Source organism: Thiohalophilus sp. (genome assembly GCF_034521165.1).
Taxonomy (GTDB): domain Bacteria; phylum Pseudomonadota; class Gammaproteobacteria; order UBA6429; family Thiohalophilaceae; genus Thiohalophilus.
Map to the genome: position 1 here is coordinate 56766 of NZ_JAXHMV010000010.1, position 57671 is coordinate 114436.

Annotated in this window: 55 protein-coding genes and 2 tRNA genes; 34 read left to right on the plus strand and 23 right to left on the minus strand. The window is 57.5% G+C overall.

The features are described from left to right. Window positions 1–415 precede the first annotated feature (415 nt). The 5 genes from hemN (at window position 416) to U5K34_RS09525 (ending at window position 6902) form a co-directional block, all read left to right on the plus strand. On the plus strand, window positions 416–1795 hold the full coding sequence (gene hemN, locus U5K34_RS09505; RefSeq protein WP_322568157.1) for an oxygen-independent coproporphyrinogen III oxidase: 1380 nt from the start codon (window positions 416–418) through the stop codon (window positions 1793–1795). Between the two features lie 240 nt (window positions 1796–2035). Further along, window positions 2036–3136 carry a chorismate synthase gene (gene aroC, locus U5K34_RS09510; RefSeq protein ID WP_322568158.1) on the plus strand — a complete coding sequence of 367 codons (1101 nt, stop codon included), beginning with the start codon at window positions 2036–2038 and terminating at the stop codon, window positions 3134–3136. 226 nt (window positions 3137–3362) lie between these two features. Next, complete coding sequence (locus U5K34_RS09515) at window positions 3363–4526, plus strand: MFS transporter (protein ID WP_322568159.1); 1164 nt, start codon at window positions 3363–3365, stop codon at window positions 4524–4526. A 61-nt stretch (window positions 4527–4587) separates the two neighbouring features. After that, a complete protein-coding gene (locus U5K34_RS09520; RefSeq protein WP_322568160.1) occupies window positions 4588–5952 on the plus strand; it encodes an FAD-dependent oxidoreductase in 1365 nt (454 codons plus the stop codon). 209 nt (window positions 5953–6161) lie between these two features. After that, entirely contained in the window at window positions 6162–6902 is a 741-nt protein-coding gene (locus U5K34_RS09525; RefSeq protein WP_322568161.1) for a DUF3050 domain-containing protein, read from the plus strand. Here U5K34_RS09525 and U5K34_RS09530 read toward each other — a convergent pair. Beyond that, window positions 6893–7237, minus strand: a complete 345-nt coding sequence (locus U5K34_RS09530) for a BON domain-containing protein (protein ID WP_322568162.1) — start codon at window positions 7235–7237, stop codon at window positions 6893–6895. The two genes, U5K34_RS09525 and U5K34_RS09530, sit on opposite strands and share 10 nt — an antisense overlap. Window positions 7238–7272: 35 nt before the next feature. Then, window positions 7273–8157: a LysR family transcriptional regulator gene (locus tag U5K34_RS09535; protein WP_322568163.1), complete on the minus strand. Its 885-nt coding sequence runs from the start codon at window positions 8155–8157 to the stop codon at window positions 7273–7275. 94 nt (window positions 8158–8251) lie between these two features. On the opposite strand from U5K34_RS09535, the gene leuC reads away from it, so the two are divergent. The 8 genes from leuC to truA all read left to right on the plus strand — a co-directional run bounded on the left by leuC (window position 8252) and on the right by truA (window position 19133). Continuing rightward, window positions 8252–9658, plus strand: a complete 1407-nt coding sequence (leuC, locus tag U5K34_RS09540; RefSeq protein WP_322568164.1) for a 3-isopropylmalate dehydratase large subunit — start codon at window positions 8252–8254, stop codon at window positions 9656–9658. Window positions 9659–9755: 97 nt separating this feature from the next. Then, entirely contained in the window at window positions 9756–10397 is a 642-nt protein-coding gene (leuD, locus tag U5K34_RS09545) for a 3-isopropylmalate dehydratase small subunit (protein ID WP_322568165.1), read from the plus strand. Between the two features lie 297 nt (window positions 10398–10694). Beyond that, window positions 10695–11771 carry a 3-isopropylmalate dehydrogenase gene (leuB, locus tag U5K34_RS09550; protein ID WP_322568166.1) on the plus strand — a complete coding sequence of 359 codons (1077 nt, stop codon included), beginning with the start codon at window positions 10695–10697 and terminating at the stop codon, window positions 11769–11771. Between the two features lie 146 nt (window positions 11772–11917). Continuing rightward, complete coding sequence (gene asd, locus U5K34_RS09555) at window positions 11918–13030, plus strand: aspartate-semialdehyde dehydrogenase (protein ID WP_322568167.1); 1113 nt, start codon at window positions 11918–11920, stop codon at window positions 13028–13030. A gap of 222 nt (window positions 13031–13252) precedes the next feature. Next, window positions 13253–14275, plus strand: coding sequence for an aspartate-semialdehyde dehydrogenase (locus tag U5K34_RS09560; protein ID WP_322568168.1), 1023 nt, complete (start codon window positions 13253–13255; stop codon window positions 14273–14275). A 124-nt stretch (window positions 14276–14399) separates the two neighbouring features. Beyond that, the gene (locus U5K34_RS09565) at window positions 14400–17630 is read left to right on the plus strand and encodes a FimV/HubP family polar landmark protein (RefSeq protein ID WP_322568169.1); all 3231 of its coding nucleotides are present in this window, start codon (window positions 14400–14402) and stop codon (window positions 17628–17630) included. Between the two features lie 4 nt (window positions 17631–17634). Continuing rightward, window positions 17635–18324, plus strand: a complete 690-nt coding sequence (locus U5K34_RS09570; protein ID WP_322568170.1) for a hypothetical protein — start codon at window positions 17635–17637, stop codon at window positions 18322–18324. A gap of 14 nt (window positions 18325–18338) precedes the next feature. Continuing rightward, on the plus strand, window positions 18339–19133 hold the full coding sequence (truA, locus tag U5K34_RS09575; RefSeq protein WP_322568171.1) for a tRNA pseudouridine(38-40) synthase TruA: 795 nt from the start codon (window positions 18339–18341) through the stop codon (window positions 19131–19133). Window positions 19134–19733: 600 nt separating this feature from the next. Here truA and U5K34_RS09580 read toward each other — a convergent pair. Then, window positions 19734–20528 (minus strand): hypothetical protein, encoded by a 795-nt coding sequence (locus U5K34_RS09580; protein WP_322568172.1) that lies wholly within the window; start codon window positions 20526–20528, stop codon window positions 19734–19736. Further along, complete coding sequence (locus U5K34_RS09585) at window positions 20525–21964, minus strand: sensor domain-containing diguanylate cyclase (RefSeq protein ID WP_322568173.1); 1440 nt, start codon at window positions 21962–21964, stop codon at window positions 20525–20527. The genes U5K34_RS09580 and U5K34_RS09585 overlap by 4 nt, the downstream gene beginning before the upstream one ends. Window positions 21965–22470: 506 nt before the next feature. Here U5K34_RS09585 and U5K34_RS09590 point away from each other — a divergent pair. The 10 genes from U5K34_RS09590 (at window position 22471) to U5K34_RS09635 (ending at window position 32143) form a co-directional block, all read left to right on the plus strand. Beyond that, window positions 22471–23097, plus strand: coding sequence for a phosphoribosylanthranilate isomerase (locus U5K34_RS09590; RefSeq protein ID WP_322568174.1), 627 nt, complete (start codon window positions 22471–22473; stop codon window positions 23095–23097). Further along, window positions 23042–24295: a tryptophan synthase subunit beta gene (gene trpB / locus U5K34_RS09595; protein WP_416224071.1), complete on the plus strand. Its 1254-nt coding sequence runs from the start codon at window positions 23042–23044 to the stop codon at window positions 24293–24295. The genes U5K34_RS09590 and trpB overlap by 56 nt, the downstream gene beginning before the upstream one ends. Further along, window positions 24292–25119, plus strand: a complete 828-nt coding sequence (gene trpA / locus U5K34_RS09600; protein ID WP_322568176.1) for a tryptophan synthase subunit alpha — start codon at window positions 24292–24294, stop codon at window positions 25117–25119. Before trpB ends, trpA begins: the two co-directional genes overlap by 4 nt. Before the next feature lie 12 nt (window positions 25120–25131). Beyond that, window positions 25132–25992 (plus strand): acetyl-CoA carboxylase, carboxyltransferase subunit beta, encoded by an 861-nt coding sequence (accD, locus tag U5K34_RS09605; protein WP_322568177.1) that lies wholly within the window; start codon window positions 25132–25134, stop codon window positions 25990–25992. Between the two features lie 122 nt (window positions 25993–26114). Then, the gene (gene folC / locus U5K34_RS09610) at window positions 26115–27386 is read left to right on the plus strand and encodes a bifunctional tetrahydrofolate synthase/dihydrofolate synthase (protein ID WP_322568178.1); all 1272 of its coding nucleotides are present in this window, start codon (window positions 26115–26117) and stop codon (window positions 27384–27386) included. 37 nt (window positions 27387–27423) lie between these two features. Then, complete coding sequence (locus U5K34_RS09615; protein ID WP_322568179.1) at window positions 27424–27996, plus strand: SPOR domain-containing protein; 573 nt, start codon at window positions 27424–27426, stop codon at window positions 27994–27996. A gap of 79 nt (window positions 27997–28075) precedes the next feature. Further along, the gene (locus tag U5K34_RS09620; RefSeq protein WP_322568180.1) at window positions 28076–28567 is read left to right on the plus strand and encodes a CvpA family protein; all 492 of its coding nucleotides are present in this window, start codon (window positions 28076–28078) and stop codon (window positions 28565–28567) included. Between the two features lie 66 nt (window positions 28568–28633). Further along, window positions 28634–30148, plus strand: coding sequence for an amidophosphoribosyltransferase (gene purF, locus U5K34_RS09625; RefSeq protein WP_322568181.1), 1515 nt, complete (start codon window positions 28634–28636; stop codon window positions 30146–30148). Window positions 30149–30409: 261 nt separating this feature from the next. Continuing rightward, window positions 30410–31591, plus strand: a complete 1182-nt coding sequence (locus U5K34_RS09630) for an O-succinylhomoserine sulfhydrylase (protein WP_322568182.1) — start codon at window positions 30410–30412, stop codon at window positions 31589–31591. Window positions 31592–31942: 351 nt separating this feature from the next. Next, window positions 31943–32143: a hypothetical protein gene (locus U5K34_RS09635; protein WP_322568183.1), complete on the plus strand. Its 201-nt coding sequence runs from the start codon at window positions 31943–31945 to the stop codon at window positions 32141–32143. Here U5K34_RS09635 and U5K34_RS09640 read toward each other — a convergent pair. Both U5K34_RS09640 and U5K34_RS09645 read right to left on the minus strand, forming a co-directional pair. After that, window positions 32081–32557 carry an NUDIX hydrolase gene (locus tag U5K34_RS09640; protein ID WP_322568184.1) on the minus strand — a complete coding sequence of 159 codons (477 nt, stop codon included), beginning with the start codon at window positions 32555–32557 and terminating at the stop codon, window positions 32081–32083. The two genes, U5K34_RS09635 and U5K34_RS09640, sit on opposite strands and share 63 nt — an antisense overlap. A gap of 62 nt (window positions 32558–32619) precedes the next feature. Then, window positions 32620–32820 carry a hypothetical protein gene (locus U5K34_RS09645; protein ID WP_322568185.1) on the minus strand — a complete coding sequence of 67 codons (201 nt, stop codon included), beginning with the start codon at window positions 32818–32820 and terminating at the stop codon, window positions 32620–32622. 156 nt (window positions 32821–32976) lie between these two features. Between U5K34_RS09645 and U5K34_RS09650 the strand changes: the two genes are divergently transcribed. The 3 genes from U5K34_RS09650 to U5K34_RS09660 all read left to right on the plus strand — a co-directional run bounded on the left by U5K34_RS09650 (window position 32977) and on the right by U5K34_RS09660 (window position 35905). After that, complete coding sequence (locus tag U5K34_RS09650; protein ID WP_322568186.1) at window positions 32977–34221, plus strand: glycerate kinase type-2 family protein; 1245 nt, start codon at window positions 32977–32979, stop codon at window positions 34219–34221. Between the two features lie 92 nt (window positions 34222–34313). Continuing rightward, window positions 34314–35153: a ferritin-like domain-containing protein gene (locus tag U5K34_RS09655; RefSeq protein WP_322568187.1), complete on the plus strand. Its 840-nt coding sequence runs from the start codon at window positions 34314–34316 to the stop codon at window positions 35151–35153. Beyond that, entirely contained in the window at window positions 35150–35905 is a 756-nt protein-coding gene (locus U5K34_RS09660) for a hypothetical protein (protein WP_322568188.1), read from the plus strand. Before U5K34_RS09655 ends, U5K34_RS09660 begins: the two co-directional genes overlap by 4 nt. 141 nt (window positions 35906–36046) lie before the next feature. On the opposite strand, the gene U5K34_RS09665 is transcribed toward U5K34_RS09660, so the two are convergent. The 3 genes from U5K34_RS09665 to U5K34_RS09675 are packed head-to-tail and all read right to left on the minus strand — an operon-like array spanning window position 36047 to window position 37790. Further along, the gene (locus U5K34_RS09665; protein ID WP_322568189.1) at window positions 36047–36766 is read right to left on the minus strand and encodes a UDP-2,3-diacylglucosamine diphosphatase; all 720 of its coding nucleotides are present in this window, start codon (window positions 36764–36766) and stop codon (window positions 36047–36049) included. A 7-nt stretch (window positions 36767–36773) separates the two neighbouring features. Further along, window positions 36774–37265, minus strand: a complete 492-nt coding sequence (locus U5K34_RS09670; protein WP_322568190.1) for a peptidylprolyl isomerase — start codon at window positions 37263–37265, stop codon at window positions 36774–36776. A 12-nt stretch (window positions 37266–37277) separates the two neighbouring features. After that, window positions 37278–37790 (minus strand): peptidylprolyl isomerase, encoded by a 513-nt coding sequence (locus U5K34_RS09675; RefSeq protein ID WP_322568256.1) that lies wholly within the window; start codon window positions 37788–37790, stop codon window positions 37278–37280. 252 nt (window positions 37791–38042) lie between these two features. Between U5K34_RS09675 and cysS the strand changes: the two genes are divergently transcribed. Together cysS and U5K34_RS09685 are read left to right on the plus strand one after the other, a co-directional pair. After that, window positions 38043–39428: a cysteine--tRNA ligase gene (gene cysS, locus U5K34_RS09680; RefSeq protein WP_322568191.1), complete on the plus strand. Its 1386-nt coding sequence runs from the start codon at window positions 38043–38045 to the stop codon at window positions 39426–39428. Between the two features lie 53 nt (window positions 39429–39481). After that, the gene (locus U5K34_RS09685; protein ID WP_322568192.1) at window positions 39482–40129 is read left to right on the plus strand and encodes a hypothetical protein; all 648 of its coding nucleotides are present in this window, start codon (window positions 39482–39484) and stop codon (window positions 40127–40129) included. A 55-nt stretch (window positions 40130–40184) separates the two neighbouring features. Here the strand turns inward: U5K34_RS09685 and folD are convergent, their stop codons facing one another. Continuing rightward, entirely contained in the window at window positions 40185–41042 is an 858-nt protein-coding gene (gene folD, locus U5K34_RS09690; RefSeq protein WP_322568193.1) for a bifunctional methylenetetrahydrofolate dehydrogenase/methenyltetrahydrofolate cyclohydrolase FolD, read from the minus strand. Between the two features lie 144 nt (window positions 41043–41186). Here folD and U5K34_RS09695 point away from each other — a divergent pair. From U5K34_RS09695 to U5K34_RS09705, 3 genes are all read left to right on the plus strand, one after another. Beyond that, window positions 41187–41263, plus strand: a tRNA-Pro gene (locus tag U5K34_RS09695). A 585-nt stretch (window positions 41264–41848) separates the two neighbouring features. Further along, window positions 41849–41924, plus strand: a tRNA-His gene (locus tag U5K34_RS09700). Window positions 41925–42407: 483 nt separating this feature from the next. Next, complete coding sequence (locus tag U5K34_RS09705) at window positions 42408–42959, plus strand: DsrE family protein (RefSeq protein WP_322568194.1); 552 nt, start codon at window positions 42408–42410, stop codon at window positions 42957–42959. A 57-nt stretch (window positions 42960–43016) separates the two neighbouring features. Here U5K34_RS09705 and U5K34_RS09710 read toward each other — a convergent pair whose 3' ends face one another. Next, on the minus strand, window positions 43017–43799 hold the full coding sequence (locus U5K34_RS09710) for a hypothetical protein (RefSeq protein WP_322568195.1): 783 nt from the start codon (window positions 43797–43799) through the stop codon (window positions 43017–43019). A gap of 491 nt (window positions 43800–44290) precedes the next feature. Between U5K34_RS09710 and U5K34_RS09715 the strand changes: the two genes are divergently transcribed. From U5K34_RS09715 to U5K34_RS09725, 3 genes are all read left to right on the plus strand, one after another. Further along, complete coding sequence (locus U5K34_RS09715) at window positions 44291–45979, plus strand: acetolactate synthase large subunit (protein WP_322568196.1); 1689 nt, start codon at window positions 44291–44293, stop codon at window positions 45977–45979. A gap of 10 nt (window positions 45980–45989) precedes the next feature. After that, the gene (locus U5K34_RS09720) at window positions 45990–47444 is read left to right on the plus strand and encodes an aldehyde dehydrogenase family protein (protein ID WP_322568197.1); all 1455 of its coding nucleotides are present in this window, start codon (window positions 45990–45992) and stop codon (window positions 47442–47444) included. 331 nt (window positions 47445–47775) lie between these two features. Continuing rightward, complete coding sequence (locus U5K34_RS09725) at window positions 47776–48324, plus strand: Spy/CpxP family protein refolding chaperone (protein WP_322568198.1); 549 nt, start codon at window positions 47776–47778, stop codon at window positions 48322–48324. Between the two features lie 170 nt (window positions 48325–48494). On the opposite strand, the gene hypD is transcribed toward U5K34_RS09725, so the two are convergent. The 12 genes from hypD to U5K34_RS09785 form a co-directional block, all read right to left on the minus strand. Further along, complete coding sequence (gene hypD / locus U5K34_RS09730) at window positions 48495–49589, minus strand: hydrogenase formation protein HypD (protein WP_322568199.1); 1095 nt, start codon at window positions 49587–49589, stop codon at window positions 48495–48497. A 15-nt stretch (window positions 49590–49604) separates the two neighbouring features. Further along, window positions 49605–50435, minus strand: a complete 831-nt coding sequence (gene hypB / locus U5K34_RS09735) for a hydrogenase nickel incorporation protein HypB (protein ID WP_322568200.1) — start codon at window positions 50433–50435, stop codon at window positions 49605–49607. 147 nt (window positions 50436–50582) lie between these two features. Next, on the minus strand, window positions 50583–50954 hold the full coding sequence (hypA, locus tag U5K34_RS09740; protein WP_322568201.1) for a hydrogenase maturation nickel metallochaperone HypA: 372 nt from the start codon (window positions 50952–50954) through the stop codon (window positions 50583–50585). After that, entirely contained in the window at window positions 50947–51189 is a 243-nt protein-coding gene (locus U5K34_RS09745; RefSeq protein WP_322568202.1) for a HypC/HybG/HupF family hydrogenase formation chaperone, read from the minus strand. Before U5K34_RS09745 ends, hypA begins: the two co-directional genes overlap by 8 nt. Before the next feature lie 3 nt (window positions 51190–51192). Next, window positions 51193–51423 carry a HupE/UreJ family protein gene (locus tag U5K34_RS09750; RefSeq protein WP_322568203.1) on the minus strand — a complete coding sequence of 77 codons (231 nt, stop codon included), beginning with the start codon at window positions 51421–51423 and terminating at the stop codon, window positions 51193–51195. 18 nt (window positions 51424–51441) lie between these two features. Next, window positions 51442–53211, minus strand: coding sequence for a nickel-dependent hydrogenase large subunit (locus U5K34_RS09755; RefSeq protein ID WP_322568204.1), 1770 nt, complete (start codon window positions 53209–53211; stop codon window positions 51442–51444). Continuing rightward, window positions 53208–54497 carry a (Fe-S)-binding protein gene (locus tag U5K34_RS09760; RefSeq protein ID WP_322568205.1) on the minus strand — a complete coding sequence of 430 codons (1290 nt, stop codon included), beginning with the start codon at window positions 54495–54497 and terminating at the stop codon, window positions 53208–53210. Before U5K34_RS09760 ends, U5K34_RS09755 begins: the two co-directional genes overlap by 4 nt. Next, the gene (locus U5K34_RS09765) at window positions 54494–55141 is read right to left on the minus strand and encodes a respiratory nitrate reductase subunit gamma (RefSeq protein WP_322568206.1); all 648 of its coding nucleotides are present in this window, start codon (window positions 55139–55141) and stop codon (window positions 54494–54496) included. The genes U5K34_RS09760 and U5K34_RS09765 overlap by 4 nt, the downstream gene beginning before the upstream one ends. Window positions 55142–55143: 2 nt before the next feature. Beyond that, on the minus strand, window positions 55144–56235 hold the full coding sequence (locus U5K34_RS09770; protein WP_322568207.1) for a hydrogenase small subunit: 1092 nt from the start codon (window positions 56233–56235) through the stop codon (window positions 55144–55146). 14 nt (window positions 56236–56249) lie between these two features. Beyond that, window positions 56250–56672, minus strand: a complete 423-nt coding sequence (locus U5K34_RS09775; protein WP_322568208.1) for a hydrogenase expression/formation C-terminal domain-containing protein — start codon at window positions 56670–56672, stop codon at window positions 56250–56252. Further along, window positions 56669–57136 carry a HyaD/HybD family hydrogenase maturation endopeptidase gene (locus tag U5K34_RS09780; RefSeq protein WP_322568209.1) on the minus strand — a complete coding sequence of 156 codons (468 nt, stop codon included), beginning with the start codon at window positions 57134–57136 and terminating at the stop codon, window positions 56669–56671. The genes U5K34_RS09775 and U5K34_RS09780 overlap by 4 nt, the downstream gene beginning before the upstream one ends. 7 nt (window positions 57137–57143) lie before the next feature. Continuing rightward, the gene (locus U5K34_RS09785) at window positions 57144–57413 is read right to left on the minus strand and encodes a cytochrome c (RefSeq protein ID WP_322568210.1); all 270 of its coding nucleotides are present in this window, start codon (window positions 57411–57413) and stop codon (window positions 57144–57146) included. Window positions 57414–57671 lie beyond the last annotated feature (258 nt).

The following is a 57671-nucleotide window of genomic DNA, read 5'->3' on the forward strand; positions in this document are numbered from 1 at the left end:
AGATCCAACGCAGAGGGTCGCTCTCGTCGTCCTGACTCCCGCGACACTAGTACGTCCCTGTACGTCTCGCGGAGACGCAGAGAACCGCAGTGGTAGGCCGGACATAGCAACGCGGTGTCCGGCAATCGGCGGGGTTGCCCGATACCGCTTCGCTTTATCGGGCCTACAACTTCCTGAATTCTTCGCTGCTTGACCAGCGGGGTCGAGTGACGATAAAGGCGGAAAAGCCTTCATCGCGAAGCCACGAAGGTTTAATGGATTTGTCACTTCGTGTTCTTCGTGCCTTCGTGGTGAGCTCTTTATCCCTGATTTGAGCGGTGTCCGCGAATCATGAAATACGCCGGATTTGATCCAGATCATAGTCCGCAGGCGCCGAAAATGTCGATAATGTCGGCAATTTCCCGGGGGGATGGCCATGTATGAGCTGGAATTCGACAAGGAGCTGATTCGCCGTTACGACAGGGCGGGACCACGCTACACCTCCTATCCGACCGCGGTGCAGTTTCACGAGGATTTTGGGTCAGAGGAGTATCGTCGTCTGGCCGCGCAGAGCAACCAGAAAAACTGTTCCCTGTCACTCTATTTTCATCTGCCGTTTTGCAATACGGTCTGCTTCTATTGCGCCTGCAGCAAGATTATTACCGCCAATCGTCGTCGCGCCGCGCCCTATCTGCAGCGGCTGCACCGGGAGATAGAGCTGCAGAGTGAATTGTTCGATGCCGGGCGCCCGGTCGATCAACTGCACTGGGGGGGCGGGACACCCACCTTCATCAGTCATGATGAAATGCGCGAGCTGATGGATAAAACCCGCCAGCATTTCCAATTGCTGGACGATGATACGGGCGAGTATTCCATCGAAATTGATCCGCGCGAAGCCGATCGGGAGACCATCGCCCTGTTGCGCGAACTGGGTTTCAACCGCATCAGCCTGGGCGTACAGGATTTCGAGCCGGCGGTGCAAAAAGCGGTCAACCGCATCCAGTCCGAGGCACAGATTGCCGAAGTGATGGCGGCCGTACGGGAGTACGGGTTCCGTTCCACCAGTTTCGATCTGATCTACGGGCTGCCGTTGCAAACGGTCGAGAGTTTTGCGCGCACGCTGGACAAGGTCGTGGCACTGCAACCGGAACGCTTATCGATCTTCAACTACGCCCATCTGCCCGAGCTGTTCAAGCCGCAACGCCAGATCAACGCCGATGATCTACCCGGCCCGGATGAGAAGCTGGCGATACTCAAGTATTCCATCGAGAAATTAACAGAGGCGGGTTACGTCTATATCGGCATGGATCACTTTGCCCGGCCCGATGATGAGCTGGCCATCGCCCAGCGCAATGGGACTCTGCATCGCAATTTTCAGGGGTATTCGACCCATGCCGACTGTGATCTGGTTGCCATGGGCATGACGGCGATTGGCAAGGTGGCCGACAGTTACAGCCAGAACGTCAAGACGATGGACGAGTATTATGCCCGTATCGATCAGGATCAGTTACCGGTGTTTCGCGGGCTGGAGCTGGACGATGATGATTTGCTGCGCCGGGAGGTTATCAATCAGCTGATCTGCCATTTCCGGCTCTCTTTTCCGGCGCTGGAGCTGGCGTTCGGCATTTCGGTGCCGGAGTACTTTGCTACCGAACTGGAAGAGCTCAAGGCCATGCAGGAGGACGGTTTGTTGCAACTCGACGAGCGGGGCGTCACTGTACTGGGGGCTGGCAAGCTGCTGATTCGCAATATCTGCATGGTGTTCGACAAATACCTGCGCCAGCAGCAGACCCAGCGCTATTCCAAGGTCATCTAAACAATTCGACTCTCGCAAAGACGCCGAGCCCGCGAAGTAGCAGAATTTATTACCTGGCGGGCTCTGCACCCAAACAACGGGCATAAACGTCTCTGCGAGAGATAATTTGCATTCTTCCCGGCCCAGGGGGCGTCCAGCATTGTCCAATCCGGCTGACTCCGTGCCGGCTTCTTCATCTGTCCCACGCCGCCGAGTTCCATTACAATGGGTGTTCCTGAACCCCATTGGAATGCGCGAAAAATGTCCGGTAACAGTTTCGGCAAGTTGTTCACCCTCACCAGTTTTGGCGAGAGCCACGGTCCGGCCATCGGTTGTGTGGTCGACGGCTGTCCGCCGGGTCTGGCCCTGAGCGAGGCGGACCTGCAGCAGGATCTGGATCGCCGTAAACCGGGCAAGACGCGGCATACCACCCAGCGCCGCGAGTCGGACGAGGTGCAGATTCTCTCCGGGGTGTTCGAAGGGCAGACGACCGGCACGCCGATTGGACTCATTATTCATAATACCGATCAGCGCTCGAAGGATTACTCGAATATCATGCGCCAGTTTCGTCCGGGGCATGCCGATTACACCTATCAGCAGAAATACGGGATCCGCGATTATCGCGGTGGCGGGCGTTCCTCGGCCCGTGAGACCGCCATGCGGGTGGCGGCCGGCGCGATCGCCAAAAAATATCTGCACGAAAAACTCGGGATCCGGATCCGCGGCTATATGAGCCAGCTGGGGCCGATTCGGGCCGAGGCATTTGACTGGGAGGCGGTGGAAGCGAATCCGTTTTTCTTCCCGGATGCCGCGAAAGTCCCGGAGCTGGAAAACTACATGGATGCCTTGCGCAAGTCAGGCGATTCCATCGGCGCCCGGATCAATGTGGTGGCCGAGGGCGTCCCGCCGGGGCTGGGGGAGCCGATTTTCGATCGTCTGGATGCCGATCTGGCCCATGCCCTGATGAGCATTAACGCGGTCAAGGGCGTGGAGATCGGGGCCGGTTTCGCGTCTGTGGAACAGAAGGGCACCGAGCACCGCGATGAAATGACGCCGGACGGTTTTTTGAGCAATCACGCCGGCGGGGTGCTCGGCGGTATCTCCAGCGGCCAGCCCATTGTGGCCAGCCTCGCGCTCAAGCCCACCTCCAGCCTGCGCCTGCCGGGGCAGGGCATTGATATCGAGGGCAATCCCATCGAGGTGATTACCACGGGACGGCACGATCCCTGTGTCGGCATCCGTGCCACGCCCATTGCCGAAGCAATGATGGCGATCGTCCTGATGGATCATCTGCTGCGCCAGCGTGCCCAGAACGCCGATGTACACTCCACCACGCCGGTGATCCCGCCCGCCGTCCGCTAACGGTGTCCCGAATCGTGGTGCAATCCGGATTCTGTCTGTCAGCGTTGAGTTATAAAGCGCAGGAATCACCGAACGCCCCGAAATCTCTGAAGTTGTTTCATCGCAGATATCTTCTTCGGTGTATTCGACGCATTCAGTGTGCTCAGTGGGTGATCTCCAGCTCATGCCTGTTGAAGTTGTCGGCCGGTTTGATGTGCCATTCTGAACAATGGATCGAGGTTTGAACGTGTCGTCCAAAGCGCCGTACTGGCGGTTATCCGCGTTTTACCTGTTTTATTTCGCCAGTCTCGGTGCGCTGGTGCCGTACTGGGGACTCTATCTCAAGTCGCAGGGCTTTGATGCGCGCGCCATTGGCATATTGATGGCGATTATCATGGCAACCAAAATTGTTTCGCCCAATATCTGGGGCTGGATTGCCGATCATACCGGCAAGCGCATGAGCATTGTTCAGCTTGGCAGCCTGCTCGCGGCATTAACGTTCACCGGGGTTTATCTGGCCTCGGGGTTCTGGTGGCTCGCACTGGTGATGGCGATGTTTAGTTTTTTCTGGAATGCGGCCTTGCCACAGTTTGAGGCCACGACCTTCAGTCATCTGGCCGGACAGACTCATCGTTACAGCTCTATTCGTCTCTGGGGTTCGGTCGGATTCATTCTCTCTGTCTGGAGCGTCGGTTATGCGCTGGAGGGACAGGCGATTCAGTGGCTGCCGCATGTACTGTTGTTTCTATTTGCCGCGATCTGGCTTAGCAGTATCGCGGTGCCCGAGGAAGCCGCCGGGCATATGCCACTGGATCACCAGCCTCTGCGCCAGGTCCTGGGGAAACCGGCTGTAGTCGGTCTGCTGGTGACCTGCTTTTTGATGCAGGCCAGCCACGGTCCGTATTACACCTTTTACTCCATATATATGGAAGAGATGGGCTACGGACTGAGTAAGATTGGGGTTCTCTGGGCACTGGCTGTGCTGGCGGAAGTCGGTGCTTTTATGGTCATGCATCGCCTGATGCCGCGTTACGGGGCGCGCCATTTGTTAATTCTGGCGCTGATCCTGACGACGCTGCGCTGGATACTGATCGCCCTGTTTCCGCAATGGACATCTATCATGATCTTTGCCCAGTTGTTACATGCAGCCAGTTATGGCGTATACCATGCGGCGGCGATTCACCTGATTCACCAGTTTTTTATCGGTCGGCATCAGGGAAAGGGACAGGCGCTGTACAGCAGCCTGAGTTTCGGTGCCGGCGGGGCAGTAGGCAGTCTCTACAGTGGCTATTTGTATGATTTGGCGGGGCCGCTGATGATGTACAGTATTGCCGCGGGACTAAGCCTGGCAGGCATGCTGGTGGTCTACCGGTTTGTGTATCCACCGGATAACGAGGCAGGGGCGGGATAAAAAAACCGCGCCTTTGGCCGATAAATCAACAGGCGTTGCCAAAAAACCGATATCAGAAGGTATGATCAGCACGATGTTAACCCAGGCGAGAATTCATGACGGGCCAATCCATGATGTGCTCATTATTGGCGGTGGCATTTCCGGTGCTGCACTGTTGTTTGAACTGGCCCGTTATACGGATCTTCGTGAACTGTGCCTGCTGGAAAAGCGTGACAGCATCGCCGATCTCAATTCACATGGTCGCAATAACAGCCAGACCCTGCATTGCGGTGATATCGAAACCAATTACAGTCTGGAGAAAGCGGTCCAGGTCAAGGCCACTGCCGCCATGGTGGTCAATTACTGCCAGCAGGTCCCGGAGCGCGACAGCCTGATTTTCAAGTACCCGAAGATGGTACTGGGTGTGGGTGCCAGCGAATGTCACGAGCTGCGCGAACGGTATGAACGTTTTCGAGATTATTTTCCCGGCATGCAATTGCTGGAGCGGGAGCAGATTGCCCAGATCGAACCCCGTGTGGCCATCGATCGCGAGCAGGAGATTGTGGCGTTGGCCGTGCTCGATGAATATACCGCGGTGGACTTTCATGCCCTGGCCAACAGTTTTATTCACCAGGCTCGTCAGGAGCGTAACAAACAGGTGGATGTGCATCTGTCAACGTATGTGCAGTCGATCCACAAAACGGATGACCATTATGAAATCGTGACCAGCCGGGGAACCTACCGGGCCCGCTTTGTGGTTGTCTCCGCCGGTGCCCACAGTCTGCTTTATGCCCAGAAGCTGGGCTATGGGCTGAATTATTCCTGCTTACCAATGGCGGGCAGTTTTTATTACACGCCCGGGGTGCTCAACGGCAAGGTCTATACCGTGCAGAAAAAGAACCTGCCCTTCGCCGCGATTCACGGCGATCCCGATGTGCTGGTGCCGAATAAAACCCGTTTTGGTCCTACTGCTCTGGTGTTACCGATGCTGGAGCGCTATAACCTGCGCACGGTGGGTGAGTTTCTGCGGGTATTTCGTCCCGACTGGCGCGTGCTGAAGGTCTTCTGGGATCTGTTTCGGGTGAGCGAAATTCGCAATTACATGTTCAAGAACATGCTGTTTGAAATCCCGTTTATCCGCCGGCTGTTGTTCCTGCGCGATGCCCGCAAGATCGTGCCGGATCTGACACTCAAGGAGCTGGAGTTTGCCAAAGGTATCGGGGGGATTCGCCCCATTATGATCGACAAACTGAATCGTCAGCTGCATCTGGGTGAGGTGAAGATTAATCCGGGCAACGGGATCATTTTCAATATGACACCGTCCCCGGGCGCCACCAGTTGCCTGGGTAATGCGCAAAAGGATATGCAGATTATTGCCGATTACCTGGATTGTCAGATCGACAAGGAACGGTTCGAATCCGAACTGCTCTCGAGTCAATCCGAATAGCATAGCCATCAATCGTGCTACTTTGACCCTTGAGGCGGGTGAAAAGGTTTCTCACTCGTACACCTTTAAAACTAATGGGATCCAGTTTCAGAAAAACCATCCGGTGGTTGTTTTGCAACAAATGATTGCGGACAATAGCCCGCTCTTGCAGAGCCTGAATGGCTCATCAGTGCTTACGAAAAAATATATCCCTTCAGGTTGCAGAGTATATGAAATCCGCGGTTGATATGACGTTACAGCTGGAGCAACTTCAGCATTCGCTTTGTGAACATCCTCTTTATCAGGTTCTGGACGATCCCCGGGCTGTTCCGATTTTCATGCAGTATCATGTTTTTGCCGTATGGGACTTTATGTCCCTGCTCAAGGCATTGCAACGCGGGCTGACGTGCCTGGAGGTTCCCTGGCAACCCGTGAACACCTCCAAAGAATTGGTGCGGTTTGTTAACGAGATCGTGCTGGGCGAGGAGAGCGATCTGGATCAGGATGGAAACGCCTGCGATCACTTCACACTGTATCTGCGAGCAATGGCCGAGCTGGGCGTGGATCAGAGCGCGGTTCGGCAGTTTCTGCGTGATTTTGATCATCAGGTGATTCCGCCCGGTGCACGGGAATTTGTCCAAATGAATCTGGAGCTGGCCGACAGTGGTGAATTGCACCGCATTGCTTCGGCGTTTTTCTTCGGCCGGGAAAAACTGATACCGGAGATGTTCGACAAAATTCTCAATGGCCTGGGCGAGCGCAAACAGGAGTGCCCGACCCTGGTCTATTATCTGGAACGGCACATCGAGCTGGACGGGGAAGAGCATTCCCATCTGGCGCAAAAGTGCCTGGACGTGCTCTGCGCCGACGACTCATGCCGGCTTGAGGAAGCCTACGAAACCGCGGCGCTGAGTCTGGAACAGCGTCGCCGGCTCTGGGATGCGGCACTCGATCAGTATCGTCAATCCTGACCGAGCGTCAGCCGGGCATTGACCTGTTTAACGCCGGGCGTGCTGTCGCACAGGCGGATGATCCGTTTGCGAACCGCGTCGTTGGCAACCTGCCCCTGTAGCGTCACCACGCCCCGTTCGGTACTCACCCGGATGTGACTGGCATTGATTGTCGGATCGTTAATCAGCCGGGAGCGAATCGCCGCGCTGATACTGGCGTCGGAATGGCTGGCACCGTTGTCATTGAAACCGTAATCGCCACTGTCACGGGCGGCGCCGCTGGCGGCCAGTGTTCCGCAGGCCGTGATCTGGCTGAGCAATCCGAATAAGAGTAAAAGTATCAATGCGTGGCGCACGATCGGTACCGGTGGGTGATTGGCCTGTGTCCAGTTTAACCCGGTTTGGCGCTCTGTTGCAGGCAGTCGAGCATCGCGCTGGCGGCGTTACTCAAGGTTCGGCCCGCGTGCCAGACCACACCCAGCTCGCGGGCCAGCTGTAATTTCGGCAAGAGCAAACAGGCCAGCTCTTCATCCAGCAGTGTTTGCGGCAGTACACTCCAGCCCAGACCGATGCCGACCATCATCTTGATCGTTTCCAGGTTATTGGTCGCCAGTTTGACCTGCAGGGGCTCCGGGGTCTGCCAATCGGCAAACGCCTGTTCCACCAGCGTGCGGGTGAAGGTGTCGCGCATGGGCAAAATGGCCGGCCACGCCAGTAGCGTTTTCGAGGTCAGTGATTTTTCGCGGGTCAGGGGATGCTCCGGGCTGATGACGATATGCAACGGGTCGTGCCAGATGGCCTGGAATTTCAATTCCGCCGGCGGGGTGAGTGGCAGAGTCACCACGCCCAGCTCACTGTCGCCGTGCAATACCGCCTGACAGGCCTGTTCCGATTCCATAAACTGCAGGTCCAGTTCCACCTGCGGATAATCGCCGCTATAACGGCGCAACACCGGGGGCAGGCGATGCAGGCCGATATGGTGACTGGTTACCATACTCAATTGCCCGCCCACCTGATCGGAGAGATTGCGAATGCTGCGGCGCGTGTCTTCCAGCTCCAGCAGAATATTCCGGGCCCGGGGCAGCAGGGCGTGACCGGTCTCGGTCAGTTGCACCTGGTGGCCGATGCGGTCGAACAGGGGATTGCCCAGCTCCGCCTCCAGCGCGGCGATGCGCTTGCTGACAGCCGGCTGGGTGAGAAACAGCTGACCGGCAGCCCGGGAGAACGAGTGCTGTTCGGCGACGGCTACAAAGGCCTGAAGGTTGGCAAAGTCCATGAATAAAAGTTATCTATAATATGAAAATAATGAATTTGGGTAATAGTAGTTTGCAGGTTAAACTTTGTCCAATCCGGACACAGGAACAGGAACGATGAGCGCCAGAACCTTATACGATAAATTGTGGGATCGGCATGTGGTGCGCGATAACGGTGATGGTACCGCGCTGCTCTATATCGATCGGCACCTGATTCACGAGGTGACCTCGCCCCAGGCCTTCGAGGGCCTGCGCCTGGCCAACCGCCAGCCCTGGCGGGTCGGTGCCAATCTGGCCACGCCCGATCACAACGTGCCGACCACCGATCGCCGTGGGGGCATTGCCGATCCGGTCTCGCGCCTGCAGGTGGAGACCCTGGATCAGAATTGCCAGACCTACCACATTACCGAATTTGCCATGGCCGATCCGCGCCAGGGCATCGTGCACGTGATCGGTCCGGAGCAGGGCGCGACCCTGCCGGGGATGACCGTGGTCTGCGGCGACAGCCATACCTCCACCCACGGTGCCTTCGGCGCGCTGGCCTTTGGCATTGGCACCTCCGAGGTGGAGCACGTGCTGGCGACCCAGACGCTGGGCCAGCAAAAATCAAAAACCCTGCTGATCAGCGTCGATGGCAAGGCGCCGGCCGGGGTGACCGCCAAGGATATCGTGCTGGCGGTGATTGGCCGGATCGGCACCGCCGGCGGGACCGGTTACGCCATCGAATTCGGCGGCGAGGCGATCCGCGATCTCTCTATCGAAGGGCGTATGACCCTGTGCAATATGGCCATCGAGGCCGGCGCCCGGGCCGGCATGGTGGCGGTGGATGACAAGACCATCGACTATGTCAAAGACCGGCCCTTCGCGCCCAAAGCTGAACTGTGGGAACAGGCGGTGGCTGACTGGCAGGATCTGCACAGCGACCCCGATGCCGAATTCGACAAGGTCGTGCATCTGGATGCGACCACCCTGCAACCGCAGGTTACCTGGGGCACTTCGCCGGAGATGGTGGTCGGCGTGAATGAGACGGTCCCGATGCCGGCGTCATTTCCCGAACCGGTCAAACAGGAGGGCGCCAAAGCCGCACTCAAGTACATGGGTCTGGAAGGCGGTATCCCGATCAGCGACATTCGTCTGGACAAGATCTTCATCGGCTCCTGCACCAATTCGCGTATTGAAGATCTGCGCGCCGCCGCCGCCGTGGTCGACGGCCACAAGGTGGCGGATAACATCACGCTGGCGATGGTGGTACCCGGCTCCGGACTGGTCAAACAGCAGGCCGAGAACGAAGGGCTGGATAAAATCTTCCTCGAGGCGGGCTTCGAATGGCGCGAGCCGGGCTGTTCCATGTGCCTGGCGATGAACGCCGACCGACTGGAGCCGGGCGAGCGTTGCGCCTCGACCTCGAACCGCAACTTCGAAGGCCGCCAGGGGCAGGGCGGACGCACCCACCTGGTCAGCCCCGCGATGGCCGCCGCTGCCGCCATCGCCGGCCACTTTGTCGATGTTAGAGAATTGACGTAACCAACGCAGAGCACGCAGAGTCGCGGAGGCGCGGAGAAATAAATTGATTTTCCTCTGCGCCTCCGCGACCTCCGCGTTATTTTGCAGGATATGAACTATGGAAAAATTTGAGACGTTAACCGCGATTGCAGCACCGCTGGATCGATCCAATGTCGATACCGATGCGATCATTCCCAAGCAGTTTCTCAAGTCGATCAAGCGCACCGGCTTTGGACCGAATCTGTTCGACGAGTGGCGTTATCTGGATCACGGCGAGCCGGGCAAGGACAACAGTCACCGGCCGATCAACCCGGACTTCGTGCTCAACCAGCCGCGTTACCAGGGCGCGCAGATTTTACTGGCGCGGGATAATTTCGGTTGCGGCTCCAGTCGCGAGCATGCGCCCTGGGCCTTGCTCGATTACGGCTTTCGGGTGATTATTGCGCCCAGCTTCGCCGATATTTTTTATAACAACTGTTTTAAAAACGGTATCCTGCCCATCGTGCTGGATGGCGATACGGTGGATCGGTTGTTCAAGGCCACCGAAGCGCAGGAAGGCTATCAACTGAGCGTGGATCTCGAGCAGCAACAGATCCGCACGCCCGACGGCGAGGTGATTCCCTTCGAGATCGACGCCTATCGCAAACAGCGTCTGCTTGAAGGCCTGGATGATATCGGCCTGACCCTGCAGCATGCCGAGGAAATCCGCGCCTACGAGGAACAGCAACGCCAACAAAGACCCTGGTTGTTCAGTCAGTAAGCATTGTCTCTGGGAAGCAACGCAGAGGTCGCAGAGGCGCAGAGGAAAAATCAATCAATTATTTCTCCGCGGCTCTGCGACTCCGCGTCCTCTGCGTTAAATCGACGAATTTGAAAGAGGAACAGAAATGTCAATAACGTCCGTGGCTGTTTCTTTAATTAGTTGATGCTCTGGGAAGCAACACGGAGGTCGCAGAGACGCAAAGACGCAGAGGAAAACATTATTGTCATTCTCCGCGGCTCTGCGACTCCGCGTCCTCTGCGTTAAATAAACTGAATTTGAAAAGAGAAAGAACTTATGACGAAAAAGATTCTGGTACTCCCCGGCGACGGGATCGGGCAGGAGATCGTGGCCGAGGCGGTGAAGGTGTTGAATGCCCTGCGCCAGGACGGCCTCAATATTGAACTGGAGGAGGCGCTGGTCGGGGGCACGGCCTATGACGAGCACGGCACGCCGCTGCCCGCCGAAACCCTGAACCTGGCCAAAGAGGCCGATGCGATCCTGCTGGGCGCGGTCGGCGGCTATAAATGGGAGTCGCTGGAGATCGCGGTGCGCCCGGAAAAAGGCCTGCTGGGGTTGCGCTCGGAACTGGAACTGTTTGCCAATCTGCGCCCGGCCATTCTCTATCCGCAGCTGGCCGACGCCTCGACATTGAAGCCGGAAGTGGTGTCCGGGCTGGATATCATGATCGTGCGCGAGCTGACCGGCGGCATTTACTTTGGCCAGCCGCGCGGCATTCGCATCCGCGAGGACGGCCAGCGCGAAGGTTACAACACCCTGGTCTACAGCGAGTCGGAGATCGAGCGCATCGCCCGGGTCGCCTTCGATATCGCGCGCAAGCGCAACCACAAGGTCTGCTCGGTCGACAAGGCCAACGTCCTTGAATGCACCGAGCTGTGGCGGGAAGTGACCACCACGGTCGGCAAGGAGTACGATGATGTGGAACTGAGCCATATGTACGTGGATAACGCCGCCATGCAACTGGTGCGCGCGCCCAAGCAGTTCGACGTCATGGTCACCACCAACATGTTCGGCGATATTCTCTCCGATGCGGCCGCCATGCTCACAGGCTCCATCGGCATGCTGCCCTCGGCCTCGCTGGACGCCTACGGCAAGGGCATGTACGAGCCGATCCACGGCTCGGCCCCGGACATCGCCGGGCAGAACGTGGCCAATCCGCTAGCCACGATCCTTTCCGTGGCGATGATGCTGCGTTACTCCCTGGACGAGTCGGCCATGGCTGATCGGGTCGAGCAAGCGGTCAATACCGTGCTGGATCAGGGATTGCGCACGGCGGATATCTATCAGGATGGCATGCAGAAAGTCGGCACTTCCGAGATGGGGGATGCGGTGGTTGCTGCGCTCCAAGAATAAAAGGGCCGAGGGACGAGTTACGAGGGACGAGGAAAAACAGAATGAATTGGAATTTCATCCGCCTCGTCACTCGTTCCTCGTACCTCGGCCCTGTTCAGGGTTACAATGGTTACATACAACAGCAAAGTTTGGATTGAGGTGGAGCAATGAAACGCACAGGTCTGGTAGGTTGGCGCGGTATGGTGGGGTCGGTCCTCATGCAACGCATGCGCGAGGAAAACGATTTCGATCAGATCGAGCCGGTGTTCTTTTCCACCTCGCAGACCGGTCAGCCGGGTCCCGACATCGGCAAGGACGTACCACCGTTAAAAGACGCCAATGACATCGATGAGCTCAAGCAGATGGAGGTCATCATCTCCTGTCAGGGCGGCGACTATACCGAGAAAGTCTATCCGGCACTGCGCAAGGCAGGGTGGGACGGTTACTGGATCGACGCGGCCTCCACCCTGCGTATGCAGGACGACAGCATCATCGTACTGGACCCGGTCAACAAATCCGTCATCGAGGCCGGACTGGACAAGGGGATCAAAACTTACGTGGGCGGCAACTGTACCGTCAGCCTGATGCTGATGGCCATCGGCGGTCTGCTCGACCGGAACCTGGTCGAATGGATTTCGCCCATGACCTATCAGGCCGCCTCCGGCTCCGGTGCGCAGCACATGCGCGAGCTGATCCGGCAGATGGGTGCCATCAACGAGTCGGTCAGGGAACTCAACGCCGATCCGGCCACCGCCATCCTGGATATCGATCGCCAGGTGGCCGAGTTCATTCGCAGCAAGGACTACCCGGTCGACCAGTGGGGCGTACCCCTGGCCGGCAGCCTGATCCCGTGGATCGACAAGCCGCTCGACAGCGGCCAGACCAAGGAAGAGTGGAAGGCCGAGGTCGAGTCCAACAAGATCCTCGGGCGCAGCGACCGGCCAATCCCGATCGACGGCATCTGCGTGCGCATCGGCGCCATGCGCTGTCACAGCCAGGCGCTGACCATCAAACTGAACAAGGATGTGCCGCTGGATGAAATCAGCGACATCCTGGCGCAGGCCAACGACTGGGTGAAAGTCATTCCCAACGACAAGGAAGCCAGCATGGCCGAGCTGAGTCCGGCCAGTGTCACCGGCAAGATGCACGTGCCGGTCGGGCGCCTGCGTAAACTGAGCATGGGCAACGATTACCTGTCCGCCTTCACCGTCGGCGACCAGCTGCTGTGGGGCGCCGCTGAACCCCTGCGCCGCATGCTGCGCATCCTGCTCGACCATTAACGTACTGGTCGTTGGTTCAGTGGAATTAACGCAAAGGACGCAGAGGCGCAAAGAACGCGGAGTAAAGGACTTTATGAATAAATTGATAAAGTTCCGCTCCATACATTAACTCAATATACATAGGGCAAGTCCTGTCACAGTCAACTTTAAAAATCTTTGCGTCCTCCGCGCCTTTGCGCCCTTTGCGTTATTTACAGCGGCTTTGAAAAATGGAATCACTCGATGAGTAAGAACGTGGATATCGCGATTGTCGGGGTCACCGGCGCGGTGGGCGAGGTGATGCTGGAGATTCTCGAGCAGCGGGATTTTCCGGTCGGGACGATCTATCCGCTGGCCAGCGCCAGCTCGGCCGGTAAGCGGGTGGAATTTCGCGGCAAGTCGCTGGTGGTCAGGGATCTGGCGGAGTTCGATTTCTCCCGGGTACAACTGGCGTTGTTTTGTGCCACCGAGGCGGTGGCGGCCGAGCATGCGCCCCGTGCGGCGGCGGCCGGTTGCGTGGTGATCGATACCAGCGCGCGGTTTCGTAGTGATGCGTCGGTGCCGCTGGTGGTACCGGAAGTCAATCCGCAGGCCATCGCCGGTTACACGGCGCATAACCTGATTGCCAGCCCCGACGCCCTGGCGATTCAGTTATGGATGGCACTCAAGCCGCTCTACGATACCGTGGGGATTACCCGGCTCAATGTGGCGACTTACCAGGCGGTCTCCGGCAGCGGCAAGGCCGGGGTCAAGGAACTGGCCGGGCAGACCGCTAACCTGTTGAATGCCCGACCGCTCGAGCACCAGGTGTATGATCGGCAGATTGCCTTCAATGCCCTGGCGCAGGTCGAGCCGCTGGAAGATAACGGTTATACGCGGGCCGAGATGAATCTGGTGCGGGAAAGTCGCAAAATTCTGGGCGATGAAAACCTGCCGATTAATCCGACCGCGGTCAGGATTCCGGTATTTTACGGCCATGGGATGGCCGTGCATCTGGAGACCCGGGATAAGCTCGGTGCGGGGCAGGCGCGGGCCTTGCTGCAGCAGACCCCCGGCGTCACGGTCATGGATGCCTTGCGGGACGACGGTTATCCGAGTGCGGTGAGCGACGCGGCCAATGAAAATGCCGTGCTGGTCGGCCGGATTCGGGAAGATATCTCCCATCCGCAGGGACTGGATCTGTGGATCGTGAGCGATAATGTGCGCAAAGGGGCGGCATTAAATAGTGTTCAAATTGCAGAAATTTTGGTAAAAGACTATTTATAAGCTATAGTTACTGCATACTCATAAAGAATCTTCAAAAAAACCGGAATAAGTTGTTGATATACAAGAATAAAAAGGTTGCCGCCAGTTTGAGGGGAGCGGGAGCATGACAGACTGGAGAATTTCTATGTTGCGAAAGTGGGTTGTGGGCCTGGCTTCGGCGTGCCTGATCCTGGTGCCGTTGACCGCTCAGGCGTTGGGGTTTGGCAATATCAAGCTCAATTCGGCACTCAATGAACCGCTCGACGCCCGGATCGAACTGATCTCGCCGACCGATTCTGATATCGATTCCCTGAACGTTAAACTGGCCTCCGAAGGCGCTTTCACCCGCGCCGGTATCGACCGTCCCCATTTCCTCAACGGCCTGCAGTTTGAAGTCGTCGAACAGGGCGGTGAGAACTATATTCAGATTGATTCCCGCGAATCGATTCGCGAGCCGTTTGTCAATTTCCTGCTGGAGTTCAGCTGGGACAACGGGCGGATGCTGCGCGAATACACCATGCTGCTGGACCCGCCCGGCCGCGTCACCCGCGAGCCGGCGCCGGCCATGGCCGAGACCCCGGTGACCGAGGAACCGGCGGATACCATTGAGCGTTACGAGCCGCAACCCTACAGCCCTGAACCCGCTGCGCCGGCCGAAGAACCGTCGCCCATGCCGGAGGAACCGGCACCGGAACCCGAACCCGCCGCCGATGCGCCGGCCATGGCGGAAGAAGCGGATGAACCGGAAGTGATCGAGGTCGGGCCGGCCACCGAGGAGGTCCCCGCAGACGAACAGGCGGCCTGGCAAACCAGCGACGCCTTCATTGATGACGGCTCTCTGTTCCCGCGTATCGATATCAGTGGTTATCGCAGCGATGATATCGAACTGGGCGAACTCGATTACGGTGTGACCAAAGACGGTGACAACGCCTGGACTATCGCCGAGAAACTGCAGAGCAGTGCCGAGTCGGCCAGTATTTACCAGATTATGATGGCGTTGCTGCAAAGCAATCCCGATGCCTTTATCGATGGCAATGTCCATCGCCTCAAGAGCGGCCAGGTCCTGCGTATTGAGGACCCCTCGCTGCTGGATGCCATGAGCCGGCAACAGGCGGCCAATGAATATATGGCCCAGACCGAAAGCTGGAACGATTACCGCCAGGCCGTGGCCGAGCGGACCGGACGCCAGGCTGTCGTGGCCGAGGCCGGCGCTGAACAGGCACCGGTACGGGCACAAAACGGTGGCGAGCTGACGCTCTCCTCGCCCGATGGCGATGATCTGCAAGCCGGTGCCGGCGCCAGCGAGGACGCCGTCAGCAACGATCTGATCGCCCTGCAGGATGAGCTGCGCCAGGTTCGCGAAAACGCCGCTTCCACGCAAGAACGCAACGTCGAACTCAATCGACAGCTGCAGGAAATGGAAGAAGAACTGGCCCGGCTGCAACGTTCCGTGTCTATCAAGAATGACGAACTGGCCGCCCTGCAGCAGCAACTGGCCGAACTGAACACTGAACCGGCGCTGCCACAGACACCCGCGCCGGAAGAAACGGCCGTTGAAGAGTCTGTTGAACCGCAACTGGCGGAAGAAGCGAGCGAACCCGAACCGGCGATGACTCGCGAGCAAGCCGAGGAAGAAGCGGAAGCGGAAATAGCCCCGCAACCCGGGGCGGAAGCCGAACCGGCACCGGAATCGGTACAACCTCCTCAGGAGCCAGCCGAACCTGAAACGCCCGCTGCCGAGGAAGAACCGCAAGCGGCGAGCGTGCCACAAACCGACGAACCCAAAGGCATGGTGGAAGAGTATCTCACCATGGCCAAAGAGATCTTCAACAGTGCCGTCGGCGTGGTCGGTGGCATGATTGGCGCCTCCGGCAATTCCCTGCTGATGTATGTGGTGGCCCCGGTGCTGCTGGTGCTGGTGATCCTGATGCTGATTGTGGTGCGTCGGCGCCGCGCGGCCGAAGGTAATTATCAGGAGAGTATCCTCTCCGGTGGCCCCTCCACCGTGACCAATAGTGGCGAAGCAGGTCCCGAGTCCGGTGAGTCCTCATTCTTGAGTGACTTTGCCGTCAGTGGTGCCGGTGCGATTCAAACCGAGGACTCGGAAGTCGATCCGCTGACCGAAGCGGATGTTTTCATGGCCTATGGCCGTTACGAAGCGGCCGAAGAGCGCTTGCAGGAAGCCATCGAACAGGAACCCGGGCGCAAGGAGCTCAAACTGAAGTTGCTGGAACTGTATTCCGCCACCGGCAACAGCAATGCATTTGAAAATCTGGCCGAAGAGTTTTATGCCAGTCTCGGCGGCGAGGCCGACTCCGATCCCCAGTGGGAAAAAGTCGTGGCCATGGGCAAGGAGCTGGTGCCGAATAATCCGCTGTTCGCCGCCGGCGCGGCGGCCGCGGCAGCGGCCCCGAACCTGGGTGGCGGGGACGCCGCCACGGGCCTGTCCGACAGCCAGGTCATGGATATTGGTCTGGATACCGGGGTCTTTGAAGACAGCGATTTTGCCGGCTCCCAGCCGGGCGGTGGCGGTGACTCGGAGCTCGATTTCAATCTGGATTTCGGCACCGAAAGCGATACGCCGGCGGCGACCTCCGAAGAGAGTGCCGGGGGCATGGACTTCAATCTCGATATAGGCAGTGAACCGGTCCCGACAGAAGAGCAGGCGCAAGCCGGTTCAGAGCTTGATTTCAATCTCGACATGGGGACCGAAGCGACGCCGGAGGCCGCGTCAGAAGCTGATACCGGTGGCATGGATTTCAATCTGGATGACGATGATACCGGCGGTGGTCTCGACTTTAACCTCGGCGGGGATGAAGCGTCCGGTAATGAACTGGACTTCAACCTCAACAGTGAGGAAAGCGATACCAGAAATGATCTGGACTTCAATCTCGGCGGTGAGGAAAGCGATACCAGAAATGATCTGGAATTCAATCTCGATAGTGGCACCGGAAGCCCTGATACAGAAAGTGATCTGAGTCTGGACCTGGATAGCGATACAGAAGCCCCGGCAGCTGACGCCGGTGGCCTCGATTTCAATCTGGGCGAGGAGGACAACACCCTCTCGCTGGATACCGGCAACGAAGCGGCGCAAGGGGCCGACGAGGAACAGACCATGGCGATCGACGCCGGCGGGCTGGACTTCGGTGGTGATGAGCAGGGCGGCATGGATCTGGACCTGGATGCCTCCGATGCGGCGGATTCGGAAATGTCGCTGGGAGGCGGGGATGAAGTCGGGACCAAGCTGGATCTGGCCCGGGCGTACATCGACATGGGCGATCCCGACGGGGCCCGCAGTATCCTCGATGAAGTCCTCGACGAAGGCGATGATTCCCAGAAGCAGGAAGCTCAGCAACTGATACAACAGATTGCCTGAGTAGATGCATCCGGTTATCCGGGTAGTCAGCTTTTTACTTTTTTGTATCGCGCTGGCTCGCCCGGACCAGGAACAGTTGATTCTGGCCGGACTGCTGATGGCCGTGCTGTTCTCGCGCTGTTCGTTTGATCAGTTTACCCAATCCCTTGGCATGGTTCGTCGCCTGCGCTGGCTGTTGCTCTCCGTGGTAGTGATCTACGGCTGGTTTACCCCCGGCTTACCCATATCGTTGCCGCTGCCGGATTATCTGTTACCGACCCGCATTGGCCTGGAAACCGGTCTGTTACGCGGCATCACTCTGATCCTGATCCTGCTGGCCGCCGGTCTGCTGCTGGTGACCACCTCCCGCGCCCAGTTGATTGCCGCACTGTACTGGCTGCTGGCGCCACTACGTTATCTGGGCCTGCAACCGGAGCGGCTCGCCGTGCGCCTGAGCCTGACACTGGCCTATGTGGAACAGCAGGAAAGCCTCTGGCGTGCACCGCCGCCAGCGCCGCAGGAGCGCCTGCAGGGCCGGATTAATCGCATTGCCCGGCATCTGGGCAGTTTGCTGCCGCGTCTGTTCGAACAGGCCACCGAGCAACCCCGCCAGAGCGTCACGCTTGAACTGCCGGCGCCGCCGGGCCTGATACAATGGGGCTGGCCGGTCGCCCTGAGCGCCGGTTTTATCATCAGCGCCTTTATCGAACTGTAAATCCCGGAGACCTTGTGCGAATCGCGGCAGGCGTAGAATACGATGGCAGTGCTTTTTGCGGCTGGCAGTATCAGGATCACTCACCGAGTGTGCAGGCCGTAGTGGAAAAGGCCCTGGGCAAGGTGGCCAATCATCCCGTGCGGGTGATGTGTGCCGGGCGCACCGACACCGGTGTGCACGCGGCCGGCCAGGTGATCCATTTCGATACCGAGGCTGAACGCAACGAATTTTCCTGGGTGCGCGGCACCAACAGTAACCTGCCCGCCAGCGTACGCCTGTTATGGACTCGCGAGGTGGATGAGAGCTTTCATGCCCGCTTCAAGGCGCAATGTCGCTATTACCGCTATGTGATTTTCAACCGTGCCATCCATTCGGCCTGTTTGCACAAACGGGTCAGCTGGGAATACCGGCCGCTGGAACTGTTCCCCATGCAGCAGGCGGCTCAACATTTACTCGGCGAACACGATTTCAGTGCCTACCGGGCGGTGGCCTGCCAGGCCAAAAGTCCGGTTCGAACGCTCTATCAACTCGACATCCGGCAACAGGGATCCTTCATTATTCTGGATCTGTCGGCCAACGCCTTTTTGCATCACATGGTACGTAATATCGCCGGGGTTCTGATGCGTATCGGTGCCGGCGAAGCCGAACCTGACTGGGCCCGGCAGGTACTGGAATTACGGGATCGCACTCTCGGCGGTGTCACCGCACCGCCCGATGGACTCTACTTGACGCGGGTCGATTATCCCGCTGAGTTTAAACTTCCCGGGCAGGTCGACGCCGATCTGTGCGGCCCGTTCGATTTTTTCTGACCCGTTTGATCCAGGTCAAAGTGCCGGGGCAGGGGGGCTGGCAAGCTGTCTTCAGCTAACGGTGCATTCTCCATAGCTGATCTTTCCCGCCGACCCCCGGCGGGATTTTTTTGCGCCACTTTTCGTGTCCTATGGAAGTAACGCAGAGGGCGCAGAGACGCAAAGAACGCGGAGGGGATGTAATTATAAACCCTGGTAAACCGCCGTCTTCGGCGGAGACTCAATCAGGCTGTGCCGTTGCGGTGTGCCGCGTTGGAAAGTGGCTCCTTGGAACCGGCCAGTTTTCCAGGGAGGCGATTATGCCAGAGGTAGAGTGGTAGGCTGGACATAGCAACGCGGTGTCCGGCAATCGGAGGTGTTATCCGATAGCGCTTCGCTTTGTCGGGTCTACGACTTTATCTGAATACACTCAATAAACCGGTGATTCAATCCTCTGTTTTTTCAGTGCGGGTCGGTGTGTTCGATGATTCGCTGGTTTTGTCCATTTGGGACTTAACCACGAAGACACCAGGACACGAAGAAATCATTTGATCTTTGCGTCCTCCGCGTCTCTGCGAACTTGGCGTTATTTCCAGTAAAGTCAAAAAGTGACGCCCTGGCTCAAAGGCGCAGCACGATCAGTGCCTGCAGGACATTGTCCTCGGTTTGTTTATCGCCCAGCTTGTTGTGCCAGTATTGCCATTCGACGCCGACAAACAGGCGATCGGGGCTATTCCCTGTTGCATGGCCCAGATCATAGCGAAATTGGGGCTGTAGCAAAATCCAGTCATGTACGGTCTGACCGAATTCATTATTACGCTCGGCAATGTATTCACCATGTCCCTCGATGCTGAAGCGGTGCTCACCCACAGTAAAAGGATAGGCCCAGTTGAGATCGAACAAGTAGCTGTTGTCCTCGGCCGGCGCACCGCCACCGTTTACTCCGGCACTGTCGTCAAGATAGAGGGTGAAGTCGGTATTGAAAAAAGTGAAACCCGGGATATTCCAGCTCAGACGGATGCCTGGCAGGTATTTGCGTACCCGCGCATCGCGGGAATAATTGATCCCGGCCAGCAGGCCGATATCGCTGAGCCTGCCGAAGCCGACGTTTTTATTTACCAGTTTTTCCAGACTGAAATTGACATACAGTTCGCTGTAGATGTCATCATCATTAAAATCATCGGCATGGCGATCATCCAGATAATCGGCAAACAGAAACAGATCGCCGAATTCCCGGCCACTGGCGTGTTGAAATGTGAGAATGCGGGTATCGCTACGGGCGCCGCCGGCAAATGTTGGCGCGGCAAGTGAGCCGCGCTGGTAGTGCAGTTCGTTAATCTGCCATTGTAGCGCCAGGGCACTGTCGATACTGCCTGTGCCAAGCAGGCACAGGAGAAGCGCAAGGCGAGCTGTCATGCGCGGCTCGTTTGGTTGCGTCCCTGCTTTTTGGACGTGTATAGCGCGGTATCGGCACGCTTGAGCATCTCCGCGAGGCTCTCGCCCGCCGCGTGTTCGACGATACCGATGCTGATAGTGATGTTCAGTGTTTCCTTGCCGCAACGGAAAGGGTGGTCCTGAATCGCCGTGCGAATGATTTCAGCCCGGCGTTCGGTTTCTTCCATGTCTACACCATTCATCAGCACCAGAAACTCGTCCCCGCCCCAGCGACACAGCGTATCGGAACTGCGGATGTGATCGCGGACGATCTCGGTGAAACTGCGCAAAATGGCATCACCGCAATCATGCCCCCAGGTATCATTAATGGGCTTGAAACCGTCTATATCCAGACTGAGGAGACTGACGGGGGTATTGTTACGCCGCGCGGCGGGGAGATCGTGCTCGAAAATAATTTCAAACACATGCCGATTGGCCGCCCCGGTCAGCTTGTCGGTCGAGGCCATTTCCTCGAGCCGACGTCGATAGCGGTTAAAACTGATCCAGGCGATGATCAGAACCAGGGTTGTGATCATTAAAGCGATGACAATATTGGCCAGCATGGCGCCGAGAATTCGCGAGTCAGTATCCGATTGCGCCTGTTCCACGATCAGATACCAGTTCATCTCCGGCACCAGACGGCTGTTGACATAAACCGTTTTGCCATTGGCGCGCTCGTAACTGATCGAGGTGCTGGGATTGGACAGTATACGGGGAAATATCCGTTCCATGCCGGAGCGTTCCTGAATCCGGTCAGGTCCCTCATAATGGCTACCGCGTACCGTCACTTGGCCTTCCCGGTCGATGAAATAGATCTCACGGTTGTAGCGTTGCTGGTAACTCTCGATCAGATCCGCGACTTGCGTGACAGAGAGCCCGATACCGGTCGTGCCGATGAAATTGCCATTGAAGTCGATAACCCGGTAGTTGATGAAAATGTTCAGCCGACTGCGATCCGCCGTATCAAAATCGAGATTGATTTCGTAAGGATCGTTCATATTGCGTACCCGGAAGTACCACTGATCGCCGGCGTCGTCTTCGGACAGGGTCTTGAGAATACCATTCGGATGGTAATAGCGGCGTGTGCGTTCGGAAACGTAAAATGCGGTGGTGGTTTCGTAACGTTTCTGTATTTCCTCAAGGTAACGAATGATTGGTTCGGATTTTTCCTCTTTCGCCAGCGCCCAGTCGCGCACGAAGGTATCGTGCGCCATCAAAGAGGAAATCAGAATCGAACGCAACAGATCGCGTTCGATCTCCGAATAAATGTTATCACTGGTCAGTGGCAGGCTCTCTTCGGCGATCTGATCACGCAGTGAATCGTGCGTGATCAGATAACTGATGATGCTGGTACCCAGAAAGGCGATAAGCAGCAGCGCGGCCAGTGCGATAGTGAAATAGGATTTTTTGTACTGCAAAGGACGAAAGCCTGATTGATGTTATCGGGTATGCAAGGAAGTTCCGCATCGAAGCCGCAAAGTATATACAGCGTGGTAATCGGCTGTCTAATTGGATAACTTTAGGGGATTCTGAATATCCAATTAAAAGCCTGTAACGAATGAAGATGAATTCCTCGCTAACTGAGTACCCCGGTATCTGAGTGTTAACCGTATTTAAAGCACACTAAAAATGTTTTTTACTCCGCGCATTTTGCGACTCTGCGCGACGTACAGGGAAGTACTGGTGTCACGGGAGTCAGGTGCCCTGACCAATCGGAGATTGGTAGGGTACTCATAATGAAGTCCGAAGGGGTTCTATGAGACAAGACGCGAGCGATCCTTCTGCGTTTATTTTCATAAAATTCGAAAAGTGGCTTGGCGGAACGTCGGTACACGTTGCGGCGCTATACTAAATGCCTGTAAAATCAATAACCTTTGGACTTGTCCGGCTTGTGAGTCCGGCGTTTGACAGGATAGGGAAAACGATGCGAACCCGGGTCAAAATCTGCGGCATTACCCGGCCGCAGGATGCCATTGCCGCCGCCCAGGCGGGGGCTGATGCCATTGGACTGGTATTTTATCCGGCCAGTCCGCGGGCGGTGGAGATCGATCAGGCCCGGGAGATTATTGTGGCCCTGCCGCCGTTTGTGACTACGGTGGGATTGTTTGTCGATGCCGATGAAGCGATGATTCATCAGGTGCTGGCGGCGTTGCCGCTGGATCTGTTGCAGTTTCATGGTGATGAATCGCCCGAGGCATGCCGGCATTATGGTCGTCCCTATATCAAGGCGTTGCGCATGCGCGAAGAGGCGGATGTGCTGGGCGCGGCGCGGGAGTATCATGACGCCGCCGGGTTGTTGCTGGATACCTACCAGGTCGGTGTGCCGGGCGGCACCGGGGACAGCTTTGACTGGCGGCGGGTACCGGCCCACCTGACCACGCCGGTGGTACTGGCAGGGGGCCTGACCCCGGAGAACGTCGCCGAGGCGGTAATCACTGCCCGACCCTATGCCGTGGACGTGAGCGGTGGAGTCGAATCCCAGAAGGGCATCAAGGATGCCTACAAAATCCGATCGTTTATCGCAGAGGTTGAACGCGTTGACAGAGACTAAATCCAAATATCACTATCCGGACGCCCGGGGTCATTTTGGCCCCTACGGTGGCCGGTTTGTGGCCGAAACCCTGATGGGGCCGCTGGAAGAGCTGCGCGAAGCCTATGATCGCTACATGGCCGACGCCGATTTTCAGGCCGAGCTGGACGAGGAGCTGCGCCAGTATGTCGGCCGGCCCAGTCCGCTCTATTATGCCCGGCGCTGGAGCGAAAAACTGGGCGGCGCGCGCATCTATCTCAAGCGCGAGGACCTCAATCACACCGGTGCGCACAAGATCAACAATACTGTCGGCCAGGCGCTGCTGGCCCGGCATATGGGCAAGACCCGCATTATTGCCGAGACCGGTGCCGGCCAGCACGGCGTGGCCACCGCCACCGTGGCGGCGCGGCTGGGGCTCGAATGCGTCGTCTACATGGGCGCCGAGGATGTGCAGCGCCAGTCGATGAACGTCTATCGCATGAAACTGCTGGGCGCGCGGGTGGTGCCGGTGGAATCGGGCTCACGGACGTTGAAAGACGCGTTGAACGAGGCGATGCGCGACTGGGTGACCAACGTCGACAATACCTTCTATATCATCGGTACCGTGGCCGGCCCGCATCCCTATCCGGCCATGGTGCGCGACTTTCAGGCCATCATCGGCCGCGAATCCCGCGAGCAGATCCTGGCCCAGGAGGGGCGCCTGCCCGACGCGCTGGTCGCCTGTGTCGGCGGCGGCTCCAACGCCATCGGCCTGTTCTATCCGTTTATCGATGATGAATCGGTGAAAATGTACGGCGTCGAGGCGGCGGGCTTCGGCCTGGAGACCGGCCAGCATGCCGCGCCGCTGTGCGCCGGCAAGTCAGGCGTGCTGCATGGTAACCGCACCTACCTGATGGAAGATGCTCACGGCCAGATCATCCATACCCACTCGATCTCCGCCGGCCTGGATTATCCGGGCGTCGGTCCCGAGCATGCCTGGCTCAAGGACTCGGGGCGCGCCAATTATGTCGCGGTCAATGACGACGAAGCCCTGCAGGGCTTCCACGATCTGACCCGCATCGAGGGTATCCTGCCCGCTCTGGAATCGAGCCATGCGCTGGCCTATGTCACCAGGCTGGCCCCGACCATGGGCAAGGACCAGATCATTGTGCTGAATCTCTCCGGTCGGGGTGACAAGGATATGCATACCGTCGCGACCCATCAGGGGATCGAATTATGAGTCGTATCACCGGGTGTTTTCAGGCGGCCCGCGAGGCCGGGCGCAAGATCTTGATTCCGTATGTGACGGCCGGCGATCCCGCCCCGGATCAGACCGTGGCGCTGATGCATGCCATGGTCGCCGCCGGGGCCGATATCATCGAGCTGGGGGTGCCGTTCTCCGACCCCATGGCCGAGGGGCCGGTGATTCAAAAAGCCATGGAACGGGCTCTGACCCATCAGGTCACCCTGGACGATGTGCTGGACATGGTGCGCACCTTCCGCCAGCAGGATAATGCCACGCCGGTCGTGCTGATGGGCTATCTCAATCCCATCGAGGTCAAAGGCTACGACCGGTTCGCCACCGAGGCGGCCGCGGCCGGCATCGACGGGGTGTTGACCGTGGATCTGCCGCCGGAAGAGGGCGAGGAGTATATCCGCACCCTGCAGGCGCAGGATATTGATCGGATCTTTTTGATCTCGCCGACCACCGATCCCGAGCGGATGGCGGTGCTCAGCCGGGCCAGCAGCGGCTTTATCTATTATGTCTCGCTCAAGGGCGTTACCGGCGCGGCCAATATCGATACCAGAGCGGTCGGGGATCGCGTTTCGGCGATTCATGCGTTGACAGCGCTGCCGGTAGGAGTAGGCTTTGGCATTAAAGATGCCGAATCCGCCGCCGCCGTGGCCGCCGAGGCCGATGGCGTCGTGGTGGGCAGTGCGCTGGTACGTAAAATAGAAGAAAATGTCACCTCGGCCGACAAGATCACAATGGCTGTCACGACGTTGCTGGGCGAGATGCGTCGGGCGATGGATGCCCGTCAGAACGTTATCAACAAGAATTAAGGTTGTTCATCGATGAACTGGTTTACCAAGTTATTACCCACCCGGATCCGTACCGAAGGCGGCAATCGCAAAAGCGTCCCCGAAGGATTGTGGAGCAAATGCCAGGCCTGCGGCGCTGTACTCTACCGCGCCGAGATGGAACGTAACCTGGATGTCTGTCCCAAATGCGATCACCACATGCGCATCGGCGCCCGCCAGCGTCTGGAACAGTTTCTCGACGAGAAGGGACGCGAGGAGATCGCCGCCAATCTCAAGCCGGTCGATGCCCTCAAGTTCCGGGATATGAAAAAATACAAGGATCGGCTGGTCCAGGCCCAGCGTGCCACGGATGAAAACGACGCGCTGGTGGCCATGCAGGGGACGCTCAAAGGCATGCCGGTGGTGGCCGCGGCCTTTGAATTCAAGTTCATGGGCGGCTCCATGGGCTCGGTGGTCGGCGAGCGTTTCGTGCGCGCGGTCAATACCTGTATCGAGCACAACATGCCGCTGGTCTGCTTCTCCGCCAGTGGCGGGGCGCGCATGCAGGAAGCGTTGTTCTCCCTGATGCAGATGGCCAAGACCAGCGCCGCGCTGTCCCGCATGAGCAAAAAAGGGATTCCCTTTGTGTCGGTCATGACCGATCCCACCATGGGCGGCGTCTCCGCCAGCCTGGCCATGCTCGGGGATATCAACGCCGCCGAACCCAATGCCCTGATCGGTTTTGCCGGCCCGCGCGTCATCGAACAGACCGTGCGCGAGACCCTGCCCGAAGGCTTCCAGCGCAGTGAGTTTTTGCTCGAACACGGCGCCATCGACATGATCATCGACCGCCGCGAGATGCGCGACCGACTCGCCAACGTGCTGGCCATACTCACAAGACAACCCTCTCTTTGAAAAGGGACGAGGTACGAGTGACGAGGGACGAGGTTATTTTGAGTTTGTAACCTCGATCCTTCCTATTCATCCGCCTCGAATCCGTTCGCCGATAAAATCGCCTCCCACACCAATTAATATCTATGCGTTTTAACACCCTCGCAGAATGGCTCCAGTGGCAGGAAACGCTACACCCCAGTGAGATCGAGCTGGGGCTGGCGCGGGTCGGGGAGGTGTTTTCCCGGCTGTGTCCCGGGCCCCTGCCGTTTACCGTGGTCACGGTGGCCGGCACCAACGGCAAGGGCTCGAGTATTTCAGCGCTGGAGGCGATGCTATCGGCCGGGGGCTACCGGGTCGGGGCGTATACCTCACCGCATTTGCTGCGCTACAACGAGCGGATTCGTCTCGATGGCAAGCCGGTGAGTGACACGGCGCTGGTCGAGGCTTTCGAGCGGGTGGATCAGGCGCGCGGCGACACCTCGCTGACCTATTTCGAATTCGGCACCCTGGCGGCGCTGCGCATCTTCGCCGATGTCACGCCGGCGATCGTGCTGCTCGAGGTGGGCCTTGGCGGGCGGCTGGATGCGGTCAATATTGTCGATCCCGACGTGGCGCTGATCACCGCCATCGGGATCGACCATACCGCCTGGCTGGGGGAGGATCGCGAGACCATTGCCGGTGAAAAGGCCGGGATCATGCGCCCCGGCGGACCGGTGGTGTGCAGCGATCCCAGCCCGCCGGCGGCCATCGTCGATCGGGCCGACAAGCTGGGGGCCCCGCTGTACCGGCTGGGCAACGAGTTCGATTACCACTTGCACGGCGACAGCTGGGACTGGCAGTGCAGGCTGCCTGTACAGCAGACGCTGGCCGATCTGCCGCGTCCGGTCCTGGGCGGCGAGCACCAGTATCGCAATCTGGCCGGGGCGTTGATGGTGCTGTGGCTGCTGCGCGAGCATTTCCCGCTCGATCGGACCCGGATCGACGCGGGCCTGGCGCAGATGATCCTGCCCGGGCGTTTGCAGACCATTCCCGGCGATCCCCCTCTGCTGCTGGATGTGGCCCATAACCCCGACGGCGTCGAACAACTGGCCCGGGTCCTGGTCGCTGAACCAGTGACGGGGCGCAACTGGGCCATCGTCGGCATGATGGGGGACAAGAACCTGCACGGCGCGTTGCAGCCCATCCTGAGCTCGATGGCCGGCTGGTTTCCCGTGGCCTTGCCGGAGGTGCCGCGGGCGGCCTCCGCGGCCCGGCTGGAGGCGATCCTGCGCGAACTGGGCGCGGCGTCGGTGACCCCCTGCAGCGACATGGCACAGGCCCTGGAACAGGCCCGCGCCGTTGCCGCGCCCGGCGATCGCATTGTGGTGTTCGGGTCCTTTTATACGGTGGCGGAGGCCCTCTCCCAGCCCCTATAATACGCCCCTGTTTCCAGTGCCCTGTGTCGGGAGTGTCGTGGACGAAAATCAGCTCAAGCAACGCATAGTGGGGGCCATCGTGCTGGTCGCCCTGGCTGTCATCTTCATTCCCATGTTGCTCAGCGGCGATCGGGACGGGGACATGTCCATCGTCGAGTCCAACATCCCGGCCAAACCCGAACATGTGGATCGGGTGAAAACCCTCGATATCGAACCGCCGGCGGCGCCACCGCCTGCCGAGCCGGTTCGTCGCCGTCCCGTGGATGAGCATACCCCGCCGGCGCCAGAGCCGGCGCCGTCAACCGCCAGCGAGGAGACGACGGCGCAAACCGAATCCCGTTCCGATGCTCAAGTCGATGATTCGGCCGTCGACAACAAGGCGTGGGCCGTGCAGGTCGGCAGTTTCAGTCAACAGAGCAATGCGCTGGGACTGCGCGATAAACTGCGGAAACAGGGCTACAGTACCTTCGTTGAAAAAGTGTCCATCGATAATGGCCCGGTTTATCGGGTCCGGGTCGGGCCCGAAGTGCGGCGCAGCAAGGCCGAGGAACTGCAACAGGAACTGCAGGCCAAACTCAAGCTCGAAGGTCTGGTGGTGGCGCATCCATGATGGGATTCGGGATGGGTTTCGGGATGGGATCCGCAATGGCATCCGGGACGGCATCTGATACGGGAACCGCGGCGGGCTGATGCTGGGCGTCGATTACGCGATCCTGGGAATCCTGGTGATTTCCACGTTCATCAGTCTGTTGCGCGGTTTTGTACGCGAGGCGTTGTCGCTGGCCGGCTGGATTCTGGCGTTCTGGGTCTCGCTGACCTTCGCCACCGGACTGGCCGGATTGCTGACCAACACCTTCGAGGATCCGACGTTCAGATTGATTGCGGCCTTTGTCGGGCTGTTTGTTCTGTCTCTGATCGTTTCGGGCGTGGTGAATTTTTTCGCGGTCAAACTGGTGTATCGTACCGGTTTGACCAAAATGGATCGGTTTCTGGGCCTGTTGTTCGGATTCGGGCGCGGCATACTGATTATCTCGATACTGGTTCTGCTGGCGGGGCTGACGACCCTGCCCAAAGAGCCCTGGTGGGACGAGTCGTTTTTTCTGTTCCGTTTCCAGGCGATTGCCGAAGGGATTCAGAGCCTGTTACCGGACTCGATTGGCGACAATTTCCGGTTTGAATGACCGGCGGTGGAACTATACTTTGACGGTGTAACCCGGTTACACAAGCAACAGACAGGATAGTGTGGAATGTGCGGAATTATTGGCATCGTGGCAAAGCAGGCAGTTAACCAGGCGCTGTATGACGGCCTGACGGTATTGCAACACCGTGGTCAGGATGCAGCGGGGATTATGACCTGCGAAAACGATCGCATGTATATGCGCAAGGACAACGGCCTGGTACGGGATGTGTTTCATACCCGGCACATGCTGCGCCTGCCGGGCAATATGGGTATCGGCCATGTACGCTATCCGACCGCCGGCTGTGCCAGCTCGGCGGAGGCGCAACCTTTTTATGTCAATTCCCCGTTTGGTATTGCCCTGGCGCACAATGGCAATCTGACCAATGCCAAGGAACTGAAGCGGGATCTGTTCCTGTCGGATCGGCGGCACATCAACACCAATTCGGATTCGGAGATTCTGCTCAATGTTTTCGCCCATGAGCTGCAGGATCAGGGCACGCTCACCCTGAGCCCCGATGACATTTTTGCTGCGGTCAGTGCCGTTCACCACCGTTGCCGGGGGGCCTATGCGGTGGTGGGCATGATTACCGGGCGAGGCATTTTCGCCTTTCGCGATCCCTACGGTATCCGTCCGGTGGCGTTCGGCAAACGGCATACCGACCAGGGCACCGAATACATGATCGCCTCGGAGAGCGTGGCGATCGATGTGCTTGGTTTCGAGCTGGTACGCGATCTCGATCCGGGCGAGGCGATTTACATTGACGCCGACGGAACCCCGCATACCCGTCAGTGCGCCGACAAGAGTGAATTGGCGCCCTGTATTTTCGAGCACGTCTATTTCGCCCGTCCCGATTCCCTGATCGACGGGGTCTCGGTTTACAAGGCGCGCCTGCGTATGGGGGACTATCTGGCACGCAAGATTATGCGTGAATGGCCGGATCACGATATCGACGTGGTGCTGCCGATTCCCGATACCAGCCGCACTTCCGCGCTGCAGTTGTCCTATACCCTGGGTGTCAAATACAGTGAAGGCTTTATCAAGAACCGTTATATCGGCCGCACCTTTATCATGCCGGGGCAGAAACAACGCAAAAAATCGGTGCATCAGAAACTCAATGCCATCGAGCTGGAGTTCCGTGGCAAGAATGTGCTGCTGGTGGATGACTCCATCGTGCGGGGTACCACCTCACAACAGATCATCCAGATGGCGCGCGAAGCCGGGGCCAACAAGGTCTATTTTGCCTCGGCCGCGCCGCCGGTACGTTATCCCAATGTTTACGGGATCGATATGCCCGCCGCCAATGAATTGATCGGGCATGGTCGTGACGAGGAACAAATCACCCGGGCAATTGGTGCAGACAAATTGATCTATCAGGATCTGTCCGATTTGATCGAGGCAGTGAAGAAGAAAGTACCGAATCTGAAACGCTTTGATACCTCGGTTTTCGATGGTACCTATGTGACAGGCGATGTCAGCGAAGCCTATCTGCAGCATATCGAATCCCTGCGTAACGACAAGGCACGCAGTCAGGACTCGAATATCGACGACGGCGAAGTGGTGGAAATTCGCAACTCGGTGTAAGCGACTTGACGCCGTATTGTCACTGACCTATGATAAATTTCATCGCGCCGATTTAACTCAACTTGCGGGCGCGTAATAAATCCAGCTAAAGCGAGCGCGGACCCGCTTTGGCTTGAACAGCTTGGCGGGTTTTTTGTTGTCTGCGGGGTAAATAATAATCTCTCGCCGAGGCGGAGCTCGCCAAGACCAAATTTATTTTCTCAGCGCCTTTGCGTCCTGGCGAGAGAAAGAGTTTCTATCGAACAATGCTGAGGATTAACGATGACGAACTTTGATGACGAGTGGGCGATAGAGACACTGGCAGTGCGTGCCGGGCAGGTGCGCACGGCGGAAAACGAGCATTCGGAACCGATTTTTGCCACCTCCAGTTATGTGTTCGGCAGTGCCGCCGAGGCGGCGGCGCGCTTCAAGGGTGAATCGCCGGGGAATATCTATTCACGGTTTACCAACCCGACGGTACGCACCTTTGAGCAGCGTCTGGCCGCGATGGAAGGCGGCGAGTCCTGTGTGGCGACGGCCTCGGGTATGTCCGCGATTCTCAGTACCTGCCTGGGTCTGTTGCAACAGGGTGATCATGTTGTCTCCTCGCGATCGATTTTCGGCACCACGGTGGTGTTGTTCGACAAGTATCTGAGCAAGGCCGGCATCGAGACCAGCTATGTTCCGCTGACCGATCTTGAGGCGTGGCAACAGGCGATCCGACCTGAAACCAAACTACTGTTTCTGGAAACGCCGTCGAACCCTTTGACTGAAGTGGCCGATATCCAGGCACTGGCCGATCTGGCGCATGCCAACGATTGTCTGCTGGTGGTGGATAACTGTTTTTGCACGCCCGTGCTGCAACAACCCTTCAAGCTGGGTGCGGATATCGTGATCCATTCCGCGACTAAATACATCGACGGGCAGGGCCGTTGCATCGGCGGGGCAGTGGTGGGCGATAGTAAGCTGGTCGGGGAAGAAGTGTTCGGTTTTTTGCGCACCGGTGGACCGAGTCTCAGTCCATTCAACGCCTGGGTCTTTCTCAAGGGACTGGAAACCCTTGGCGTGCGCATGAAAGCGCATAGCGAGAATGCCCAACAACTGGCCGAGTATCTGCAACAGCATCCCAACGTGAGCCAGGTGTTTTATGCGGGCTTGCCGGATCATCCGCAGCATGAACTTGCGACTCGTCAACAGAGCGGGTATGGCGGTGTGCTGGCCTTTGAAGTCAAAGACGGACAGGAGGCCGCCTGGAAACTGATCGACAATACCCGTCTGTTGTCCATTACCGCCAACCTGGGCGATGCCAAAAGTACTATCACCCATCCGGCGACCACCACCCACGGCAGGCTCAGCGACGAACAACGTGCCGATGCAGGGATTACCCCGGGACTGGTGCGTATTGCCGTCGGCCTGGAAAACGTCGGCGACATCATCGCCGATCTCGAACGCGGACTGGGATGATGGGCTGTGCTTCGCATTACAGGAGCTGGAAATAACGCAAAGGACGCAAAGACGCAAAGAACGCGGAGATAACTTTTTATCTGCTTGTCTGAAATGAAGCCTAAAAGTTCAAATCATCAGGAACTCTAAATATTATGTTTCTTTGCGCGCTTTGCGTCTTTGCGATCTCCGCGTTATTTTCCAGAGCGTATAAAAAAAGGAGGTTTTCGCAATCTGTCGCGATTCCAGGTTGTAGGATTTGTCCTACACGATTTTCAGAAAAGGCTGACAATCTTCCCTCTGGTGACGCTGTTAGAATTCAGGTATCCATCAGGATGATACTGAATGGGTTCGAACTCAGAGGGATGCAGTATGAAACCTTATACTTTTACGGATAATCGTCCGCTGATGCTCAATGAAGAGCAGGCGGATCATGCTCAACAGTCGGCTGATGCCGAGCAGGATGAGGCGATTGAGGCCAATTATCCCCGTGAACTTAACAAGCGGGGCTTACTGGTCTCGCTGGGTATCTCGGTCGCGGTAGTTGCTCTGTTGATTGTCGGTTTCGTGTAAGCCCGGGCTCACTTCCAGCCGGGCCAGAAGCTGCCGGGTTGTGGCGTTAACGTCGAGCCGCGTCAGGGTTTCCGGTTCGATCCAGGCGGCGTCGCGCGCGTCGTCGCCGGCCATGGGCTCGCCATCGACATAGTCGGCCAGCAAATCCACGATGACATAGTGGTAACGCAGCTCACCCTTGTTATCCCGTTCAATGACATCGAAACTGTAGACCGGCTCACCCGCCCGGATGTGTATGCCGGTTTCCTCCCTGATTTCCCGCTCCGCGGCCTGTTGCAGGGTTTCGCCGGCATGGACTTTACCGCCGGGGATGGTCCACTGGCCGGCATTGGGCTCGGTACTTCGTTGAATCAGTAATACGGCCGTGCCACGGCGAACGATGGCACCGACCGCTACCTGGGGAAAAGAGGCCATAAAAAACTCTCCACAGCGTCTGCTGTGAAGAGCTTATCAGATTGCAGGCGGGAGAAGGGCAGCTATTCGGCCTGCCATCCCTGTTCCATTAACACCCGGGCAGGTTGACGATGATTACGCCGCAGCCACAATACCAGCACACCGGTGACACTCATCAGCAGACCACAGACAAAGGACATGACACTGTCCAGCAGCAGCATGGCGGCGATTCCGCCGCAGACATAAAAATAGGGCAATACTTCATAAACCGGTTTGGGAAGCATGGGAAGTCCTCGCTGGTTTCATTCCGTGAAAGGCCGTCCGCCGGGTCAACTGACGGCAAGATAGACAATAGTTTCAGCCTAGCACCATTTTGCCCCGACGCCAGCGCGGGACCCTGTTTATTGACCCCCGTAATAAAACGGGTATGGTGTCAGCCCATGCAACACGCCGATATCGATTCCCGCTCCCTGTTATTGTCGCTCTATCAGGCCGGCCTCGAAGCGGTCGCCGGCCAGACGGTGACCCGCCGTTATCTGCGTCAGCGGGATTGGCCGGCCGACACGTCGGTGGCCGTGCTGGCCTGTGGCAAGGCAGCCCCGGCCATGGCCCGCGGAGCGGAGGCGGTCCTCGGGCAACGGATCGATCGGGGGCTGCTGATCACCAAACACGGTTATGGGGAGGCCGGCCTGTCGCCACGCTGGCAATGCCTGGAAGCCGGCCACCCGCTGCCCGATGAAGCCAGTCTGCAGGCCGGTCAGCGACTGCTCGAGTATGTGGCGCAACTGCCGCCCGCCATGCCCTTGCTGAGCCTGATCTCAGGCGGCACCTCGGCCCTGCTGGAGGTTTTGCCGCCGGGAGTGAGCCTGGCGGACCTGCAGCGGGTCAATACGTGGCTGCTGGGCAGTGGCGTCGACATCGCCGGGATGAACCGGGTGCGCAAGGCCCTGTCCTGTCTCAAGGGGGGCAAGTTACTGAATTATCTGGGCGAGCGGCCGGTGCTCAATCTGATGATCTCCGATGTGCGCGGCGATGATCCGGCTGTGATCGGTTCGGGACTGCTGAGCCCGCAACAGGCGACCCTCCCATCGAATCTCCCCGACTGGCTGAGGGCCTTGCTGGCCAAAAGCGCCACTTGCCCGCCCGCACGGGCAGGGTTGCCGACGGTGGAGCAACATATAGTTGCCAGCAATCAGGAGGCCTGTGAGGCCGTCGCCGAGGCCGCCCGGCGCCGGGATCTGCCTGTGGCGATACAGCCGCCCTGCTATGGTCCGGTCGCCGAGGTGGCTTCAGAGCTGGCCGGGTTCCTGCGCTCGGCGGCGCCCGGGATCTATGTCTGGGGTGGTGAGCCCACTGTGGAATTACCGTCGCAAGCGGGGCGTGGCGGACGCAACCAGCATCTGGCGCTGAGCCTGGCCCTGGCGCTGGCCGGCGAGCCGGGTATCAGCGTCCTGTGCGGCGCCACCGATGGCAGTGACGGGTCCGGCAACGACGCTGGCGCGATGATCGACGGCACCACCGTGCGACAGGCCGCCGATTACCCCGGCGATGCCAGCCAGGCTCTGGCGCAGGCCGACAGCGGTACTTTTCTGGCCGAGGCCGGGGCGCTGATCTCCACCGGCCCGACCGGGACCAATGTCATGGATCTGGTTATCGCGATTAAAACAGGGCCGAGTGCCGAGTAACGAGGGACGAGGTGATTTTGTCGCGGTCCGCTCTGGCTTGTTGCCCTGACACTGTTCTTCATTGTTGAAAAGAGACTGTTACAATAATCGTCATGAACCAACCGGATACGCCTCGTAACTCGTCCCTCGTCCCTCGTCCCTCTGTTTTTGACGAGGCCGAGGCCTGTCTGCGTGTCGCGGATCCCGATACCAAACTGCAGCAGACGCGGACGGTAGCCGCCGCCTGGCAGGCGGGGGAGTTAGGTTACGAAGCCGGTGACAAGAGTGTATCGCTCTCGGAGCCGGGGCGTCCGGCTCGGCCCGAGCTGGTGGCGCCGCGGGATCTGCCGGCCCGCAGTACGGCCAGTGAGGCGGGCCGGGCGGCGCTGATCCACTCTATTTGTCATATCGAATTCAACGCCATCAATCTGGCCTGGGACGCGGTGTACCGGTTTCGGGATCTGCTCGGGGATTATTACACTGACTGGATCAAAGTTGCGCGCGAGGAGGCCTATCATTTCAGCCTGTTGCGCGATCATCTGCGTCATCTGGGTTACGATTACGGCGATTTTCCGGCACATAATGGCTTGTGGGAGATGTGTCTGCAGACCGCCCATGATCCGCTGGTGCGCATGGCGCTGGTGCCGCGGGTACTGGAAGCGCGCGGGCTGGACGTGACGCCGGGGATCATGCGCAAGCTGGAACAAAGCGGCGATGATAACGCCGTGGATCTGTTACGGATCATTCAACGTGATGAAGTCGGGCATGTGGCCATCGGCTCGCGCTGGTTCCGTTATTTGTGTGAACAGCGCAGTTTACCCCCCGAGGCGACGTTCCGCGAATTATTCAATCAATACATGCCGGCTGGCGGGCGGGGTCCGCTGGACAGGGCCTCACGCCTGCAAGCCGGTTTTTCTGAAGCCGAACTGGATTATATTGAAGGGGCAGGATGATGTTGCAGTACAAAGCCGTAATGATGAGCCTGGTGGCATTGACGCTGCTGGGAGGATGTAACAATTCAGAATCGGACCCGGACAAGCAGACGTCGGTCAAGATTGATTTTGTCGAACACGAGAAGTATGTCAAACCCTATCCAACCCGCCTGATTGTTACCAACCAGTTCATGCGCTTCGATGACGGGGAGGGCTCCACCAGTTTTATCCTGTTTAACCGGAAAACGGATACCATCTACAGTGTCAATGACGACGATCGCACCGTGATGTCACTGAAGAGACAGGATATTGAGCTGGAACCGCCGATGGAACTGAAACTGGAAGAACGCAATCTGGGGACACTGGACGACGCACCTGAAATACAGGGGATGACGCCGGTGCATTACCAGTTTTTCGCCAATGATGAGGTTTGTTATGACGTGGTGGCCGTCAAGGGCCTGATGCCCGATGTTGTCGATGCCATGCAGGCCTTTAAAGCCATACTGGCCAATGACAGCAAGGTGACGTTCAACAACATTCCCGCCGATCTCCACGATGCCTGCGATATGTCCATGAGTACGTTTGCGTCCGGTCGGCATCTGGAACACGGTTTTCCGATCCAGGAATGGAGCGTTGACGGAGACGGTCGCACGCTGGTCAATTACGATGAAAACTATGATCCCGACCCGGCCCTATTTGAATTGCCGGAGGATTACCGCCATTTTTCCGTGCAGGATATGCGTGGAGGCAAAGTTACCGGCGGCGGGCATTGAACGATTAAAGCGGTACACCTTCCAGGAAGTAGGCCGGATCAAGCGTGGTGGATCCGGCATTTAAGAGTGCTCCAGCCGTTATATCCTTTAAGCACCACAACAGACGATATCTCCTCCGTGACCTCTGCGGTGAAATAATAGTTAAAGCGGCAGACCTTCGAGGCGGCAGCCGTTTTTATCACAGACCAGCACGCTACCCTGTTCATACCAGTCGCCCAGTACGATCCGGCGCGCCGGCTGGCCGTTCAGCTCGAACTCGTGAACGGCCGGCCGGTGGGTATGGCCGTGAATCATCTGGAACACGTTGTGATCGCGCAGCAGCTGTTCAACGGCTTTGGCATTGACGTCCATGATCGCCTCATCCTTGCTACCGGTCTCGAGCTTGCTGGTTTCCCGGTATTGCTTTGCCAGCGCCAGCCGCTCCTGTGGCGATTTGGCCAGTAACGCTTCCTGCCATTGCGGATCGCGTACCATGCGACGAAACTCCTGGTAAGGTTGATCGTCGGTGCAAAGCGTATCACCGTGGAGCAACAGGGTCGGCGTGCCGTAGAGATCAATGGTGGTTGGTTCGGGCAGCAGCTCGGCGCCACTTTGACGGCAGAACTCCTCGCGCATGAGAAAATCCCGGTTGCCGTACATGACATACAGCGGCACCCGGCGGGAGAGTGCGTGCATGGCGTCGATGGCCGCCCGGTAATCCGGCAGGATCATGTCGTCGCCCAGCCAGGCTTCGAACAGATCGCCGAGTATGTAGAGTGCCTCGGCGTGACTGGCCCGCTGTTGCAAAAAGTCGATGAACAGCCCGGTGATGCCGGGCCGTTCATCGCTGAGGTGCAGATCGGAAATAAAGAGGGTTGCCATACCCGGGTTATTCGACTTCCACCCGTTCGATGACGATATCTTCTTTGGGCACATCCTGGTGAGGGCCGAAAGAACCGGTATCGACCCGGCGGATTTCATCCACGACATCCATCCCCTCGACAACCTTGCCAAATACGCAATAACCCCAGCCCTCGGCGGTTTCCGCACGAAAGTTCAGAAAGTCATTGTTGGAAACATTAATAAAGAACTGGGAGGAGGCGGAATGGGGATCCGGGGTGCGGGCCATGGCAACGGCGCCGCGTTCGTTCTTCAGGCCGTTGTTAGCTTCGTTCTGGATGGGCGCGTCGGTTTTTTTCTCCCGCATGCCCGGTTCCATGCCACCCCCCTGAACCATGAAGCTATCAATCACACGATGGAAAATCGTTCCGTCATAAAAGCCGTTTTTCGCATAGTTCAGAAAGTTCTCAACCGTTTTCGGTGCCTTCTCGGCATTGAGTTCCAGCACAATCGTGCCTTTGTTGGTATGCAGTTTGACCATGATGATTCCTGATTAGTTGGAAGAGGCGGGCTGCTCGGGATTGAGCCGCGTAACCTTCTGGATAATGACCGGGGTTTTGGGGACATCCTGTGCAAAGGGGCCGCCGGCACCAGTTGTCACAGACTTGATTTTGTTCACGACATCCATGCCCTTGACGACCTTGCCGAACACGGCATAACCGTACTTGCGGGGTGTTTTGCCGCGATGATTGAGAAACGCGTTGTCGGCGACATTGATAAAGAACTGGGCCGTGGCCGAGTGGGGATCCATGGTGCGGGCCATGGCAATGGTGCCGGGTTTATTTTCCAGCCCGTTGTCGGCTTCGTTGATGACCGGTGCCCGGGTTTCCTTGCGCTCATAACCGGGGGTGAATCCCCCTCCCTGGATCATAAAATCATTGATCACGCGGTGAAACAGGGTGTTGTCATAAAAACCGTCCTCGACATAGCGCAAAAAATTGTCAACCGTTTTGGGGGCTTTGTCCGGTGCAAGTTCCAGGACGATGGTGCCCATGCTGGTTTGCATTTCGACCCGCGGCGCGGATTCCTGGGCCAGGACGGCAGCGGGGACGAGCAGGAGTAACAGTTTGAGCCAGAGCGGGAGATATCGCATAACAGCAGTTCCATAAGGTTGTGGCACAGAGCGCCCATAATAATGGGTTTGCCGGGCCGGTAAAAGTCTTGAATCGTCCCGCGAATTTTGTCTGGGCCGGGGAATTCCGGTACCCTACGCGCTGGTCGGTGCGAGGTGCGCCGGCGTTTGTGACGAGTGATTCCAATGCTGCAAATCCATAATAATCTGACCCGGCGCAAGGAAGCCTTTCAGCCCATCGATCCGGCCAATGTCAGGATGTATGTCTGCGGGATGACGGTCTATGACATGTGTCACATCGGCCATGCCCGGGTACTGGTGGTGTTCGACGTGGTCTACCGCTATCTGTGCGAGGTGTTCGGAGCCGAACACGTCACCTATGTGCGCAATATCACCGATATCGACGACAAGATTATCCAGCGCGCCAACGAAAATCACGAATCCATCGACAACCTGACCGGTCGCTACATCGAGGAGATGAATCGCGATGCCGGGGCACTGGGCGTGCTGCACCCCAACCAGGAACCGCGGGCGACGCTGCACATGCAGCAGATCATCGAGATGATCGAGGCCCTGGTGGAAAAGGGCTATGCCTATGCGGCCGAGAACGGCGATGTTTACTACGATGTCAGCCAGTTTGAAGGCTATGGCCGCCTGTCCGGCAAGCATATTGAGGATCTGCGGGCCGGCGAGCGCATTGCGGTCGACGAGGCCAAGCAGGATCCCCTCGACTTTGTGCTGTGGAAGGCTGCCAAGGCGGGGGAGCCGGCCTGGGACTCGCCCTGGGGCAAGGGGCGCCCCGGCTGGCATATCGAGTGCTCGGCCATGTCCACCCACTGTCTGGGCCACCATTTTGATATTCATGGCGGCGGGCTGGATCTGCAGTTCCCGCATCATGAAAACGAAATCGCCCAGTCCGAGGCGGCCACCGGCGAGACCTTCGTCAATGTCTGGATGCACAACGGCTTTGTGCGGGTGGACGAAGAGAAAATGTCCAAGTCGCTGGGCAACTTTTTCACCATCCGGGATGTGCTGCAGCAGTATGCGCCGGAAGTGCTGCGCTATTTTATTCTCTCCAGTCACTATCGCAGCCCGCTCAATTATTCGGATCAGCATCTGGACAATGCCAGGGGGGCGTTGACCACACTGTATACCGCCCTGCGCGGGCATGAGGCGATCGAACCGGCGCCGGCCAGTGAGGCCTATGTCGAACGTTTTCGCGCCGCCATGGACGACGATTTCAATACCCCCGAAGCGCAGTCGGTGCTGTTTGATCTGGCCCATGAGGTCAACCGGCAGGCCAATCCGGCGTCGACACAACAGGCGGCCGCCACCCTGAAATATCTCGGTGGTCTGCTCGGTCTGCTGCAACAATCGCCGCAGGCGTTTTTGCAGGGCGAGGTGGCCGGCGACGGGCCGGACAGCGAGACTATCGAAGCGCTGATTCGCCAGCGCACCGAGGCGCGGGCCAACAAGGACTTTGCGGAGAGTGATCGGATCCGTGATGAACTGCATGATCAGGGTGTGATACTCGAAGACGGGCCCGGGGGCACCACCTGGCGACGCGAGTAAGTTTTCGCCTCTGGTAGCGACCAATCGTCTGAATCCATCGCAAGGAGGTCACTGTGAATCCCCGAATACTACTGCTGGTAGGCCCGCTTCTGGTACATGGCGCCCCGGTTTTCAGCCAGGCCCTGCAGGAAGATCAGACGCACGTCCAGACCTGGAATCGCTTTGCCGATCAGACACTCAAGCTGCATCGGCAATTGATTGAGGAGCTGGCCGTTAAACGCAAGACCACAACAGGGGGCTATGCCCACTTGCCGGAATTTTATCGTGAGGAAAGTTATTTTCACGACGGCGAGCTGATCAGTCGGGTGCAATGGGAAATGGAAAGCGGCGATCTGCATGTGATCGAGGTATTTATCCGCGATGATCAGGGGCGTGTCGTGCGTGATTATACAGCCGCCTATCTGCCCGAATACCATAACGCGCCAACCCAGACTCTGGTGAGTTTCCATGCCTACAATAACGGTTTGCATGCGTTTCGCAGCTTCGATGCCTCGGGAGAACTGAACGTGGAACGGTGTACCGGAACGCACGAGGGGGAGCCAGTAGAATTGCTGGTTGATTTGGGATCGGTTTTTGGAAGCGCCGAGGAGGATAGCGAATTGCAGCAAACCCCTGTTTACCAACGCTGCTTCGCTGGTCTGCCTGAGGAGCCGGGTAAGTATCTGATCCCGACAGGCCCTGCGGGCTGGAACGAGAGGTAGATGACCAGGCGCCAGGATCTAGCCTCTGGCACCTGCCCGAAGGGCATGAAGGGTATCAATGATCGTGGAAGTTGTTACAGGCGTCGACCGTATTCTGCAACAACATCGCCACGGTCATGGGGCCGACCCCGCCGGGCACCGGGCTGATCCAGGCGGCGTTCTGGCTGGCGCTGGCAAAATCGACATCCCCGATCAGCTTGCCGGCCTCGGTGCGGTTGATACCCACATCGATCACGGTGGTCCCGGGTTTGATCCAGTCGCCGTCGACGACGCCCGGTTTGCCGACGGCCACCACTACGATCTCCGCCTCGCGCACTTTGTCGGCCAGATTTTGGGTAAAACGGTGGCAGACCGTCACCGTGGCGCCGGCCAGTAACAGCTCCAGCGCCATCGGGCGGCCGACGTGGTTGGAGGCCCCGACCACCAGCGTGTCCTGGCCCTTGATCGGCTGGCCGGTGCTCTCCAGCATGGCGATCACCCCGCGCGGGGTGCACGGGCGCAGGACCGGCATGCGTACTGCCAGGCGCCCGATGTTGTAAGGGTGAAAGCCGTCCACATCCTTGTCCGGCTTGATGCGTTCGATGACAGTTTCCTGATCGATATGCGGGGGCAGGGGCATCTGGACCAGAATTCCGTCCACGACCGGATTGGCATTCAGCTCATCGATCAGGGTCAGCAGTCGATCCTGTTCCGTATCGATTGGCAGGTCATAGGCGTAGGAGTTGATACCGGCTTCTTCGCAACCCTTGCGTTTGTTACGCACATAGACTTCCGAGGCCGGGTCATTTCCCAGCAGAATGACAGCCAGCCCGGGGGCCCGCTTCTCGGCCTCCAGCCGGGCATCCACTTGCTGTTTTATCAGCTGGCGCCGCTGGGCGGCGAGGGCCTTGCCATCGATAATCTGGGCTGTCATGCAAACCTGTCCGAATTCGGGTTTCTGGGATTGAAAACCCTGTTATGATCGCATGATAGCGGCGTCAGGCCAAGCATGTGACGGAAAATAGCAGCAATTTCATTGACCTGCATCGTCAGTATGCGTATTATCGCCGCCCTTGTCCGGGGAATAGCGCAGTCTGGTAGCGCGCCTGCTTTGGGAGCAGGATGTCGGGGGTTCAAATCCCTCTTCCCCGACCAGTTCAGCGCCCGTAGCTCATCTGGATAGAGCATCGGCCTTTAAGCTCGTCCTGCGGGGCGAACGAGGAGCCTTTGCAGGGAATCGGAACCTGTAAAGTGGATCGCACTGTATCGGGGAAACCTTAACAGGTCAGGCTGATGGCAATCCCGAGGAAACCGGTGGTTCGCCCTCTGGGCGCTATGGTAAAATCACCGGGATCCGTAGAGGCCATACGTGCGACACCTGAGACGGTGAAGAGATGGTCCAGACCACAAACGGATGGAATCCGGCAGCGAAAGCTGTAGCGGGTAAGCTAAGCCGAGGGTAGCAGGTTCGAGTCCTGCCGGGCGCGCCAAATGCCCAAAGCAATTGGATGGAGGTCGCATATGACTTCATCGCGTGTTAGAGGTAAGGACGAGAACCTGCGTATAAATCAGGCAGGTTCGACAAATCGGCAGGACTGCCGATTTGGCCATCGCGAAGCGATGCCCGCAGGGCGAGGGACAGGGAAGTCCCGAGGCAATCCTGCCGGGCGCGCCAATACCCAGGCTCTAGTAACTAGATACTAGGTACTAGACACTAGACACTAGATACTTTTTTCTATGGTGGCTGTAGCTCAGTTGGTAGAGTGCAGGATTGTGGCTCCTGTTGTCGTGGGTTCGATTCCCATCAGCCACCCCAACTACAACAAAGCCCGGGATGATAAAATTTAGTCCGGGCTTTGTGTTTCCGGCAACTTCGTTGAAACTCCTTTTTTCAATATTTATTTCGTAATCTGTTGTCTGTTTCGGTTCTCGCTTTTGAACCGAAGCGTCGCTATCGCGTGCTCCGGAGCGCATCCAGTGTTTCAATTGTCGCTCGTGATTCCATGCATTCCTTAGTAGTTGATGTTCCGATGATGATGATTTTCTGGTTCGCTCGGCTTTGATGGTCTGGCGGGCTTCCCTGTACTGGTTGGGGTTATCGGCGCGGGGCCTCCGATCGCCTGTGGGCTTAGCATCAGACCCGGTCAAGGGATCCTTCGGAGACAATAGTGGTCAGTTTTTCCTCATTCATGGCTGTTTCCCGGGATATTGAGCAATCGCTCAATAATGGCTAAACTGTCATTGTTCCTGGCTTTTGTTCAAGGACACACCATTTACGTATAAATCAAAGGGGAAAAAGATGAAACAGATAATGAAAGTGGGCCATTGGCCCCGGCTGGCGCTGTTGAGCGTGATGGGTATGTTGATGTTTGGCAATCCGCTGTCAGCCGAGGAGGCGATGTCGCCCTACGGTACCTCGACGACCAATATGCACGAGTATCCGGTAATTGATGCGGTATTCGATGCCAACTATGAGGATCCTAACAAACTGAATATCCTGTACGCCTTCGTCAAAAATACCATGAAACCGCTGAAGGGCAAGATGGTAGTGGTCACCCATGGTCCCGAGCTACGTGCTTTCGCCAAGGAAAATTACGTCAAGTACCAGGGCGTGATGGACAAGATGAAGCAGCTGGCGGATATGGGCGTGGAATTTCGTATGTGCAACAACGCTCTGCGCGCGGCAGGCTATGCGCCGGATGACTTTCACGGTTTTGTCACGATAGTGCCGGCGGGTTTTCCCGAGATCGCCTATCTCCAGCACCAGGGGTTTACCTATATCAATCCATTACCCTATTCAGTGCGTGATGTTCGATATAAGGAACGCCCGGAGTTAAGGGGCAAAAAATAAACAGCAGCGCTGTTGCTGTAAAAGTATGCAGACCCGCCATCAGGCGGGTTTGTTGATTCAGAGCTGGTTGTCGGCAATGTTGACACGGGGTTGCTCAACGGACTGGCTGAAATCGCAGGATGGGGTATGGAAGGTGACATAATGCCTGGTAATTTCAATTTCCCCATTCAGTTCTTCAATGTCATTTTGTTCGACAGCCTTATCAATGGTTTCGACAAGCTTCTGTAGTGCCCGCCCTGACTGTGTCTGCTTGTTTTTGTCCAGTCCAAGTTTTTGCCAGCTGTTATCGGCGTGACTCTCTCCTTCATGACCGATTCGAAAAAAATTCTCGACCAGTAATTCGATCAGGCGACCTTTGCCAAGCTGATTAGACAACAGCGCAATGATTTCGAAATCGGGAGCATCGTCGGGAACTAAGACACGGAGTTCCTCTGGCAAAAAATCGATCAATTCTTCCCCATTAACCTGTCCATTGAGGATATCTTCTTTGACCAGTTGCTCGTAATCGGATGCGGGGTCGGAGCCAGTCCGTTTTGAAAGCTGGATCAGTGCCATCGCTTCGCTGCGATGGCCGCTAATACCGAAGCCGGAAAGAAAATGATCGAGTATATCGTGCACGAATACGGAGGTATTGATTTTCTCGCCCGTCTCCCGGGTGGCAGCGATGATGACCGGATCGTCAATGGCTATGTCGAGTTTCCAGCCCCTTGCTCCGAAACCGTCATCCCATGTCCGCTTGTAGGTAACCGGAATCAGGATTCTGTTTCCATCAGTCCGCAAATATTCAGGCGGATAGTGCAGGATATCCCGCGTCGCGTTTTGTTCGCTGTCTGGCATCATACTATTAAGCGTCGTTACTGGAATGTTTGGACTGGGTTTCCCGCACGGTTATGCGGTTGGGCCAAATCGGGTGTTAGAAAAATGACCATGCCATCGATTGTTATTATGATCCCGCGTCAGGTTTTCTGGTGACATCTTCGCTGGGGCGGGGCATGGCGGCATATCTCACTCAATTCGTTATTTATCCTCTCATCATAACAAACTTGAACGATCGTTCAAGTACTGCCATACTCGCAATTATTGAGCAAACATTCAACTATAAGAAGGGATGATGAACCGGTTTTTTCCTCTGATGAGGCGACGGTTAACCCACTGATGCAGGTAGTGCCTGACCGGAGAGGGGGAGTGTCAGGTTTCGAAGATTACTGCGACCAATTCAAGTATGGATTTATCAGTATGACAAGGCCGATAGCCGCTATGCGTGAGGAAGCGAGGATGTGTGTGGAGATTGAAATAAATGATTGTATTCAGGATGCAAGGGAGCCGGAATAATGAAAGCAGCTGATCTGTTCGTCAGGGCATTGGAGGCAGAAGAGGTGGAGTATATCTTCGGTATTCCGGGAGAAGAAAACCTGGATCTGCTCAATTCGCTCAAAGATTCGACAATCCGGCTTGTTTTGACACGTCATGAACAGGCCGCCGCTTTTATGGCGGCCACCTATGGACGACTGACCGGCAAAACCGGTGTCTGTCTGGCGACACTCGGCCCTGGCGCCACCAACCTGGTAACCGGCGCGGCCTATGCCCAGCTCGGTGCAATGCCGATGCTGATGATCACCGGGCAAAAGCCAATCAAGGCCAGTAAACAGGGTGAATTCCAGATCGTCGACGTGGTCGACATGATGCAGCCGCTGACCAAGTACACGCGCCAGCTCAGTAGTGCGCACAACATTCCTGCCCGGGTGCGTGAGGCATTTCGACGTGCCGGGGATGAGCGGCCCGGCGCGGTGCATCTTGAGCTACCCGAGGATATCGCCCGGGACGAGACCGATGCCGGGGTCATTGGCCGTAGCCGCTTCACCAATCCACGCGCCAGCGACGATGCCATTGCCACGGCGACAGAGATGCTGCAATCCGCCCGTCATCCCCTGTTACTGATTGGTGCCGGTGCCAATCGTCGCCAGACCTGTTCGGCGTTGCGGGCCTTTGTTGACAAGACCGGGATCCCCTTTTTCAACACTCAGATGGGCAAGGGCGTGATTGATGAACGCCATCCGCTGTTTCTCGGTACCGCCGCGCTGTCCGGCGAGGATTACCTGCACAGGGCGATTGAGGCAGCGGATCTGATTATCAATGTCGGGCATGATGTGGTCGAAAAACCGCCCTTCATTATGGGTGATGATGATCTCGAGCCGGCCAGTCCCGATCTGGCGGGTGCCGGTGATGCCGGATCGGCGAAAGTTATCCATGTCAATTACATTACCGCCTCGATCGATGCGGTGTATCACCCGCAGCAGGGGGTGATCGGCGACATCACTGACAGTATTGAAAGATTGACCGCCGAGGTCAAGGCGTGCCCGCACTGGGACTTTCAACGTTTCCAGACGGTCAAGCGACATCTGGATGCGCATCTGCAGGAGGGTATCGCCGACGAGCGTTTTCCGGTTTATCCGCAGCGACTGGTGGCAGAGGTTCGCCGGGCCATGCCCGAAGACGGTATCATTGCACTGGATAACGGTATCTACAAGATCTGGTTTGCGCGCAACTACCGGGCCTATCAGCCCAACACCGTGCTGCTGGACAACGCCCTGGCCTCCATGGGAGCGGGCCTGCCCTCGGCCATGGCGGCCAGGATAGTTCATCCCCGGCGCAAGGTAATGGCCATTTGTGGTGATGGCGGTTTTATGATGAATTCCCAGGAACTAGAGACTGCCGTGCGTCTGGGACTCGATCTGGTGGTGCTGATCCTGCGCGACGATGCCTACGGCATGATCAAATGGAAACAGGCCAACATGGGCTTCGAGGATTTTGGTTTGGATTACGGCAATCCCGATTTTGTGCAGTATGCCAACAGTTATGGGGCCAGAGGATATCGGGTCGCTTCGGCCGCCGAATTGCCGGAACTGCTGGCAGAGTGCCTCAACAGTCCGGGGGTGCGGCTGATCGAGGTGCCGGTCGATTACAGTGATAATGATCGCATTCTCAACCATGCCATCAAGGAACAGAGCCGGACGATTTAGGAGAAAATTTATGCTTGCACATTACCCGGCGATGATCGCCAACGACATCAGCCCGGCCGGGAGCCGACAGGTAAGCTCACCGTTTGACCAGACTCCTATTGCCGATATCGATACCTGCGACGATCAGGCTGTTGAGGCAGCACTGGCGACGGCCTATGCGCTGTTTCGTAATCGCGATGCCTGGTTATCGGTGACACAACGGATCGTCATCCTGGAGAAAGCCTGCGCGATTATGACCGAGCGTGCCGAAACGCTGGCCCTCGAAGCCGCCCGTGAAGGCGGCAAGCCATTGAACGATTCCCGGGTCGAGGTGGCGCGGGCTATCGACAGCCTTCGTCTGTGCGTTGAGTGCTTGCGCAATGATGGAGGTGAAGTCATTCCCATGGATATCAACCCGGCTTCGGCCGGCAAGCAGGCCTTCACTATTGCCGAACCTGTTGGTGTGGTGGTGGCGGTCAGTGCCTTTAACCATCCGCTTAATCTCATTGCGCATCAGGTCGGGCCGGCGGTAGCTGCCGGCTGCCCTGTGATCGTCAAGCCGGCGGAGGAAACGCCGCTTTCCTGCTTTCGGCTGGTCGAGATTCTGCACGAGGCCGGCCTGCCAGCGGCCTGGTGTCAGGCACTGGTGACCGATAACCGGGAAGTGGCCACGAGGTTGGTTACCGATCCGCGCGTCGGCTTTTTCAGTTTCATCGGCAGTGCCCGGGTCGGCTGGTCGTTACGTGCGCAACTTGCACCGGGCACCCGCTGCGCTCTGGAACACGGTGGAGCCGCGCCGGTGATTGTGGCGAAGGATGCCGATATTGACGCCGTCATCCCCCGGCTGCTGAAAGGCGGCTTTTATCATGCCGGCCAGGTCTGCGTGTCGGTACAGCGGGTCTTCGTGCATCGCAGCATTGCACAGGAACTGGCGGCCCGGCTTGCTGAAGGTGCATCGCAATTGCGGGTCGGGGATCCGACTCTGGAAGAGACTGAGGTCGGCCCGTTGATTCGTCCTGCTGAAGTCGAGCGGATAGGCCAATGGGTTAATGAGGCAGTCAGTGCCGGTGCCGAACTGCTGTGTGGTGGCGAGCCATTATCGTCAACCATTTATGCCTGCACCGTACTCTATGATCCCCCGGACGATGCCAAAGTCAGTCGCGAGGAGATATTCGGCCCGGTTGTTTGTGTCTATCCCTATGACGAGATTGAGGAGGCGATTGCCCGTGCTAACAGCCTGCCCTGGGCCTTCCAGGCCGCGGTGTTTACGGACAGCCTGTCCACGGCAAAGCTTGCCAGCAGTCGCCTGGATGCCTCGGCGGTAATGATCAATGAACACACCGCTTTTCGTGTCGACTGGATGCCCTTTGCGGGGTTGCGCCAGTCCGGCCTGGGCACCGGTGGGATTCCCTATACCCTGCATGACATGCAGATTCAAAAACTGATCGTGACACAAATGAGTGAGGGTGCCTCATCAATCCGCTGAATCAATTTTCGCGGCAACGACTAGCGTCCAAAGAGCTTGGCAGGTTCAAGCAAATTTTGACGACGAGTTTTTAATTCTGGCATCCAGTTTTGTTAAGGCAGGCAATATTTAGACGAAATGCGCTTAAAATAAAGTCCGTACTCCTTTCTATTTTAGTCTTTTTTGCTTGTCGATTGCCTCTGCCGGATCAACCTGGCACGACCATCTGATCTTTTTACCTGTGTTTAATCGATTATTTTCAATATCATACGTCAATACGTTGACAGGACCAGGAAATCTGCTTCGCTTGTGCATAACAGGATGTATTTTTACGTCAACCAGGAGGTGTCAAATGAAACTGCACAAAACGCTACTAAGTATCATGATATTTTCTCTGCTTTTGCCGTTCTCCCTGGCCGCCGCGGCGCACGGCGGTTCCGGCATGGGCATGATGGGACAAATGGATGAAGATGATTACCGGGGACACATGCAGGGCCGCGGCATGATGGGTGGCATGGGCATGATGGATGGCATGCATGGCGGGAGCATGATGGGCGGCATGGGGCCTGTGATGATGCTCGATTTGAATGATAAACAACGCCAGCAAATGCGTGATATGCAGCGCAAAATGCAGAAAAAGAACTGGGAGCGCATGGGCGAGATGATGGAGCTGCGCCACCAGTTACAGGATGTCATGGCTGCCGATAAACCGGGTACAACCGCCGCCAGTCGCATTTATGACAAGATGGCCAATCTGCGCAAGCAGATGTTCCAGGATCGGCTCGAGGCTCGTAATCGGATGATGGATCAACTCACTGCCGAGCAGCGGGAACAGCTGCGGGAGATGCGCCGTCAGTCTGGCCGCGGGATGATGGGTGGCCCGGGCATGATGATGGAGTGAATCCCTCAAGGCCGCTGCGGCGGCCTTTTTACTGAATTGTTGGGTCCGTTCCCCGTATTCTGTTGTCGGACCTTCCGCCCTGATCGGTCTTCAATCCGGTGCCGCCCTGGCGACTTTTCAGGTACCAGGTCCTGGTTCCTTGCTTGGACCTGGTACCTGGTATCTGGGCGTCAGGCCGCGGGTTTTCGTACGTTGCTCCACCAGATCCGGCAGGCACCTTCGTCGGAGACCATGCACGGGCCGATCGGATTGCGCGGGGTGCAGGCGGCGCCGTACAGCTTGCATTCGGTGGGATAGATCTTGCCCAGTACCACCCGCGCACAGTCGCAGCCCGGCGGCATCTCGCCGGCCCGTTTGCGGGCGTCATCCTGGTAGCCGGCGTACTTTTGCCGGGCATCATGTGCTTGATAGGCTTCTTTCAGACCAAAACCGGAGGCGGGAATGGTGCCGATCCCGCGCCAGTTGGCGTCGGTGACTTCCATGACATCGTACAAATGCTTTTTCGCCCGGGCGTTACCCTGTTCGCTCACCAGTTCGGGATAACAGTTATCCAGAAACGGCTTGTCCTCCAGTAACTGGCGCAGCGTCGAATAAAAGGCGGCCAGCAGGCTTTCGTTGTTGAAGCCGGCCACGGCCGCCGGAATCTGGTGCTGTTCGACGACAAAGCCCCATTCTTCCGAGCCCATGACCGTGGCCACATGTCCCGGGGCGACCAGGCAATCGAAACCGGGGTCTTCCGAGTTCAGCAGCATGGCCACCGCCGGCCAGGTCAGTCGCCCCGAAAGCAGTAACAGCAGATTGGCCGGCACGCCCTCGGCCAGCATGGCGGCCACCGGCGCGGTGGTGGTTTCAAAGCCGGCGGCAAAGAACACCACGTCTTTGTCGGGATTGTCGCGGGCAATTTGTGCCGCCTCGGTGGGCGAGGCGATCGGGCGAATATCCGCGCCGCGCGCTTTGGCCTGTTCCAGCGAGCGTGCTTCGCTTTTGCGCACATTGACCGGAACGCGCAACATATCGCCGAAGGCCACCAGAATGACATTCTCGTGCAGGGCGATCTGGATGGCTTCGAAGACATCTTCCTCGGGACAGACACAGACCGGACAGCCGGGACCGGGAATTAATTCAATCTGGTCCGGCAGCGCGCTGCGCAGGCCGGCCTGGGTGATGGAGCGTTCGTGTCCGCCGCAGACATTCATGATGCGTACTTTCTCCGGCAAAGGCAGTTGCCGGATCTGTTGCAGCCATTGTCGCGCGTCGAGGCTCATCAGCGGTTGCCGACCTCAGGGATGGGCCGGCTCGCCGGCGTGCCACCGGGCGCCGTCCGACTGGATTTTGGGCACGACCGTTTCGCCCTGTTCAAGCCGCCCGCGGTGGGAGGTAATGGCATCATCCAGCCAGTCGAACCACGCTTCCAGGCCCTGTTGCCGGGTGGCCGACAGAGACAGCATGGGCGCCGGATTGGCCAATTGCCGCAGGCACTGTTCGGCCTTTTGCGGATCAAAATCATCCAGTACCGCGAGCAGATCGGTCTTGGTCAGCAGCATCAGATCGGCGGCGCGAAACATGACCGGGTACTTGGCCGGCTTGTCGTCGCCTTCGGTCACCGAGAGCAGGGTGATGTTGTGGTGATGGCCCAGATCGAAACTGGCGGGGCAGACCAGGTTGCCGACGTTCTCGATAAAGATCAGATCATAATCGGCCAGGTTCAGCTGGTGCAGGGCGTCGTGCACCATGTGCGCATCCAGGTGACAGGCGCTGCCGGTGGCAATCTGGATCGCGGTGACGCCTCTTGCGCGGATTCGTTCGGCGTCGTTTTCGGTCTCCAGATCCCCTTCGATAACGGCAATGCGATAACGATCGGCCAGGGCGTCAATAGTCGCCTCGAGCAGGGCGGTCTTGCCGCTGCCGGGGGAGGACATCAGGTTGATGGCCAGCACGCCATGCTTGTCGAAATGCTGACGATTGTGCATGGCCTGATGGTCATTTTCCGAGAGCAGGCTTTGCAGTACCGTTACCGCCGACTTGCCGTCCGCGGTTTTTTCCAGTTTGCCGGCCGGTTGCAGCAGGTGCCGGTTGCCGGAAGTAATGTTGCAGCCGCAGGTATCACACATACCGACTCCTTTTTCAATAAGTTCTAAAGCGAACCACCAAGACACCAAGGCACAAAGATTTAAAGAAACATAAAGCTATTTTTATCTCGGGCTTTTATATCAATTTTTTCTTGGTGTCTTTGTGTCTTGGTGGTAAGCATTGTTTTGTTAACATGTTGCCGTTTTCTTGTTCGTTGCACGATCCAGTTCCAGGCTCGCTAGTAACATTTCATCGCCGCTGAGCAGGCGCGTTTGCCAGTGACCGCAGTGACCACAGATCAGTTTGTTGGCGGTAGCCTCGGATTCGCCGCCGCATTGCTGACATTCGATCCGGATCGGTAACAGTTCGATGTCGAGTATGGCATCCCGGGCAATGCTCCCGGCAACAGCGATCGGAAAGGCTTGCTGCAGCAATTGCGGCTCGACACCGGAGAGGGGGCCGATCTGGACTTTCACCCGGTGTACCGCGCTGGCCCGGTTGTCCCGGGCCACGGCTTCGATCTGGCTCAACATGCTCTGGCAGATCGACAGTTCATGCATTGGAAAGAGCCGATTCGGCGGCCAGGATCTCGTCGAACAGTTCCCAGCTGGAGCGGGCATCCTGTTCACTGATTTTCTGAATCGCATAGCCGACATGCACCATGACGTAATCGCCAGGTGCAATCGAATCATCCTGCATCATAAACAGGCTGACAGTGCGCTCCACGCCCTTGGCCTCGCAGCGGGCGCTGTAGCCGTCGATCTCGACAATCTGCATGGGAATGCCAAGACACATGAGTTATTCGCCCTTTGCCCGTTGTGATTTTCTGAAGGCGGTCAACTTGTGTTTGGTATACAGCCCAACGGCCAGCCCTGCCAGTAGCATCAGCAGGTGATCGGGCTGGGTCAGAAGATGCCATATTCCGTCGACCAGTCCCTGGTGATGTTCACGGGAAGGGTGCGCGACAGCAGTCCCGCTTAACAACAGTGCTGAAGCGAAAAAAAATCCCTGTTTGATTCTATGCTGCATGATCAATGCCTCCTTAATTCAGACCACTTTGACGTTCATCAGCTCTTCACCCTCAGTATCGGTCACATGCACCGCGCAGGCAATACAGGGATCGAAACTGTGGATGGTGCGCAGGATTTCGATCGGTTGTTCGGGATCGTGCAGTTTGTGACCCTGCAGGGCCGCCTCGTAAGGCCCGGCCTGACCCTCGGCATCGCGGGGACCGGCGTTCCAGGTGCTGGGAACCACGGCCTGGTAGTTGTCGATCTTGCCGTCCTTGATGACGATCCAGTGGGCCAGGGCGCCACGCGGGGCTTCGGTATAGCCAACGCCACGGGCTTCTTTGGGCCAGGTCGAAGGATCCCAGAGCTTTTCGTTATGGGTTTTGACATCGCCGTTACGGATATTATTCACCAGCTGGTCGTACCAGCCCATCATCCCGTCGGCGAAGATCTTGGTTTCCAGGGTGCGGGCGGCGGTGCGTCCCAGGGTGGAATACATGGCCTCCAGCGGCAGATCGAGCTGGCGCAGGGCTTTGCTGGCCAGCTCTTTAGTCTGCTCGTGTCCCTTGGCGTAGAGTAGCAGCACCCGGGCCAGCGGGCCGACTTCCATGGCGTGACCGTTCCAGCGCGGGGATTTCATCCAGGAGTAGGACTGATCGACGTTGAGATGTTGATAGGGCGGTTGTGGGCCGTCGTAGTTTAATTCGGTCTCGCCGTCATAGGGATGCAGCCCCTGATCCTTGCCGCCGCTGTAGTTGTACCAGGAGTGCGAGATATATTCCTTGATCTGTTTTTCATCGTTGAGATCCACGTCATACACGGTGGAGAGATCCCGGTTGAGGATCGCCCCGCGCGGAACCAGAAAAGAATCGACGCTACTCATGCCGTCGGTGGGGAAGTCGCCGTAACTCATGAAGTTACCAACCCCTTCGCCCTGTTTGGCCCAGTCTTTGTAAAAGCTGGCAATGGCCAGTGTGTCGGGCAGATAGACCTGATCGACGAAGCGCTGCATCTCTTCGATGATATCCTTGATCTTGGACAGCCCGTTCTGGTTCAGGGCGGTGGCGCCCACACCGCCGCGGTAGCGCGGACCTTTGCCTTTGCCCTGATGGCCCGGGTCGATGCTGATGGCCGATGGTGCTCCGCCGACCAGGAAGTTGGGATGGGGGTTCTTGCCGCCGAGGATGGTATGCAGTTGCACGACGTTACGCTGCCAGGCCAGGGCCTCGAGATAGTGCGATACTGCCATCAGGTTGGCTTCGGGGGGCAACTTGTAGGCCGGGTGACCCCAGTAGCCGTTGGCAAAGATCCCCAGCTGGCCACTTTCGACAAATTCCTTGAGACGTTTTTTCGTATCAGCAAAATACCCGGGCGAGCTTTTCGGGTTCGCCGGGCTGACTTTTTGTGCCAGTTGCGAGGTGGCCCTGGGGTCGGCATCCAGGGCGGAGACCACATCGACCCAGTCCAGGGCATGCAGGTGATAAAAATGCATGACATGGTCATGCACATACTGCGCGGCGATCATCAGATTGCGAATCAGCTGGGCGTTGGGCGGAATCTCATAGTTCAACGCGTCTTCCACCGCGCGGACCGAGGCGATGCCGTGCACCAGGGTACAGACACCGCAAATACGCTGGGCAAAAGCCCAGGCATCGCGCGGGTCCCGGCCGCGTAAAATAATCTCGATACCCCGCACCATGGTGCCGGAGGAATACGCCTCGGTAATGGTGTCGCCATTGGTTTGCGCCTCGATACGCAGATGGCCTTCGATACGGGTGATCGGATCAACAACAACGCGTTCACTCATGAGTCATCTCCTGCTGCCCTGGGGGACGAGGTGACGAGGTATTCAGCCAGCCATTCGCTGAGTCCGACCACTTCGATCTCGTCCATATTGTTATCTTCGAGTCCTTCTTCGAGCATGTTGCGACAGTTGGAACAGGCGGTGACGATACGCTCCACGCCGATTTCTTCCAGTTGTTCTCGCTTCTTGCTGAATACCTTGCGACGCAACGGCTCGGCGCGTTCATTGGCACTCACGCCACCGCCGCCGCCACAACACCAGCCCATCAGGCTGTGTTCGGTCATTTCCACAAAATCGGTGGCGACCATGTTCATCAAATTGCGAGGCTGTTCCATGACGCCGCCGCGACGTACCATCTGACAGGGATCGTGGAAGGTCTGGCGAGTCTCATCCTTGCCCTCAAGCTTGAGTTTACCCTGGGTCCGTAATTGATCCAGCAGTTCAATGATGTGGACGACCTCGAAGGGATAGGGTTTGCCGATCAGATTGGGACCTTCCCAGCGCAGGGCAGTATAGGCGTGTCCGCACTCGGGACTGATGACGTATTTGACCTTGAGTTTCTGTGCGCCATCGACGATGCGCTGGATCAGTTCGGCCGCGATATCCGATGAGCCGATTTGAATGCCGCTGTTGGTGCCCTCGAAGGCCTCGGAGCTCAGGGTCCAGGAGACCCCGGCCTCGTGAAAGATACGCGTGACTGCCGGGATGATTTCATTGAACTGGGCGATCTCGGCGGATGACAGTAACATCAGGTAATCGACGCCCTGCTTGTCCAGCGGCACTTCCATGCCAGCCTCTTTTTCCGCGTGTTTGATCTGGGCTTCCAGGGTCTTCAGGGTGACTCCCATCGGGCTGCCGATCTCGATCGCCCGTTTGCTGGCTTGTTGCAGGCCTTCCGGCGCGTGGCCGGAGGCCGCCATGGCCTCGCGCATTTTGCGCACCATGGTGACGATGTCGTTACCGACCGGACAATACAGGGAGCAGCGGCCGCACAGGGTGCAACTGTCATAAACCAGCGTCTCCCATTTGGTCAGATCATTCTCGGTGATATTGCGACTGAGACCGAGCCATTTTTTAATGCGTCCCGCAAACGTGTATTCCCGCTCCCAGACCCGTTTCATCAAATCGAGTTTGTGGATAGGGGTGTATTGCGGATCGCCGGTTTCCGTATAAAACAGACAAGCATCGGCGCAAATGCCGCAATGAACGCAACTGGAGAAGTACGACGCAATGGGTGCATCGATCTGTTCTTTCATGGCATTGACTGCCCGGTCGACGGATTCGCTCATACTCGAACTCCTTTACGCCCGGCATTGGCGCCGTTATACCAGCGGGAAAACAGGAAGGTAATGGCGTGACTCAGTTTGGTAAAGGGGAACACGACCAGCAACAGATTCACACTCATGATATGCAGTGCGAGTACCAGTGTGTAATCCGGCCCAACATTATGAAAGGCCATATAACCGGTTGCGACCGGGAGAAATGTCACCAGCCAGGAAAAATAGTCGCCCACGGTCGATAACATGCGGCGCACCGGATCGGTAAAACGCAGAGACAGGGAGAAAACCAGTGCGGCCATGGTGACGATGGTAATAATATCAATCAGCGACGTCGGCAGTGCCGGCCAGGCGATATTGAAGCCTTGCTTGAACAGCTGGATATGCGGTGCATAGAACAACAGCACCACGATAAAACCGATGTGCCACAGGTATCCCGACAGGTGTTGTTTCCAGGTGCCGCTGACCGGCAGACTACGGCTGAAAATAGTGCGCAGACCGGGCCCCATCTGGCCGGCCCGTGCCCTGGTAAGATCGGTTTTTCTGCCCAGCAGCAAGATTTCCAGTACCCGGATAAGCATGCCGATGATGAAAATCACCAGTGCCGCCTGTAAGGCCGGGCCACGTGCCCAGGTAAGAAGTTCCAGGGAGCTCATGATTATGAGTCCTCCATATCTTTGGTGGTGACCGTATAGTGTTTGTCTTTGGCCCTGGACTGTTTGTACTTGTTATACAGTCCGACGCCGGCACCGGCCGCGGCACCGGCAATAATGGCGCCGGTGGCCGCGCGACTCAGATCCTCGGGCGATGAGGAGATGGCCTGGTAGAAACTGCCGGCATCCCAGAAATTAGGTTCCGAGCAACCGATACAGCCGTGACCCGACTCGATGGGAAAGCTGACGCCGTTGTTCCATTTGGCCGTGGCGCAGGCGTTGTGGGTTGTTGGTCCCTTGCAGCCCAGTTCATACAGACACCAGCCGTTGCGAGCGCCTTCGTCGTCGAAGGTCTTGGCAAACTTGCCCTGGTCGTAAAAGGGGCGGCGATAGCAGCGATCGTGAATCGTATCGCCGAAAAAGGAGAGCGGGCGGTTGAGATTGTCGAGTTCCGGCAAGCTGCCGAAGGTCAGATAATGAGAAAGGACGCCGGTAATGACGATCGGAATCGGGGGACAGCCCGGGACATTGACAATCGGCTTGTCGTGGATCAGGTCCATGACGGAGCGAGCTCCGGTCGGATTGGGATTGGCATAGGGGATCCCGCCAAAGGCGGCACAGGTGCCGACGGAGATGATGGCGGCAGCGTCTTTCGCCGTCTCTTCGAGCATTTGTAAATTACTGATACCGGCAATCGTCGAGTAGCCACCGCCAGCTCCGGTGGGAATGGAACCATCGACCACCAGCAGATATTCGCCCTTGTTGTCGTGCATGGCCTGTTCCCGGGCCTCCTCGGCAGCGGTTCCCGAAGCGGCTTGCAACGTATGGTGATAATCAAGCGAGATCGCGCTGAGAATCAGGCTTTCGACAGACGGGTTGTGGGATCGGGTCAGTGATTCGGTACAGCCGGTGCACTCCTGGAAGGAGAGCCAGATCACCGAGGGGCGTCGGGCTTTGCCCAGGGCATCGGCAATGGCACCGGCCATGCCGGGTGATAAAGCCAGCATCGAGGCGGTGGCGGCACAAAACTTGAGGAATCCACGTCGACTGATGCCCTGGCCCTGTAGGTGTTCGGCAAGTGTTTCATCCTGCTTCATCACTTTACTCCCCGTTAGCTGTTGAGGTTGCGATCGGAACGGTCAATCAGTTGTTGAAGTTGCTGCCCGGCCTGGTGAAGATCCTGTTCATCGGTTTTCAATATTTCCGGCAAGGCGGTGATTTCGATAAATTCGGCGATATTTTCGTCTTCATTGTTGAAATGGCTCACCCACCAGAGACCGGGGATGGCGGTTTCATAAATCTCCGTCGGCCCCATGGCATCGATCGTGACGTGGATTTCACCGTAACCCAGGGTCTCCTTGAGTTGTTCGTAGTCGCCGGGGAACATGGGCAGGCTGCGCAGATCGACCGAATCAGTCATGCCCTGTTGTACCAGGCACTCGAGCTTGGTCTGCAGTTCAGTGAGGATGGCCCGCACCTGGCTGGGTGAAGTGGGCGGCTCGATACTGACAGTGATCTCGTCCAGTTTGGTCATACTTGCCAGCTCCGGATCTGTTCAACGACCTGCTCGCAGGCGAGCGGAATGGCGGCGGAGACGGCGTCGGTGGGCGATTCGCCCCAGTCCAGTTTTTGTGGCTGGATGCCGATCAGGGCACGCCGGTTCGGGAAGCTGCCACTGAGTCGGCTGATGTGCATCAGATCCAGTAAACCTACTTCGTGGACACTGCGTTTGTTGCCCTTGCCCAGAAATTGATCCATCTCGTCATTAACAAAGGCTTTCACTGTGCCCGGGTCGGCATGCAGCTGGGCCGCATCGATGACAATCAGGTTGTCGGCTTCCTCGATATCCGTTGCCAGGGTAAAACTCAGGGTACCACCGTCAATCAGCCGGGTATCGGGCAGCTCGGGATAATGGTCCTGAAGATAATGAATGGCATGTACGCCGACGCCTTCATCGCTGAGCAAAGTATTTCCGATGCCGAGAATCAGTGTCTGCATACGCAATTCAAGATTTTTGTTGTTTTATGTATTCGACGATCACACGGACAGTGGCTTCATCGAGATTGAAACGGTGCTGGCGTATCGTTTTGCCATTCAGCAGTTCTGCGATCTGTTCCGGTGCGCTCTTGATTCGGCTGGCCGACCGGTGGCATTGCGCGCAGTGTTGCTGAAACAAACCGGCACCGTCACTGGCATGGACGGAACCGTTGATGGTGAAAAAGCCGACCCCGAATACAATGCCTGAGAAAAACGACAGGGCTTTATTATTATTCATCCAGCCATCCTGTTTTTACGTTTCCGGTTGTACGTTTCGGTTATGACAATCTTATGACCGAAAACATCTTCACAAAGATTAGCAGGCATAGCGAGTTTGGCAAACCGAATAATGATCCTTACATAGACATACTGGTAATACTGGTTTGATGGGGACAACTGTGATCATGATCAGCATAAAATGGGTGATATTCACTGTTCGCAGGGGAGGTGACTCAAATAACTGTTCCAATTTCGTGCACACCTTGCACTCTGGCTA

Bases quoted from the DNA above. Each gene is read 5' to 3' on its own strand.
- hemN (WP_322568157.1), top strand. From the start codon at position 416: ATGTATGAGCTGGAATTCGACAAGGAGCTGATTCGCCGTTACGACAGG.
- aroC (WP_322568158.1), top strand. From the start codon at position 2,036: ATGTCCGGTAACAGTTTCGGCAAGTTGTTCACCCTCACCAGTTTTGGC.
- U5K34_RS09520 (WP_322568160.1), top strand. From the start codon at position 4,588: ATGATCAGCACGATGTTAACCCAGGCGAGAATTCATGACGGGCCAATC.
- U5K34_RS09525 (WP_322568161.1), top strand. From the start codon at position 6,162: ATGAAATCCGCGGTTGATATGACGTTACAGCTGGAGCAACTTCAGCAT.
- U5K34_RS09535 (WP_322568163.1), bottom strand. From the start codon at position 8,157: ATGGACTTTGCCAACCTTCAGGCCTTTGTAGCCGTCGCCGAACAGCAC.
- leuC (WP_322568164.1), top strand. From the start codon at position 8,252: ATGAGCGCCAGAACCTTATACGATAAATTGTGGGATCGGCATGTGGTG.
- leuD (WP_322568165.1), top strand. From the start codon at position 9,756: ATGGAAAAATTTGAGACGTTAACCGCGATTGCAGCACCGCTGGATCGA.
- leuB (WP_322568166.1), top strand. From the start codon at position 10,695: ATGACGAAAAAGATTCTGGTACTCCCCGGCGACGGGATCGGGCAGGAG.
- asd (WP_322568167.1), top strand. From the start codon at position 11,918: ATGAAACGCACAGGTCTGGTAGGTTGGCGCGGTATGGTGGGGTCGGTC.
- U5K34_RS09560 (WP_322568168.1), top strand. From the start codon at position 13,253: ATGAGTAAGAACGTGGATATCGCGATTGTCGGGGTCACCGGCGCGGTG.
- U5K34_RS09565 (WP_322568169.1), top strand. From the start codon at position 14,400: ATGTTGCGAAAGTGGGTTGTGGGCCTGGCTTCGGCGTGCCTGATCCTG.
- U5K34_RS09570 (WP_322568170.1), top strand. From the start codon at position 17,635: ATGCATCCGGTTATCCGGGTAGTCAGCTTTTTACTTTTTTGTATCGCG.
- U5K34_RS09580 (WP_322568172.1), bottom strand. From the start codon at position 20,528: ATGACAGCTCGCCTTGCGCTTCTCCTGTGCCTGCTTGGCACAGGCAGT.
- U5K34_RS09590 (WP_322568174.1), top strand. From the start codon at position 22,471: ATGCGAACCCGGGTCAAAATCTGCGGCATTACCCGGCCGCAGGATGCC.
- trpB (WP_416224071.1), top strand. From the start codon at position 23,042: ATGCCTACAAAATCCGATCGTTTATCGCAGAGGTTGAACGCGTTGACA.
- trpA (WP_322568176.1), top strand. From the start codon at position 24,292: ATGAGTCGTATCACCGGGTGTTTTCAGGCGGCCCGCGAGGCCGGGCGC.
- accD (WP_322568177.1), top strand. From the start codon at position 25,132: ATGAACTGGTTTACCAAGTTATTACCCACCCGGATCCGTACCGAAGGC.
- folC (WP_322568178.1), top strand. From the start codon at position 26,115: ATGCGTTTTAACACCCTCGCAGAATGGCTCCAGTGGCAGGAAACGCTA.
- U5K34_RS09620 (WP_322568180.1), top strand. From the start codon at position 28,076: ATGCTGGGCGTCGATTACGCGATCCTGGGAATCCTGGTGATTTCCACG.
- purF (WP_322568181.1), top strand. From the start codon at position 28,634: ATGTGCGGAATTATTGGCATCGTGGCAAAGCAGGCAGTTAACCAGGCG.
- U5K34_RS09630 (WP_322568182.1), top strand. From the start codon at position 30,410: ATGACGAACTTTGATGACGAGTGGGCGATAGAGACACTGGCAGTGCGT.
- U5K34_RS09635 (WP_322568183.1), top strand. From the start codon at position 31,943: ATGAAACCTTATACTTTTACGGATAATCGTCCGCTGATGCTCAATGAA.
- U5K34_RS09640 (WP_322568184.1), bottom strand. From the start codon at position 32,557: ATGGCCTCTTTTCCCCAGGTAGCGGTCGGTGCCATCGTTCGCCGTGGC.
- U5K34_RS09645 (WP_322568185.1), bottom strand. From the start codon at position 32,820: ATGCTTCCCAAACCGGTTTATGAAGTATTGCCCTATTTTTATGTCTGC.
- U5K34_RS09650 (WP_322568186.1), top strand. From the start codon at position 32,977: ATGCAACACGCCGATATCGATTCCCGCTCCCTGTTATTGTCGCTCTAT.
- U5K34_RS09655 (WP_322568187.1), top strand. From the start codon at position 34,314: ATGAACCAACCGGATACGCCTCGTAACTCGTCCCTCGTCCCTCGTCCC.
- U5K34_RS09660 (WP_322568188.1), top strand. From the start codon at position 35,150: ATGATGTTGCAGTACAAAGCCGTAATGATGAGCCTGGTGGCATTGACG.
- U5K34_RS09665 (WP_322568189.1), bottom strand. From the start codon at position 36,766: ATGGCAACCCTCTTTATTTCCGATCTGCACCTCAGCGATGAACGGCCC.
- U5K34_RS09670 (WP_322568190.1), bottom strand. From the start codon at position 37,265: ATGGTCAAACTGCATACCAACAAAGGCACGATTGTGCTGGAACTCAAT.
- U5K34_RS09675 (WP_322568256.1), bottom strand. From the start codon at position 37,790: ATGCAAACCAGCATGGGCACCATCGTCCTGGAACTTGCACCGGACAAA.
- cysS (WP_322568191.1), top strand. From the start codon at position 38,043: ATGCTGCAAATCCATAATAATCTGACCCGGCGCAAGGAAGCCTTTCAG.
- folD (WP_322568193.1), bottom strand. From the start codon at position 41,042: ATGACAGCCCAGATTATCGATGGCAAGGCCCTCGCCGCCCAGCGGCGC.
- U5K34_RS09705 (WP_322568194.1), top strand. From the start codon at position 42,408: ATGAAACAGATAATGAAAGTGGGCCATTGGCCCCGGCTGGCGCTGTTG.
- U5K34_RS09710 (WP_322568195.1), bottom strand. From the start codon at position 43,799: ATGATGCCAGACAGCGAACAAAACGCGACGCGGGATATCCTGCACTAT.
- U5K34_RS09715 (WP_322568196.1), top strand. From the start codon at position 44,291: ATGAAAGCAGCTGATCTGTTCGTCAGGGCATTGGAGGCAGAAGAGGTG.
- U5K34_RS09720 (WP_322568197.1), top strand. From the start codon at position 45,990: ATGCTTGCACATTACCCGGCGATGATCGCCAACGACATCAGCCCGGCC.
- U5K34_RS09725 (WP_322568198.1), top strand. From the start codon at position 47,776: ATGAAACTGCACAAAACGCTACTAAGTATCATGATATTTTCTCTGCTT.
- hypD (WP_322568199.1), bottom strand. From the start codon at position 49,589: ATGAGCCTCGACGCGCGACAATGGCTGCAACAGATCCGGCAACTGCCT.
- hypB (WP_322568200.1), bottom strand. From the start codon at position 50,435: ATGTGTGATACCTGCGGCTGCAACATTACTTCCGGCAACCGGCACCTG.
- hypA (WP_322568201.1), bottom strand. From the start codon at position 50,954: ATGCATGAACTGTCGATCTGCCAGAGCATGTTGAGCCAGATCGAAGCC.
- U5K34_RS09745 (WP_322568202.1), bottom strand. From the start codon at position 51,189: ATGTGTCTTGGCATTCCCATGCAGATTGTCGAGATCGACGGCTACAGC.
- U5K34_RS09750 (WP_322568203.1), bottom strand. From the start codon at position 51,423: ATGCAGCATAGAATCAAACAGGGATTTTTTTTCGCTTCAGCACTGTTG.
- U5K34_RS09755 (WP_322568204.1), bottom strand. From the start codon at position 53,211: ATGAGTGAACGCGTTGTTGTTGATCCGATCACCCGTATCGAAGGCCAT.
- U5K34_RS09760 (WP_322568205.1), bottom strand. From the start codon at position 54,497: ATGAGCGAATCCGTCGACCGGGCAGTCAATGCCATGAAAGAACAGATC.
- U5K34_RS09765 (WP_322568206.1), bottom strand. From the start codon at position 55,141: ATGAGCTCCCTGGAACTTCTTACCTGGGCACGTGGCCCGGCCTTACAG.
- U5K34_RS09770 (WP_322568207.1), bottom strand. From the start codon at position 56,235: ATGAAGCAGGATGAAACACTTGCCGAACACCTACAGGGCCAGGGCATC.
- U5K34_RS09775 (WP_322568208.1), bottom strand. From the start codon at position 56,672: ATGACCAAACTGGACGAGATCACTGTCAGTATCGAGCCGCCCACTTCA.
- U5K34_RS09780 (WP_322568209.1), bottom strand. From the start codon at position 57,136: ATGCAGACACTGATTCTCGGCATCGGAAATACTTTGCTCAGCGATGAA.
- U5K34_RS09785 (WP_322568210.1), bottom strand. From the start codon at position 57,413: ATGAATAATAATAAAGCCCTGTCGTTTTTCTCAGGCATTGTATTCGGG.